41 protein-coding genes and 1 pseudogene (1 of these 42 only partly in view) are annotated in these 42500 nt (G+C 46.3%); 15 read left to right on the forward strand and 27 right to left on the reverse strand.

Features of this window, described 5'->3' with window-relative positions; genetic code table 11:
- Together larE and ltaE are read left to right on the forward strand one after the other, a co-directional pair.
- A protein-coding gene (gene larE, locus NIES593_RS14975) for an ATP-dependent sacrificial sulfur transferase LarE (protein WP_073600345.1) crosses the window boundary here: on the forward strand, positions 1 to 312 show its end. Its footprint begins 534 nt before the window's first position; 312 of the gene's 846 nt are visible here — the last part of the coding sequence; its start codon lies off the left edge, out of view; the stop codon is at positions 310 to 312.
- Between the two features lie 58 nt (positions 313 to 370).
- The gene (ltaE, locus tag NIES593_RS14980) at positions 371 to 1396 is read left to right on the forward strand and encodes a low-specificity L-threonine aldolase (RefSeq protein WP_175561147.1); all 1026 of its coding nucleotides are present in this window, start codon (positions 371 to 373) and stop codon (positions 1394 to 1396) included.
- A gap of 16 nt (positions 1397 to 1412) precedes the next feature.
- Here ltaE and NIES593_RS14985 read toward each other — a convergent pair whose 3' ends face one another.
- On the reverse strand, positions 1413 to 2318 hold the full coding sequence (locus tag NIES593_RS14985) for a F0F1 ATP synthase subunit gamma (RefSeq protein ID WP_073600346.1): 906 nt from the start codon (positions 2316 to 2318) through the stop codon (positions 1413 to 1415).
- Positions 2319 to 2424: 106 nt separating this feature from the next.
- The gene (locus tag NIES593_RS14990) at positions 2425 to 3963 is read right to left on the reverse strand and encodes an alternate F1F0 ATPase, F1 subunit alpha (protein ID WP_073600347.1); all 1539 of its coding nucleotides are present in this window, start codon (positions 3961 to 3963) and stop codon (positions 2425 to 2427) included.
- Positions 3964 to 4302: 339 nt separating this feature from the next.
- Between NIES593_RS14990 and NIES593_RS24630 the strand changes: the two genes are divergently transcribed.
- The 4 genes from NIES593_RS24630 (at position 4303) to NIES593_RS15010 (ending at position 12231) form a co-directional block, all read left to right on the forward strand.
- Positions 4303 to 5850 carry a DEAD/DEAH box helicase gene (locus tag NIES593_RS24630; RefSeq protein WP_217651923.1) on the forward strand — a complete coding sequence of 516 codons (1548 nt, stop codon included), beginning with the start codon at positions 4303 to 4305 and terminating at the stop codon, positions 5848 to 5850.
- Positions 5851 to 5859: 9 nt separating this feature from the next.
- Positions 5860 to 7137: a helicase-related protein gene (locus NIES593_RS24635; protein ID WP_281250752.1), complete on the forward strand. Its 1278-nt coding sequence runs from the start codon at positions 5860 to 5862 to the stop codon at positions 7135 to 7137.
- Positions 7138 to 7256: 119 nt separating this feature from the next.
- Positions 7257 to 11696, forward strand: coding sequence for a DUF559 domain-containing protein (locus NIES593_RS23290; RefSeq protein WP_217651924.1), 4440 nt, complete (start codon positions 7257 to 7259; stop codon positions 11694 to 11696).
- Between the two features lie 340 nt (positions 11697 to 12036).
- Positions 12037 to 12231, forward strand: a complete 195-nt coding sequence (locus NIES593_RS15010) for a hypothetical protein (RefSeq protein ID WP_175561148.1) — start codon at positions 12037 to 12039, stop codon at positions 12229 to 12231.
- Positions 12232 to 12305: 74 nt separating this feature from the next.
- Here the strand turns inward: NIES593_RS15010 and NIES593_RS15015 are convergent, their stop codons facing one another.
- Both NIES593_RS15015 and NIES593_RS15020 read right to left on the reverse strand, forming a co-directional pair.
- Entirely contained in the window at positions 12306 to 12803 is a 498-nt protein-coding gene (locus tag NIES593_RS15015) for a PIN domain-containing protein (protein WP_073600348.1), read from the reverse strand.
- On the reverse strand, positions 12800 to 13066 hold the full coding sequence (locus NIES593_RS15020) for a UPF0175 family protein (protein ID WP_073600349.1): 267 nt from the start codon (positions 13064 to 13066) through the stop codon (positions 12800 to 12802). Before NIES593_RS15020 ends, NIES593_RS15015 begins: the two co-directional genes overlap by 4 nt.
- Before the next feature lie 408 nt (positions 13067 to 13474).
- On the opposite strand from NIES593_RS15020, the pseudogene NIES593_RS15025 reads away from it, so the two are divergent.
- The 3 genes and pseudogenes from NIES593_RS15025 to NIES593_RS15035 all read left to right on the forward strand — a co-directional run.
- Positions 13475 to 13774: pseudogene (locus tag NIES593_RS15025) on the forward strand (Uma2 family endonuclease); the annotation flags it as partial.
- A gap of 177 nt (positions 13775 to 13951) precedes the next feature.
- Entirely contained in the window at positions 13952 to 16021 is a 2070-nt protein-coding gene (locus NIES593_RS15030) for a 3'-5' exonuclease (protein ID WP_073600350.1), read from the forward strand.
- On the forward strand, positions 16022 to 21421 hold the full coding sequence (locus NIES593_RS15035; protein ID WP_073600351.1) for a DEAD/DEAH box helicase: 5400 nt from the start codon (positions 16022 to 16024) through the stop codon (positions 21419 to 21421).
- 267 nt (positions 21422 to 21688) lie between these two features.
- Here the strand turns inward: NIES593_RS15035 and NIES593_RS15040 are convergent, their stop codons facing one another.
- From NIES593_RS15040 to NIES593_RS25255, 7 genes are all read right to left on the reverse strand, one after another.
- Positions 21689 to 22393 (reverse strand): class I SAM-dependent methyltransferase, encoded by a 705-nt coding sequence (locus NIES593_RS15040; RefSeq protein WP_073600352.1) that lies wholly within the window; start codon positions 22391 to 22393, stop codon positions 21689 to 21691.
- A gap of 223 nt (positions 22394 to 22616) precedes the next feature.
- The gene (locus NIES593_RS15045; protein ID WP_073600353.1) at positions 22617 to 22997 is read right to left on the reverse strand and encodes a rhodanese-like domain-containing protein; all 381 of its coding nucleotides are present in this window, start codon (positions 22995 to 22997) and stop codon (positions 22617 to 22619) included.
- 64 nt (positions 22998 to 23061) lie between these two features.
- On the reverse strand, positions 23062 to 23595 hold the full coding sequence (petC, locus tag NIES593_RS15050) for a cytochrome b6-f complex iron-sulfur subunit (RefSeq protein ID WP_073600354.1): 534 nt from the start codon (positions 23593 to 23595) through the stop codon (positions 23062 to 23064).
- Positions 23596 to 23616: 21 nt separating this feature from the next.
- The gene (locus tag NIES593_RS15055; RefSeq protein WP_073600355.1) at positions 23617 to 23832 is read right to left on the reverse strand and encodes a YgaP family membrane protein; all 216 of its coding nucleotides are present in this window, start codon (positions 23830 to 23832) and stop codon (positions 23617 to 23619) included.
- 101 nt (positions 23833 to 23933) lie between these two features.
- Positions 23934 to 24959 (reverse strand): cytochrome d ubiquinol oxidase subunit II, encoded by a 1026-nt coding sequence (cydB, locus tag NIES593_RS15060; protein WP_073600356.1) that lies wholly within the window; start codon positions 24957 to 24959, stop codon positions 23934 to 23936.
- 9 nt (positions 24960 to 24968) lie between these two features.
- Complete coding sequence (locus tag NIES593_RS15065) at positions 24969 to 26426, reverse strand: cytochrome ubiquinol oxidase subunit I (RefSeq protein WP_073600357.1); 1458 nt, start codon at positions 26424 to 26426, stop codon at positions 24969 to 24971.
- Between the two features lie 104 nt (positions 26427 to 26530).
- Positions 26531 to 26653 carry a hypothetical protein gene (locus NIES593_RS25255; RefSeq protein WP_281250751.1) on the reverse strand — a complete coding sequence of 41 codons (123 nt, stop codon included), beginning with the start codon at positions 26651 to 26653 and terminating at the stop codon, positions 26531 to 26533.
- A 30-nt stretch (positions 26654 to 26683) separates the two neighbouring features.
- On the opposite strand from NIES593_RS25255, the gene NIES593_RS15070 reads away from it, so the two are divergent.
- The 5 genes from NIES593_RS15070 to NIES593_RS15090 all read left to right on the forward strand — a co-directional run bounded on the left by NIES593_RS15070 (position 26684) and on the right by NIES593_RS15090 (position 32268).
- Positions 26684 to 28411 (forward strand): ABC transporter permease, encoded by a 1728-nt coding sequence (locus NIES593_RS15070; RefSeq protein WP_073600358.1) that lies wholly within the window; start codon positions 26684 to 26686, stop codon positions 28409 to 28411.
- Positions 28412 to 28432: 21 nt separating this feature from the next.
- A complete protein-coding gene (locus NIES593_RS15075) occupies positions 28433 to 29593 on the forward strand; it encodes an MFS transporter (RefSeq protein ID WP_073600359.1) in 1161 nt (386 codons plus the stop codon).
- A gap of 347 nt (positions 29594 to 29940) precedes the next feature.
- Positions 29941 to 31290 carry an ABC transporter ATP-binding protein gene (locus tag NIES593_RS15080; RefSeq protein WP_073600360.1) on the forward strand — a complete coding sequence of 450 codons (1350 nt, stop codon included), beginning with the start codon at positions 29941 to 29943 and terminating at the stop codon, positions 31288 to 31290.
- Positions 31291 to 31398: 108 nt separating this feature from the next.
- Positions 31399 to 31602 carry a helix-turn-helix domain-containing protein gene (locus tag NIES593_RS15085; protein ID WP_073600361.1) on the forward strand — a complete coding sequence of 68 codons (204 nt, stop codon included), beginning with the start codon at positions 31399 to 31401 and terminating at the stop codon, positions 31600 to 31602.
- 201 nt (positions 31603 to 31803) lie between these two features.
- Positions 31804 to 32268, forward strand: a complete 465-nt coding sequence (locus NIES593_RS15090; protein WP_073600362.1) for a hypothetical protein — start codon at positions 31804 to 31806, stop codon at positions 32266 to 32268.
- Here NIES593_RS15090 and NIES593_RS15095 read toward each other — a convergent pair.
- From NIES593_RS15095 to NIES593_RS23635, 16 genes are all read right to left on the reverse strand, one after another.
- The gene (locus NIES593_RS15095; RefSeq protein ID WP_073600363.1) at positions 32260 to 33021 is read right to left on the reverse strand and encodes a PRC-barrel domain-containing protein; all 762 of its coding nucleotides are present in this window, start codon (positions 33019 to 33021) and stop codon (positions 32260 to 32262) included. The two genes, NIES593_RS15090 and NIES593_RS15095, sit on opposite strands and share 9 nt — an antisense overlap.
- Before the next feature lie 25 nt (positions 33022 to 33046).
- A complete protein-coding gene (locus NIES593_RS15100) occupies positions 33047 to 33718 on the reverse strand; it encodes a DUF1614 domain-containing protein (RefSeq protein ID WP_073600364.1) in 672 nt (223 codons plus the stop codon).
- A 14-nt stretch (positions 33719 to 33732) separates the two neighbouring features.
- Entirely contained in the window at positions 33733 to 34281 is a 549-nt protein-coding gene (locus tag NIES593_RS15105; RefSeq protein ID WP_073600380.1) for a phosphate-starvation-inducible PsiE family protein, read from the reverse strand.
- 22 nt (positions 34282 to 34303) lie between these two features.
- Positions 34304 to 34540, reverse strand: coding sequence for a DUF2905 domain-containing protein (locus NIES593_RS15110; protein WP_073600365.1), 237 nt, complete (start codon positions 34538 to 34540; stop codon positions 34304 to 34306).
- 8 nt (positions 34541 to 34548) lie between these two features.
- Complete coding sequence (locus tag NIES593_RS15115) at positions 34549 to 34950, reverse strand: hypothetical protein (protein ID WP_073600366.1); 402 nt, start codon at positions 34948 to 34950, stop codon at positions 34549 to 34551.
- Positions 34951 to 35009: 59 nt separating this feature from the next.
- Complete coding sequence (locus NIES593_RS15120; RefSeq protein ID WP_073600367.1) at positions 35010 to 35327, reverse strand: chaperone modulator CbpM; 318 nt, start codon at positions 35325 to 35327, stop codon at positions 35010 to 35012.
- The gene (locus NIES593_RS15125) at positions 35324 to 36319 is read right to left on the reverse strand and encodes a DnaJ C-terminal domain-containing protein (protein ID WP_073600368.1); all 996 of its coding nucleotides are present in this window, start codon (positions 36317 to 36319) and stop codon (positions 35324 to 35326) included. The genes NIES593_RS15120 and NIES593_RS15125 overlap by 4 nt, the downstream gene beginning before the upstream one ends.
- Positions 36320 to 36378: 59 nt before the next feature.
- A complete protein-coding gene (locus NIES593_RS15130; protein WP_073600369.1) occupies positions 36379 to 37149 on the reverse strand; it encodes a ChaB family protein in 771 nt (256 codons plus the stop codon).
- A 170-nt stretch (positions 37150 to 37319) separates the two neighbouring features.
- The gene (locus NIES593_RS15135) at positions 37320 to 37760 is read right to left on the reverse strand and encodes an Hsp20/alpha crystallin family protein (protein WP_073600370.1); all 441 of its coding nucleotides are present in this window, start codon (positions 37758 to 37760) and stop codon (positions 37320 to 37322) included.
- Positions 37761 to 38462: 702 nt separating this feature from the next.
- Positions 38463 to 38918, reverse strand: a complete 456-nt coding sequence (locus NIES593_RS15140; protein WP_073600371.1) for a hypothetical protein — start codon at positions 38916 to 38918, stop codon at positions 38463 to 38465.
- A 158-nt stretch (positions 38919 to 39076) separates the two neighbouring features.
- Positions 39077 to 39715 (reverse strand): histidine phosphatase family protein, encoded by a 639-nt coding sequence (locus NIES593_RS15145; RefSeq protein WP_073600372.1) that lies wholly within the window; start codon positions 39713 to 39715, stop codon positions 39077 to 39079.
- A 61-nt stretch (positions 39716 to 39776) separates the two neighbouring features.
- Positions 39777 to 40325 carry an IS5 family transposase gene (locus NIES593_RS15150; RefSeq protein WP_083602459.1) on the reverse strand — a complete coding sequence of 183 codons (549 nt, stop codon included), beginning with the start codon at positions 40323 to 40325 and terminating at the stop codon, positions 39777 to 39779.
- 42 nt (positions 40326 to 40367) lie between these two features.
- Positions 40368 to 40694 (reverse strand): hypothetical protein, encoded by a 327-nt coding sequence (locus NIES593_RS15155; protein ID WP_073600373.1) that lies wholly within the window; start codon positions 40692 to 40694, stop codon positions 40368 to 40370.
- 383 nt (positions 40695 to 41077) lie between these two features.
- The gene (locus NIES593_RS15160) at positions 41078 to 41296 is read right to left on the reverse strand and encodes a toxin-antitoxin system HicB family antitoxin (protein WP_073600374.1); all 219 of its coding nucleotides are present in this window, start codon (positions 41294 to 41296) and stop codon (positions 41078 to 41080) included.
- Between the two features lie 6 nt (positions 41297 to 41302).
- Positions 41303 to 41725 carry a putative toxin-antitoxin system toxin component, PIN family gene (locus NIES593_RS15165; protein ID WP_073600375.1) on the reverse strand — a complete coding sequence of 141 codons (423 nt, stop codon included), beginning with the start codon at positions 41723 to 41725 and terminating at the stop codon, positions 41303 to 41305.
- Positions 41726 to 41832: 107 nt separating this feature from the next.
- The gene (locus NIES593_RS23635) at positions 41833 to 42054 is read right to left on the reverse strand and encodes a hypothetical protein (RefSeq protein ID WP_139253715.1); all 222 of its coding nucleotides are present in this window, start codon (positions 42052 to 42054) and stop codon (positions 41833 to 41835) included.
- 160 nt (positions 42055 to 42214) lie between these two features.
- Between NIES593_RS23635 and NIES593_RS25800 the strand changes: the two genes are divergently transcribed.
- The coding region (locus NIES593_RS25800; protein WP_425432542.1) for a transposase at positions 42215 to 42500 on the forward strand (286 nt) is incomplete at its 3' end.

Below are 42500 nucleotides of genomic sequence, written 5' to 3' on the forward strand. Positions count from 1 at the left end.
TTCCCCTATGGCGAAGAAATCACCATTGCCAAACTGCAACGAGTCGGTCGAGCAGAAGTTTATTTGCGCAAGTTAGGCTGGAAGAATCTGCGCGTTCGTTCCGAAGGCGATACCGCCCGAATAGAATTACTGCCAGAGCAAATTAAAGAGTTTGTTTTCACTACCGACTTACCTCAACTGGTATCGACTTTTCAAAGCTATGGATTTGTCTACGTTACCCTAGACTTGGAAGGTTATCGCAGTGGCAAGCTCAATCAAGTTCTTAATCCCTCCGTTCTTCAGTCGGCTACCCATCAGGTCGTTAGTGGTTAGTAGAAAGTAGAAATACTATCCACTAACAATGAATGACTAATAACGAATTTTAAATAATATGATAATCGACCTTAGAAGCGACACGATTACCAAACCCACCCCCGCCATGCGCGAAGCAATGGCGAAGGCAGAAGTTGGGGATGATGTCTTTGGCGACGATCCAACAGTTAATGCCCTAGAAGCCTACGTCGCCGAACTCTTGGGCAAAGAAGAAGCGGTTTATATGCCCTCTGGCACCATGACCAATCAAGTCGCCTTGCGAGTTCATACCGAACCGGGCGATGAGGTTATTCTGGAGTCTGAAGCCCATATTTACTACTATGAAGGTGGTGCGCCAGCCGCATTGTCGGGGGTAATGTGTCGGTTAATTAAGGGCAATGAAGGGATCTTTTCGGCAACTGATGTAGAAAGGGTGTTGCGTCCCGACAACTATCACTTTCCCAAGACCAAGTTGGTGTGTCTGGAAAATACGCACAATCGCGGCGGAGGGCGGATTTTTCCCTTATCCGAGATTGAAGCGATCGCTCGCATTTGTCAAGAGCGCAATCTCAAGCTGCACCTCGACGGAGCGCGCTTGTGGAATGCCTGCGCGGCAACAAGTATCTCAGAAGCCGATTATGCCAAGCCATTCGATACCGTCAGCATCTGTTTCTCAAAAGGATTGGGAGCGCCCGTAGGTTCGGCATTGGTAGGTTCTCAAGAGTTAATGAAACGAGCGCGGCGGTTTTGCAAGATGTTTGGCGGCGGGATGCGGCAGGCAGGGATTATTGCGGCGGGGGCATTGTACGCGCTAAAACACCATCGAGAACGATTGCTAGAAGACCACCTTAACGCCAAGATTTTGGCAAAGGGATTGCAACAAATCGATGGAATTGCGATCGATCCCGAAGACGTGCAAACCAATATTGTTATTTTTCAAACTAAAGCGATTCCAGCACAAACCTTAGCCCAGAAGCTTCAAGAGAAGGGAGTCGCACTTTTGGCCATTGGTTCGCACTCGCTGCGAGCCGTTACGAACTTGATGGTGACTCAGGAGCAAATTCAAGCCGTTCCCGAATTGGTTGAAGCAGCCATGCGATCCTAATTAATAATTAGTATCATCAAAATTGCGCGATCGCCTCGGCACCTGCGACAATTTCCAGGATCTCTTGAGTAATTGCCGTCTGACGCTCGTGCTGAAATTGAGCGTTCAATCGTGCCAGTCGCTCTTCGATGTTTTGCTCGGCTACCTGCATCGAGGCAAGACGGCTAGCATTCTCACTCTTGAGAGACTCGGCGAAGGCGCGATACAAGCAGACAAAGAAATATTGGCGGATTAGCGCAGCCAATAACTGAGTCCAGTCCATCGTAAAGGTAGGTAGGGTACGGGAGTGCCATCGCTCCTGCTGCAAATGCTCCAACCAGGCGCGATCGAGGGGGAATAAATGATGGAGGTGAGGTTCGCAAGCGGTGTTAGAGCGAGGCTGGTTGTAGAGGAGGACAATAGGACCGATTTGCTCTTGGGAGCGCCAGGCTTCGAGGTATAGTAACAGTTCTTGAACCATTGGGGTAATGCCTGCCAGAGAACTGGGCATGGGAAAACTAGCAGCGATCGCCACTCCCCGCGCTTCTAGAGGCGCAACGATCCGAGTACCGACGACTATGACAGTTCGCTCCGCTGGCTGGGGAGCGAGATGGTTGAGGCAATCGACGCTGTAGCGGGCAATTTGTTCGTTGAACTGACCGCACATTCCCCGATCCGAACCAAAGACGATCGCGCCCAATCGCTGGTGCTTTTCGGCTGCCGCCCAGTCAATCCCTTTGAAGCCAGCATTTTCCGCCCGGGCGCGTTCTTTCAGTACCACTTGCAGTCCCAAATCGATGGTACGGGAGTATTCGGCTAAAGATTCTACCGCTCGCTCGTACTGGCGAATGCTGGCAGCCGCCAGGACTTTCATCGTCTTAACCACGGATTGAAGTTCTCGGGCGATCGCGATCTGGCGCTGGAACGACTCAAGGGCGGTCATAAGTACCTGTGCAAAATTAATTTAACCTTGCGAAGGCAGGCATGCATGCAAGAAGCAAGAGGCAAAAAAGGTAAATAATTTTACCTACCTACATCGCAGTATCATTCTACACACTCAAACCAGTATAGTTGCGAATCGCTTGCTTGACGATGCGGACGAGGCGATCGCGCTCCTTTTCCGTTAGCGTTTCTCCCGACTCGATGCGATCGCACAGGGCTGGCAACTCCTTCCTTACGGTCGTACAGACGGCTTTTTCCGCCGTCCTAATTCGTTCGATTGGTAGTTCGTCAAATGTCCCTGCCGTCACCGCCAGCAAAACGGCAATCTGATCGGCTACTGGCATTGGTTCGTATTGATTCTGTTTGAGGATTTCCCGCACGCGGCGACCTCTTTCGAGGGTTTGGCGAGTCGCTTCATCCAAGCGAGTGCCAAAGCGGGAGAAGATTTCCAACTCTTCAAACTGGGAATAGGAGAGGCGCAAATCCCCAGCAACAGCTCGATAGGCGCTTAACTGGGTTTTTCCTCCGACCCGCGATACTGATTTGCCGACATCGACGGCAGGTAATATGCCTTTTTGAAATAAAGTGGGGGAGAGATAAATCTGTCCGTCGGTAATCGAAATAAGATTGGTGGGAATGTAAGCCGCAATATTCTGTGCTTCGGTTTCGACGATGGGCAGGGCGGTTAAAGAACCCCCGCCCCGTTCGGCATTTAAGTGGGTAGCCCGTTCCAACAAGCGGGAATGGATGTAGAAGATATCGCCGGGAAAGGCTTCGCGACCGGGAGGACGGCGCAACAGGAGCGACAGTTCTCGGTAGGCGCGGGCGTGGGCAGTTAAATCGTCGTAGACAATTAAAACATCTCGTCCCTGCTCCAGGAAATATTCTGCCATAGCGGTGGCGGCGTAGGGAGCAACGAATTGGAGTCCTGGCGGTTCTTCTCCGGCGGCAACCACCACCAGGCAATAATCCATCGCCCCGTGCCTTTGCAGGTCGGCGATTAGTTTGGCGACGGCGGAACTGCGCTGTCCGATGGCACAGTAGATGCAGATAACCTCTCGACCTTTTTGGTTGAGGATGGTGTCGAGGGCGATCGCGGTTTTTCCTGTCTGGCGATCGCCTAAAATTAGTTCCCGCTGTCCCCGACCAATGGGAATCAAGGCATCTATGACTTTCAGCCCCGTTTGCAAGGGGACGGTGACGGGAGCGCGATCGCGAATGGCAGGGGCTTCCCGTTCTGCCGGATAGCGTTGCGCCACTCGCACGGTTCCCCGTCCGTCTAGGGGGCGACCCATCGGGTCGATTACCCGCCCCAGCAGCGTCTCGCCTACGGGTACGTCCAGCACCCGTCCGGTACGGCGCACCTCGCATCCGGCTTTCAAGCGATCGCTTTTGTCGAGCAAAATAATGCCCACCTCATCGGGATCGAGGTTGAAGACCATGCCTAGCCCATCGCCACCGAATAGCACGACTTCTTCCGACTGCACCCCGGGCAAACCGGATACGCGGGCAATGCCGTGACCGACCGAGCGAACAATGCCGATTTCCTGGGATTTTAGTTCCATTCTCAGATCTGCCAGGACGCGATCGAAGGTGCTAAAAGTATCATCTAGGAGTAATTGCAGTATGTTGTCATCCGGATTCATTGTGCCTGCTCTCTCGCGTAGAAAGTGAATAATGGTTACTCATTTCTAAAAAAGAACGCTACAGATACTCAATGAAAAAGCTTGATACACGGAGCTGCTGATTAATTGCGAACTGATAATTGCGAACCGACGCGGACTCCCACGAAGTGGAGGAGCATCGGCGAATTGGTATAAGTATGACAGCGATTGCCAAAATTCGGGTTTCGGTAAAAGTACGGATGGATATAAATCGTTTCTACGGAAAAAATTCCGCGAAAATACGCAAATAATTCGGAATTTGAACGGGGAAGTCTAACTGATAGAAACCTTTAATTCTGTTAGTTAGAAAACCTCTCTAAAATGGTAGCTTCAATCACCCCAGGTTCCATCGTTTCCTGTCGCCAACGCCAATGGGTCGTCCTGCCATCGACGAGTTCGGAAATCATCCGTTTACGCCCTCTCAGTGGAAATGAAGAGCAGATTTGTGGAATCTTCACTCCCTTAGAAGGAAGCGTCGAACCCGCTCATTTCCCACCTCCTGTTGCCGAAGCGATCTCCGACCATACTGCCGCTCATCTGCTAATAGAAGCCGCGCGGTTGAGTTTGCGGAGTGGGGCGGGGCCTTTTCGCTGTCTGGGGCGTTTGTCGGTTCGTCCTCGTCCCTATCAACTCGTGCCGCTGTTAATGGCACTGCGGTTAGAAACAGTACGATTGCTGGTTGCCGATGATGTGGGAATTGGCAAGACAATTGAAGCTGGATTGATTGCCCGCGAGTTGTTAGACCGAGGCGAAGTCAAGCGACTGGCAGTTTTATGTCCTCCGCAACTGTGCGACCAGTGGCAGCGAGAACTCAAGCAGAAGTTTAACATCGATGCGGTCGTCATTCGCTCTGGCACGATCGCTAAACTGGAACGGGGCTTGCCATCGGTCAATAGCCATATCTTCAGCTATTATCCTCACCTCATCGTCAGTCTCGACTATGCTAAATCAGATCGCCGCCGCGCTAGTTTTCTGACACACTGCCCCGACTTGGTAATTGTCGATGAGGTGCATACAGCGAGTTCGACGGGAGATCGCGCCACCCAACAGCAGCGCTATCAGTTAGTTAAAGAAATTGCCCAAAAAGGCGATCGCCATTTGGTGTTACTCACTGCTACGCCCCATAGCGGCATCGAGGCTTCTTTCACGTCTATTTTAGGGTTGCTCAAACCCGAATTTGAAGAGTTGGATTTGAATGCTTTAACGGAACCTCAACGTATCGAATTGGCGCGTCACTTCGTTCAACGTCGTCGGGCTGATGTCAAAAATTGGTTGGGCAACGATACGCCTTTTCCGCAACGAGAATCATTGGAATCCCCTTACCAACTCTCTGCTGAGTATCGCGCCTTGTTCGAGCAGGTGTATGACTTGGCACGAGGATTAGTCAACACAGCCGATGCCAGTCTCAGCTATGCCCAACGTCGAGGACGCTACTGGTCGGCACTGGCAATTATTCGGTGCGTGATGTCATCTCCCGCCGCCGCGATCGCAACTTTATCTCGTCTGAGTGGCAAAGGTGCAGGTGCAGATTCTTTAGCTGAGGAGTTGGACGAGGAATTAGCAGCGACTTACGTTTACGATCCTACCGAGCAAGAAACGGCGATCGATGTGTCTCCCACTGTCGTTGTCGAACGAGGACAATACAGTTATGGAGAATCCCAAAAACGGAAGTTAAGAGAATTTGTCAAAGCTGCCGAGCAACTAAAAGGAAGTAAAGATGCTAAATTACAACAGCTTATTGCTCTGGTTAAAGACTTACTCAAAGAAGGGTTAAACCCGATTGTTTGGTGTCGCTACATTGCCACTGCTAACTACGTCGCCCAATCGCTTAGAGATGAACTAGAGAAGAAGAAAGGCAGCAACGTCTGAGTCATTGCCATTACTGGAGAACTTTCGGAAGACGAACGAGAAATCCGCTTGGATGAATTAAAAGCCTCTCCCCAACGGGTAATGGTAGCGACGGATTGCTTGAGCGAAGGGGTGAACCTACAAGAGCATTTTACCGCAGCCATTCACTACGATCTGCCTTGGAATCCAAATCGTCTAGAACAACGAGAGGGACGGATCGATCGCTACGGACAACCCTCGCCCACTGTCAAGTGTATCTTGCTCTACGGACAAGATAACCCCGTCGATGGGGCAGTGTTGGAAGTCTTGATCCGCAAAGCCGTCACCATTCACCGCACGTTAGGAATTACCGTTCCCGTGCCGATGGATAGCGCCACCGTACAGGAAGCCGTCTTCAAGTCTTTATTTGAGAAAGTCCCCGCTACTCGTCAGCTAAGTCTGTTCGATTTGCTGCAAGATACTCAATCCCCCGTCGCTACTGTACATCAAAACTGGGACAGGGCAGTGGAGCGAGAGAAGCAAAACCGCACTCGCTTTGCCCAGCGATCGATTAAACCCGAAGAAGTCGAACGGGAATTACTCGAATCCAACCGAATTTTAGGCAGCGAAGCAGATGTCGAGCAATTTGTCAAGCAAGCTTGCGATCGCTTGAATGCTTCCCTAGTCAAACAGAAAAACGGCTGGTATTTGCCTAATATTCCTCATTGCTTAATTCCCGTATTGGGCGACAAACCGCGTCTCATTACTTTTTCCCATCCCGCACCAGAAGGAGTTGAGCATGTAGGACGCAACCATCCGCTAGTAGAAGGATTGGCGCGGTATTTACTCGAAGACGCTTTAGAAAACCGACAATCTCCGACGGCGGCGCGATGCGGGGTGACGGTCACCGATGCAGTGACCGTACCAACCTCAATTCTCTTGCTGCGCCTGCGGTACTTATTAGAAAGCAACAAGCATTCGACCTTACTGGCAGAGGAATGTTTGGTTGTAGGATTTACGGGTTCGCCTTCTCAACCTCAATGGTTATCTGACGAGGAGACTTTGGCACTCCTGCAACGAGTAGAACCTGGAGGCGATTTGCCCTTGCAGCGCAAGCGAACGGCGATCGAACGGATTTTGTCAAATCTACCCGTTTTGGAATCTCATTTAGAACAAATTGCCCAAACGCGATCGCAATCTCTCTTACAATCCCATCGACGAGTAAGAGCAATTACCAATTCGCAATTCGCAATTAACAATTCGCAATTACGGGTTCAACCTCAATTGCCAATGGATGTTTTGGGTGTTTATCTTTTTCAACCTTTATGAAATCTCAATTGTGAGACAGCCAGAGAATAAATTCTCTGTCTCATGGCTTAAGTCCGTTTAAACGGACTTCTATTTAGGTTCCAAGATATTCGGATTAATTACTTAAATTGCAGATCGTTATGCTTTATATCGAAGGAAATTTAATTGCTGCCGATTTGACTGAGGATTTGTCTTCTGGTGATTTTAAAGGACAATCCCCAACAGACTTTGGTTTAAAGAAAACCGATAAGTTAGAAGACGAGATCGCCCGTGCCTGGGGCGATGCCAAAGCATATTGGGCAGCTTTTAAGAGACGATTATCGCGACTCGAAGACGGCGATGCGGCTACTAGCCTGACAAGGGAATATTGGGCAGTGCCTTTGTTGGAACTGTTGGGCTACCATCCGGTTTACCAGGCAAAAGCTGAGATAGTAGACGGGCAAACTTACGCCATATCCTATCGTGCCTGTAGTAAATCCAACAATTGCGAATTGCCCGCTGCCAATTGCGAATCGTTTCCGCCAGTCCATATTATCGGTTCTCGGTTGAAGTTAGAAGAACGTCCTCCATCGGGCAATCCGCGACTATCCGCACACGCGCTGATGCAGGAATATCTCAACCGCACCGAACACCTCTGGGGCATTGTGACTAATGGTTTGCGCTGGCGGTTGCTGCGAGATTCTTCCCTGATGACGCGCTTGACTTATATAGAGTTCGATCTGGAACAGATTCTTGAAGGAGAAAATTTTGCTGAATTTTGCTTATTCTACCGCCTATTCCACCGTTCTCGCCTGCCAGAAGGAGTAGATGATGCCGACAAGTGCTTATTGGAATTCTATCATCAAGAAGCCATTCAGCACGGGGGACGGGTACGCGATCGCCTGCGCGATGGAGTCGAGAAAGCCTTAATTTTGTTGGGAACGGGATTTCTCCAGCATCCAAGCAATCAATCATTACGAGAGCAATTCGCAATTGAAGAAGGGAAACAATTAACGGCGGCGGATTTTTATCGTCAGTTACTTCTGCTCATCTATCGCCTCTTATTCCTGATGGTGGCAGAGTCGCGTCAGATTTTATTAATCGGAGATGACGAAGAGAAGGCGCGGATTTACACCGAATATTACAGCATCGAACGACTGAGAAATTTAGCCGAACGCCCCAGCTATCGACGAGAGGGATTTCAGGATATCTGGCAGGGGTTGCGGGTGACTTTTAGCTTGTTTGACGAGAATTGGCGCGGGGAATTGTTGGGGCTATCTCCGTTAAATGGAGATTTATTCGGTTCTAAAGTACTGCAAACGTTAGATGGTTATGCAATCGATAACTACGATCTGCTGCGTGCCATTCGGGAACTATCTTTATACGAACAAAAGGGACAGTTACGCCGCGTCAATTACGGTGCGTTGGATGTAGAAGAGTTGGGCAGCGTTTATGAGAGTCTGCTAGAATTCCATCCTCAAATCGTGCGGCACGAGGGGATTTATGAATTTAAGTTAGTTGCAGGAAGCGATCGCAAGACGACGGGTTCTTATTATACACCGCCAGAGTTGGTCGCGCAGTTGATTAAATCGGCGTTAGAACCCGTCATTGAGGAGAAGCTGAAGAGTGTTCGGAATGCCCTCACCCCTAACCCCTCTCCCACAGGGAGAGGGGAACTGACTGGAAGAGAGGAACTAACCGGAAGAGGGGAACTGACTACTGGAAGAGAGGAATTAGAGGATGAGCAAGTTAAGTGGGAAGTTTCTCAATCCTTGCAGAAAAAGATGCAGGAAATTGCCCAGCAGTTTCGCAAGAAACCGACTAAAAGCGAAGCAATCTTGTGGGAAGCTTTGCGGAACAGAAAGTTAGATAACCGAAAGTTTCGACGGCAGCATCCTATTGGTACTTTTATTGTTGACTTTTTCTGCCATGCAGAACGCTTAATCGTCGAAGTTGATGGAGGAGTACACGAGTCGCAAAAAGAGTTAGATCGTCAGCGTCAAGAACTTCTTGAATCTTTAGACTTACGTTTTGTAAGAGTCAGCAGCGAACAAGTAGAAACCGATCTCGCGACTGTACTATCTACCATCCGCAATACCTTTTCACACCCCTCGCCCTCTGGGAGAGGGGAAGGGGGTGAGGGCGCAATCAGACAAGCACAAGAAGCCGCCCTCTTATCCCTCAAAATCTGCGATCCCGCTTGCGGTTCGGGACATTTCCTTTTAGCCGCAGCAAGACGCATTGGCAAGGAATTAGCCCGCATTCGGACTGGAGAGGCGCAACCTGCCCCAGAACCTCTACGTCAGGCGATTCGAGATGTCATTCAACACTGCATCTATGGAGTCGATTTTAATCCCTTGGCGGTGGATCTGTGCAAGGTGGCGTTGTGGATTGAGGGATTCTGTAAGGGATTGCCCCTGAGTTTCCTCGACCACCGAATCAAATGCGGTAACTCCCTCGTTGGCGTGTTGGATATTTCCTGTCTCGATGAAGGAATACCAGATACGGCATTTAACCCAGTGACGGGAGATGAAAAAGCTTTGGCATCGCAGATCAAGAAGCGCAATAAGAAAGAGAGGGAAAATCTCAACCAATTATCGCTGTTTGAAAATGTAGATCGCACTAACTATGCACAGCAGTGGCAAGAGTTAGAAAACTTGGAAGAAACGACACCCATAGAAGTGAAACGCAAAGAGGCGAAATACAGAGAGAATCGGCAAAATACGAAATGGTGGCGCGATTATTCGGCTTGTAATTTGTGGACGGCTGCATTTTTTATGCCGTTAACCGAACAGAAATTACAGTTGTTACCGACAACGGAAGCATTGAATCAACTTTTACGAGGTAGTTCGTCAACACAAAAAATTGTCGATGCGGCGAATAAGTTAGCGGAAGAAAAGCGCTTTTTCCATTGGTGTTTGGAGTTTCCCGAAGTGTTTTGCCCTCACCCCGTCCTATCGGACACCCCTCTCCCCGTGGGAGAGGGGAAAGGGGAGAGGGGTTTTGACTGTGTTTTAGGTAATCCGCCTTGGGAGAGGATTAAGTTACAGGAAAAAGAGTTTTTTGCCTCCAGAGATGCTGAAATAGCTAATGCAGCCAATAAAGCAGCAAGAGAGAAATTAATTAAACAGTTATCGCACAAGAATCCTGAGTTATTACAAGCATTTGAAGAAACAAAACACGATGCTGATGCACAGAGTAAGTTTATTCGCGAGTCGGCGAGATTTCCTTTAACTGCGGTGGGAGATATTAATACTTATGCAGTGTTTGCGGAGACGACGAGAAAGATTATTTCATCTCATGGAAGAGTAGGAATTATTGTACCTACAGGGATTGCGACAGATGATACTTGCAAGAAATTTTTTGGCGATCTCACTCAAAAGCAAAACTTGGCTAGTTTATATGATTTTGAGAATCGAGAAGCAATATTTGCTGCTGTAGCTCGTAGCTATAAATTCTCTTTACTGGCAATGAGTAATAAACCCATTCAACAAGCTAACTTTTCTTTCTTTCTCACGCAACCCAAACAAATCGATAATGCAGCGCGAGTTGTCCAATTAGCGCCTCAAGACATAGCTTTAATGAATCCCAATACCTTAACTTGTCCCGTTTTTCGCACTCGTGCAGATGCAGAATTAACCAAGAAAATCTATCAGCGCGTACCTGTTTTAGAAAACGAGAAAACAGGTAAGAATCCTTGGGGTATTTCATTTATGCGGATGTTTGATATGGCAAATGATAGTGGGTTGTTTGTTTCCTCACCCCCTTCCCCTCTCCCAATGGGAGAGGGGTGTCCGACAGGACGGGGTGAGGGTCTAGTTCCCTTGTATGAGGCGAAGCTATTTCATCAGTTTGACCATCGTTGGGCAACTTATACAAATAACGGCGATACTCGCGATGTGATGGATGAAGAGAAAAACGATCCAAATTATCAAGTTCAACCTCGTTATTGGGTGAGTCGTACTGAAGTAGAAAATAAGTTAGCTGGCAAGTGGAATAAAAAGTGGTTGCTTGGATGGAGAGATATTTGTCGCTCAACTAATGTACGTACAGCTATTTTTAGTTTATTGCCTAGAGTGGCTGTTGGAAATAAAGCACCAATATTTTTCATAGATAAAAAGTATTATTCTCTTACATCATGCTTACTTGCTAATCTTAATAATTTAATTTTTGACTTTGTAGCAAGACAAAAAATTGGTGGAACTAACATGAGTTGTTTCATCGTCAAACAACTCCCCGTCATTCCCCCAGAAGCCTACACAAAAGAAGACATTGAATATATCAGCAGTCGAGTCCTCGAACTGGTTTACACTTCATGGGATATGCAACCATTCGCCTTAGATATGGGATACGAGGGAGAACCTTTTAAATGGGACGAAAACCGCCGCGCTATTCTCCGCGCCGAACTCGATGCAAAATACGCTAAACTTTACGGACTCACTCGCGATGAGTTGCGATATATTCTCGATCCTGCGGATGTTTATGGCGAAGATTTCAAGAGCGAAACTTTTCGGGTTTTGAAGAATAATGAGATGAAGAAATATGGGGAATATCGGACGCAAAGATTAGTCTTGGCGGCATGGGATATGATGGGAAAGTAAATATCGAAGTTACTATATAGCAATCCCATTTGATTGGCGAGTTGCCCTCACCCCAACCCTCTCCCACAGGAGAGGGAGTTAAGAGAGAGGGGAGGCAGAAATATTACAACTGATTTAGGATTGCTGTATATAAAGTAGCGATCGCTTTAACCGATAAGCCTTCAGAAAAAGTGCCGAGTGAGAAGATTAATCACATAAACCTGGTTGACTGACCAATCTTTGTCCCCTCATCCCTAAATCCCTTCTCCCACAAGGGGCGAAGGGACTTCAGACAAAAGTCTTAAGTTGAGAGCCACTCTCCCGCTCTGGGAGAGGGGTTGGGGTGAGGGCGATTTGAGTTTTGTCACTCAACCAGGGGAATGATGTTACAGTATGTTTTATTTCTTCTCAAAATGTCGCTAACTTAAGCGCAGAAGAATTTGCGATCGCATCCACCAACTCAGAATTTGCAGCAACGGGATTGAAAACCGATTCTAAAGTCAGAGTATCGAGATTTAATAATATTTCAAAACGGGATAAAAACTTATCTGCCTAGACTAATTTTCAGGTAAAAACAATCATTTAAATGACTTATTTCAATAGTATTAGCAATTATCAAAATCACAAAATTTAACGATTGCGATTATTAAGTTCATTCTGATAACGAGCTAAAAGTGAATTAAAAAGACTAGACGAAGCTCGAAAATTAGTTTGTTTGAGACGTTCAAGAGACTCTGCCAGATCTATTAAATCTCTGATAGCAGCTTGATAAAAAACACCAAGTAAACCAATTACCTTTAAGCCTCTATCGATGGCTATTCTTCGGGCTTCTTGCTCGTCCAAAATAATCAAATTAGCTTTTAATCTCTCTGCCAAGAAAATAGCATTGCGTTCGCCGAGATCCAAGGTCAAAAGCGAATCATCTTCGACTAGATCTACTGCTTGAATTATTAGCCAAGGGGGAGGATTTGCTATCCATTCTTGCAATATAAGTGGTGAACCTGATGCAGCAAGTTCCGAGCAAACTGCTTGAGGAATAATTACTTGACCGTACAATTGAGGTAGCACATTGATGGCATCAATTAGCACTAGGTAACAAATAGGGGATGTGTTAGAAACAACAATCAATTGGACGTTAACTCGTTAATAACTTGAATATCTTGTTCTAAATCGGTTTCATCATAGTGTAAATTGGCTCCTCTTTCCTTGAGAAATTGCTCAACTTCATAAAAAGAAGATAAATTTAGCATTTGTCTTACCTGTCCCCGCGTCATCACCCCTCGACGATAACCTTCGACAGCTAATGCCTCTAGCGTTCGTTGCGATAAATTCCCCCACTTCAGTTCGAGAAGATCGGCTAATTCTTCTGGAATGTCAATTGTGATTTGCATCGTTTATCAGTTCCGTTCTACTTTCTGCTATCTATTTTAGAATCGCGATCGCTCTCATTGAGTCGTATGAAAACGAATTTAAATATGAGGCAGCGCTTGAAATCGCTGACTTTTCGTTAGAATATCAAAATCAGTCAACTATTTGACCAAACAATTGTCATTCGCAATTCGCTCGTTCTCCTCGCTGCGCTACGTGCGGGCGAGTTGGCAATTAAAATTCGCGAACATCTAATTAGATAATTGTTAATTAATGGGTTTCAAGTCCCCACTGATTGTGTAATTGCGAATTGCGAACTGGTAATTGCGAATTGGTTTGACTCACTCGACTTGCTAATCGAGGGTAGAAAAAAATATGACAGCAATAACTTTATATTTTCCACCTACAGCTCGACTTAGCGACGAACAATTTGGATCCCACTAACAAAATGGAATAACCTAACTCCACAAGAGCAGGAAAAATTTTTGCCCTTCTGTCCCGATTTTGTTATTCAATTGCGTTCTCCCAACGATGCCCTAAAAACGCTACAGGAAAAGATGGTTGAATATATCGATAACGGCACTCGTTTGGGATGGTTGATTAATCCGCAAGACAGACAAGTAGAAATCTACCGTGCCGGACAAGATAAAGAGATTTTAGACAATCCCGCTACCCTATCGAGGGAAAATGTCCTGCCCGGTTTTGTCCTAAATTTGCAAGCCATCTGGTAGTTTTTCAAATCTCTTGGGAACACTAAAACTACATTAGCGTTTGAGTTTTCCCTATCATGACCAGAACAATCTTTAATTCGCCACTCCTACTCCCTTCGCTCCGTACAGGACGGTTGTGAATTGCGAATTGTGAATTGCGAATTGTGAATTGCGAATTGCAAATTGGAGCGAAGCGACATGACAGTCTGGGCTGTATCGGTTACTGATACCTTTCTCAACGAACTACTCAACCTGCCCCACGCCATTAGCAAAAAAGTGGCAGGAAAAATCAAAATTCTCGAAAAAGACCCAATTTCTGCCCAAGGGGACGCGAAAAAACTTAAAGGATACAAACAAAACGTCTATCGCGTTCGTTTGGGTGACTATCGGCTTTTTTACAGCTTTGGAGATGGTTGGATTAAGCTGTTAAGCATTCGCAAGCGGGACGATCGCACCTATGAAACTGAAGTTCCCGCCTTCGATCTTCCCATTGTCTCTCCTCGTGCGATCGAAAACTGGGAAGATTCTACTGCTTCCAACTCTATCCCAACTAGCTCGCCAATCGCCAGTCGTCCTCTTCCCTTTATTTTGACCCAAGAGCAACTTCAACAATGGCAAATACCCCAACAGCATTGGGACGATTTATGCCAAGTCAAAACTGAAGACGATTTAATTGCTTTAGCCATTCCCGACAAAATTCTCAGTCGCATCCTCGACAATCTCTTTCCCCGCCCTATTGAAGAGATTGAAAATCAACCCGAATATCTCCTGGCACAACCCGAAGACCTCGATCGCTTTTTCAATGGCGATATCAGCGCTTTTCTGCTCAAACTCGACCCCGAACAGGAGAAATTGCTCTCTTTTGGTAGTAAAGGTTCTACTCTCGTCAAAGGCGGTCCCGGCACGGGAAAATCTACCCTCGCCCTCTATCGAGTGAAAACCTTATTGGAATGGGGAGTAAAACCCATTCTCTTTACCACCTACACCAAAGCCCTGGTGACCTATTCCCAACAACTTCTCGAACAACTGTTGGGAAACTCTCCCGAAGCAATGGGCGTAACAGTAACGACGGTTGATTCGCTCGTTTATAAAAACTATGGAAAGACGGGTTTTGCCAGCGAAGAGCAATGTTTGGATTGTTTGGCGATCGCGCTCAAAACCGCAGAACTTCCCGCTAGAAACGTTTTCGATCGGCAAGTTCGCCGCCAAAGTTTAGAAAAATTAGGACTTACTTATCTCCTGCAAGAAATTTTAGAAATTATCGAATCGAGAGGGCTTAACAGTTTAGAAGATTATCAAAATACCTCTCGCAACGGACGGGGCATTCCACTCAAAGCCAACCTCCGCGAAGCCATTTGGGCAGTCTATCAAACCTGGACTGATTTGATGGAAAAAAACGGCACGCTGACTTGGGAACAACTGCGTCGAAAAGCTTTGGCGGTCGTCTCCCGTTCCGATTTTACACCGCCTTACCAAGCCGTCATTGTCGATGAGGCGCAAGATCTCTCTCCCGTTGCCTTGCGATTTCTTTTATCTCTAATCCCCTCGGTTGATAGCGTATATTTGACGGCTGACGCTTCTCAATCCCTTTATCAAAAAGGGTTTAGCTGGAAGCAAATCCACGCCGACTTGAAAGTTGCCGGACGCACTCTCTTACTCAAACGCAACTATCGCAACACCCAACAGATTAGCGCTGCCTGCGCTCAAATCCTAGCAGGTACGGAAGCGGGAGATGAAGACTGCATTCGTCAATATCCCTCGCCCCACCACGGCGATTTGCCTTTAGTGTGGCAAGGAGAGGACGAACGAGAAGAAATCTTGAGAATTCGCGACTTTTTTATTACCTGCGCCAAAAAATATCGCTTGCCCCTACACGGTAGCGCGATTCTATGTCCCAGTATTCAAGGGGCAAAACAATATGCCCAAAGACTAGACCAGCTAGGACTCAAAGCCAAGTTTGTCGGCAGCAAGGAAATCGACCTGAGAGCGCCTTATATTAAGACAATGACGCTACATTCGGCGAAAGGGTTGGAATTTCCTTTTGTCGTCGTCGGACTATCGGAAAGTACATTTCCACAAATAGAAGAAAATCTGCCGCCCCAAGAAATCGCGATCGCGCTCAATGCCCAGCGCCGTCTCTTCTACGTCGGTTGTTCTCGCGCCATGCGCGCTTTGATGGTTTCTGGGACGAAAACGAGTTGTCAGTTTTTAGAACATCTCGACGAAAATTATTGGCAATTGGCTCGAACAAAGGGAGATAGGAAGTAAATGACAGTTTTTAGGTTGCAAGATTTACTCGAACAAGACGAAAAAGCGATCGCGGCGACTAGCACTCTCATGGGAATGGGAATAGCTAAACTCGACTGTCAAGGAGTGGAATCTCTCAGTAACGGACAGCTTGAGGCTTTATTTTCTGCCATTCCCCAAGATTGGGATTTTGACAAGTTCGGAGACATTATCGACCCCGATACCGTCAGCGAGTCCCTTGCCCAACAACTGGTCGATTGGATCGATCGCCGTTTGGGAAGAGAAAAACACCAAGCAAGCATTCACCCTCAAGAGAAAAAAGCCGAAGCCAAAAGCGATACGCTAGATATATTCAACCTCCGAGACGAAGTAATTAGCGACTACCGCCGCTACCTCGAAAGTTTTCTCAAAATTCGCGATCGCCAAGTCAGAGAGTTTGTCACTAGCGAACTCGACCAAGGACAACTGTGGAAAGATCCCCTCATCCAAATCAATCCCGCCTACAAACGCAGTGCCGATATCGATACTCTCGTTTCTGAAGGCATCCTGCATCCCGATTGCCGCTCTTATTTCCCCAATTTTAATTTCTATCATCACCAAGAAAGTGCCTTTCGCTGCGCCCGACAGAATCAACCTTATGTACTAACCACAGGAACGGGTTCGGGCAAAAGCTTGAGTTACGTCGTTCCCATCATTGACGATTTGCTGCGAAACCCAAACCTCAAAGACGTGAGGGCAATCTTGGTTTACCCCATGAACGCCCTCATTAATTCCCAAGAAGAGGAATTCAAGAAATTTCTCAGCCGAGTTCCTAACTGCCACATTCGAGTCGAAAAATACACCGGACAGGAATCTCTCCAACGAAAAACCGAAATTCAAAACAATCCGCCTCACATTCTGCTGACTAACTACGTGATGCTGGAATTGATGCTTACCCGCGTCCACGAAGATAAGTTAGTTGCATCGCCCAATCTAAAATTCCTCGTCCTCGACGAACTTCATACCTATCGAGGTCGTCAAGGGGCTGATGTCGCGATCGTCATTCGCAAACTGCGCCAGCGAAGACAATTGGCAATTCATTCGTCCTCGTCGCGCAGCGACCTGCGGGCGAGTTCGCAATTCGCAGTTAACATGAATAATTGCGAATTGTTATGCATCGGTACGTCTGCTACCATGTCAACCAAAGGCGATCGCACCAGTCGCCGTCAAACCGTTGCTAACGTCGCCAGTAAATTATTTGGCACTGAAGTCAAAGCAGAAAATGTTATTGACGAGACATTAGAAAAAGCGATCGCGCGTCCCTATCCCGATCCTACCGAACTGCGCTCTTGTCTTGAAGCCGGATTGCCACCCGTTAAAGAACAGACCTTAGAAGCGTTCCAACGGCATCCCCTGAGTGCTTGGATCGAGATGAATTTTGGACTAGCCCAAGAAGGGGATCGTTTAGTCCGCCGAACGCCAATTTCCTTAAATGAAGGGGCGCGACAACTGTCCCAACTCACTCAAATTCCCATCGAAACCTGTGTCGATACTCTCAAAAAAATGTTGATCTGGGGCAGCAAAACCAAAGGACTGCCCTTTAGACTGCATCAGTTCATTTCCCAAGGCGGGAGCGTCTACGCCACCCTAGAAGACAAAGACAAGCGATTTCTCACTTTAGAGGGACAATATAAAACCACAGGCGATCGCCTCCTTTATCCCCTTGCCTTCTGTCGCGAATGCGGTCAAGATTATTATGTCGTTCGCTACGATTCCCAAAACAATCAAGTCACCCCATTGCTGCCGACTGCCCTCGATAGCGATGTCGATGTGGAAGACATTGAGGAGGGATACCTAACGCTAGACGAACCGGACTTGTGGGACGAGCGCGACACAGACCGCCTACCGGATAACTGGTTCAGGGAAACCGTTCGTTCTGGACGAGTTGCCAAACGAGAATACGCCTCATTTATTCCTAGAAAACTCCACATTTATCCCAATGGAGTAGTTGCCACCTCCTTAATCGATCGCAATGCTACTCAGTGTTGGTTCATTCCAAAACCCTTTTTGACTTGTCTCAACTGCGGCATTGTCTACGATAAGAAAACTAGAGAATATCGCAAACTCTCTCGCCTCAGCAGCGAAGGACGCAGTACTGCTACGACACTATTGTCCCTGTCTGCCGTTAACCACCTCAAATCCTGCTCTGCCGTCGATGCAAAGGCTGCTAAGATTCTCAGCTTTACCGACAACCGTCAAGATGCTTCCCTACAAGCAGGACACTTCAACGATTTTGTCCAAACCAGTTTTTTGAGGGCTTCCCTTAATGCGGCATTACAAGCATCTCGACAACTCACCCACAAAGAATTAGTCGCTGCCGTCGTCAGACAAATGGGACTATCCCAAGAAGCATATGCCCAACAGCCAGCGGATTTTGGCTATGGCAAGAAGCGCAATGAAGAAGCCTTCGAGCATTTAATCGAATACCGCCTCTATGAAGACTTGCGGCGCGGTTGGCGCATCGTCCAACCCAATTTAGAACAATGCGGGTTACTCGCGATCGCCTATGAAGGATTGGAAAACATCTGTCGAGATATTACTCCGTGGCAGAAACACCCCAATTCAATTTTGCTTCGAGCCACTCCCGAAGAAAGATTTAAAGTCGCCAAAATCCTCTTAGACCAACTGCGAAAAGAATTGGCACTCGATGCCGAACTCCTGCAACCGGAAAAGATAAAAGAATTAAAACGAGAAGTTATTCAAGCACTCAGAGATCCCTGGAAATTCGACGCGAACGAATTACTGCACCAGGCAAAATGGGCTACTTTAAGCAGTAGTAGCGATCGCGATAAAGGAACCATCAAACTCACCCTTCAAAGCAAAATCGGACGTTTTTTGCGAAGCGATCGCGCGTGGTCTTGGCTGACCGAACCCCTCGGCGAACCCGAATACGATCGCTTAATTCAATCTCTCGTCCGAGTGCTAACCGACTGCGGCTATCTCAAACAAAATGGAATGCAGGTTCAGTTGCGAATCGATTCGATGGTTTGGAAAGCTCAAAAAGTCGATAAAATTCCCACCGACCCCTTAACGACTAAGCGCCTTTCTGGCAGTGAAGAAGCTTATCAAGAGGCGAACCAATTCTTCCAAACTGTTTACGATCGCAATGCCCGAGCGATCGAGACAATGGAAGGGCGAGAACACACCGGACAAGTCAACAATCAAAATCGCCAAGAGCGAGAAAACGAGTTTAGAGAGGGACGGCTAGCCGCTTTATTCTGCTCCCCTACGATGGAATTGGGAATTGATATTTCCGATCTGTGCGCGGTGCATCTGCGAAACGTTCCGCCTTCTCCTGCCAATTATGCCCAACGTAGCGGTCGGGCGGGACGAGGCGGTCAACCAGCATTGGTGATTACCTATGCTTCGGCAGGTAGCGGACACGACCAATATTTTTACAAGCGTCCCGAACAAATGGTAGCCGGAGTAGTCGTTCCGCCAAAACTGGAACTGGCGAACCCAGATTTAATTAAATCTCAAATTTACTCGTTATGGTTGTCCCATACTGGTGCCGATTTAGGGGAATCGATGAACCAAATTTTGGATTTGGATAAAGAAGGATATCCCCTGAAGGACGATCTCAGAGCGACTCTAACTCGAAGTCCCCAAATTCTAGAAAACTGTCTTCGCGATGCCCAAACCATCTTAAGCGATCCTTTCTGTCTTGAAGACCTCAAACGGACTGCTTGGTATAGCGAAGACTGGCTAAAATCCGTGCTAAAAAACGCGGTAAATGCTTTCGATCGAGCTTGCGATCGCTGGCGCAGGCTTTATAGCGATGCAACTCGTCAACTCGAACAAGCCAGAGACGCGATCGACCGTGCTGCCAGGGGGGCTGCTACGATGGAAGAACGAGAGAAAGCAAAAACTTTACAACGAGAAGCTCAACGGCAAATCGATCTTTTAGTCGGTCACAACGATCGCAACCGCAGCACGAGCGAGTTTGAGTTTTATCCCTACCGTTATTTTGCTTCTGAAGGTTTCCTTCCCGGCTTTAACTTCCCTCGCCTGCCGGTGAGAACGTATATTCCGGCAGGCGAGGGAGGCGAATTTCTCTCCCGTCCTCGCATTGTTGCCATTCGAGAATTTGCTCCCGCCAATATCGTTTACTATGAAGGAAATAAGTTTCAGATTGCTAAAACTCGCGTTTCGGTTAAAGGCATTGATTACCAGCGAGTGAGTCTTTGCCATAACTGCGGTTACTTCCACGACGGAGAGCGATCGCACCGAGACACCTGTGAAAATTGTGGTAAAAAGATAACCGCAGCTCCCAATGGCAATCCGGCTATTCTAACTCGTCTTTTGGAAATGGAAACGGCGATCGCCCGCAGGCGCGAGAGAATTACTTGCGACGAAGAAGAACGGCTTAAATATGGCTATCGCGTTACTACCCATTTCCGCTACGACGAACGGAAACAGGAAGAGGCTACCGTTACCGCAGCTTCGGGAATGCCCCTTCTACGCCTCAGTTATGGGGAAACGGCTAAGATCTGGCGAATCAACCAAGGATGGCGACATTCCAAAGAACGGGGATTTAAACTCGATACCGCAACTGGAATCTGGGGAGACAACCAAAATTCTCAAACACCAGAACACCTGCACACTGACGTTCATTTGATGGTATCCGATACCTGCAATATCTTAGTCGTTGAAGTTGAAGCACTTAACTTGCCGGAGACTAACGTAGAGGATTTTCTGGCGACATTCCAGTTCGCTCTAGAAAGAGCCATCCAAGCTGTTTACAAGCTCGAAACTAACGAGTTAGCCTCAGAACGTTTGGGTGAAGGCAAATATCTCTTATTCTGGGAAGCTGCTGAAGGTGGAGCTGGGGTTCTTGCTCAGATTTTAACTGACCCTCAAGCGTTTCAAAAATTAGCTCGAGAGGCATTAGAGATCTGCCATTTCGAGCAGCCGAAAGATAGTTGCATTCAAGCTTGCTATGAATGCTTGCTATCTTACCAAAATCAATCCGACCATCCCCGTCTCAACCGCTCTTTGATTAGTAAGTTCCTCGAACAGTTGCGTACAAGTACTCTGCATCGAGAGTCTGAAGAGCATTACCAGCGATTGCTACAACAAACCGATCCCAATTCTGAGTTTGAACGAGTTGTCTTGGAGGAGATCTACAAGCGAGGAATTAAGTTACCAGACTCTGCCCAAGAATTGCTCCCCCAAGCCAATTGCAAGCCCGATTTTCTCTATAAAACTGCTAAAATCGCCCTTTTCTGCGATGGGTCGGTTCACGATAGTAGCGAACGACGAGAGCGCGATCGCACCGAGAGAGAAAATTTAGCTTGGAATTTTGGCTATGAAGTGATTTCTCTGCGCTATGACGAGGATTGGCATTCTAAATTGGAACAGCTAAAAACCTGGCTTGATTAATTTTGATAGCGATCGCTAATTAGTAAAAATAAAAGTGACTTGTATCATATCATTTTTCATTCATTAATGACACAGATAGTCGATCGCTCTCACCCCCAACCCCTCTCCCAAATAGGGAGAGGAGAGAAAAATGTCGATCGCGAAAACCTGAAAATTGGTATTACGCCCAGAGCGGCTGACTAATTACGAACTGATAATTGCGAACCGACGCGGACTCCCACGAAGTGGAGAAGCATCGGCGAATTGGTATAATTAAATTTCTCGGAGCTATTGCACCATTTCAACGGTTTCGACAATGGATTTTTTCCTGGCTATTCCAGCGATATGAGGGCTGACTATAGGAATAGAAAGATTAAAATCCTGATAGTCAACCCTCTCGAAACCAGCCTTCTCCAAGGCTAGCCAAGTTTCGCGGTTGGGGTGACAATTGTCGAATATTGACTTCCAGACAGGCTCGATTCCATCTTGAATCCTTCGCGTCCAAGTGCCGCACTCAGCCGCAACGTGTTCGATAAATAGAAAGCGACCGCCCGGTTTGAGTACCCGCCCAATTTCTTGTAAAGTAGTCGCGAGATCGGTGACGGAGCAGAGGACATGAGTACTGACAACAGTATCGATGCTATTATCCTCCATATCTAGCTGTTCGGCACAACCCAAGCGCAATTCAATCTTCTTCAAACCAAGGCGTTCGGCTTCTTGTTTGAGATACTGATGCATGAAGGGATTCGGCTCAATCCCTATCCAGTGGATATCGCTCGGATAATAGGAAAGATTAGCTCCGGCTCCTGGTCCGATTTCGAGAACTCGTCCTTGCAAATCGCCAAAGAGCGACTGCTTGAGTTGTGCCATGTTTGCATAGTCGGCGCAATGAGTCAGTTGAATGTTACTGTCGTCTGCGGCGTTTGCTTTTGCCATTCCCCAGGCAAACAGGCGCTTTAACCAGTTTGGGGTGGTTTGTCTGTACGATGTCATAAAAAAACTATCCGTTTTTACTTGACTTGTTTAACTCCTACGGTTAAGTAACGCGATCGCCAGTCACTATTTGGCTATTCGACAGCTAATACCATTTTTCATTCATTAATGACAGAGATGGTCGATCGCCCTCACCCCCAACCCCTCTCCCAAATAGGGAGAGGGGAGAAGAATGTCAATCGCGAAAACCTGAAAATTGGTATAAATTCTTAGATGGGTGAAATTACTTGCCCGTGCGAGTCTCTAGCCCCAATCGCTGCCATTCCATCATGCCGCCAGTAATATTAAACACTTGGCTAAAACCTGCTTTGACTAGAGCGTTAGCTGCAATGGGACTGCGGTGAGAGGTTAAACAGATGACGGCAACCGCTCGCTCTTTGGATAAATCTCGAAACCACTGGGGCAGCAGCCAACGGCGAAACAGAGGCATCGTTCCCAAGAGGATGCGCGGTAAGCTGAGATTGAGAGCAGTGGGGGCATGACCGGCGGCATATTCCCATCGGCTACGGACATCGATGAGCAGAGGCGGGTTAGTTAGTTTAGTAAATTCCTTCGGGGATAGGTGAATAATGCGCGATCGCGCAGAAGCTGAAGTAGATGTCATAAAAACCTCTTGGAAATAGATTGCTTAGATTGAAATTAACTAGAACCCGACCCTATTTTCCCTACTAAACCCACCAGGGTTTTTGTCCCGTGCGGGGGTCAATTTCTGTCCAGGGAGAAATCCGAATGAAATCTGTTTCCACAGCAACGCGCACGAGTTTAAGGGGAAGCGGTGCGGGACCGCGTACTACTCTCCCTTCAGGGTCATAGCGAGAACCGTGACAGGGACATTGAAATTGATTTTCGTTAGGATTCCAAGGAAAGGTACAGCCCAAGTGGGTACAGTTATCGACAATGCCCCAAGGATGCAGCGTCCCGTCTTCTCTAACAGTGAGATAAGTGGGTTCCCCAGCTAATCCCGCAACTAAGGCGCGAGTTCCAGGGGGTTCGGCTAAAATCTGGCTGGCAGGAATCAGATTCCCGTTAATATCTTTTGCCAGTATCGAACCATCTTCGCTCTCTTGTGCTGGCGGGACGAAGAATTTAGCGGCAGGATAGAGAGCCGCAGTTGCTGTGGCGGCGACGGCAGCTCCTGTGAGAAAGTTGAGTAACTGCCGTCTGGACATTGAAGGGCTTTCGAGTGGGACACTTTCTGCCATTGCTCATCTCCTAATGCTGACTTAGTTTTGTTGGGGTTGCTGGCTTTTGGTATTAATGCCTAGTAAGCTATAGAGCGGACAAGTTCCAATTAAGGCTGTTAGGGCAGGAATAATCGAGATTATGGCTAATCCAATTCCCAATGCCGAACCTCCATAAACCCCCAAGCCGAGGTAGAGTAATGTACCTGCTAAACCAAAGCGGATGAAGCGATCGATCGTCCCAACATTATTAAACATGGCGTTCCTCCTTGAGTAGATCGAACTTCTTTACTCTTCTTTATTTATAGCATAACTAAATAGTAATTTAGTTATTTAAAAGAGAAGCTCGCTATAAGGATCTAGGACTCGCCATAGGACTCCCCGGCAATCTTGCCGCGGAATACAACGTAGTTGTAGATGTTGTAGAATAACAAAATAGGAATCAAAAAGCCAACGAAGGTGAGCATAAAAACAAGCGAACTAGGAGATGCTGCTGCTTGGTAAATCGTGACGCTAGGAGGAATGATATTGGGGAAGATGACAAACCCCAAACCGATGAAGGAAAGGGCGAAGATTACAAAAGTCCAAATCAGAGGCATATTTTCTTCGCGTCGTTTGAGACTTCGTAATAACAAGGCGATCGCGCAGATTCCCAAGATAGGAATGGCTGCGAAGATATAGACCAGTGGGGCGCTAAAGAGTTGCGATCGCGCTTGTTCGGAAAAGATCGGCGTAGTGACGGTGATAAAAATCGCCCCAGCTAATGTTGTCCAAGTCGCAAGGGTTGCCGTTTTGTAGTGAGTATTTTGCAACTCCCCGGTGGTCTTGAGAATTAAATAGGTGGAGCCAATCAACACGTATCCTTGAATTAAAGTAAGGGCGACTAGAATCGATCGCCAGGTTAACCAATCCCAAATCCCCCCAGCAAAGTGTCCGTCGGCATCTACCTTAATGCCTTCAAAAACGCTTCCCAGCGCAAATCCCTGCCCTAAGGCTGCCAAAAAGCTGCCCGCGCCGAAAGCGGCATTCCAGAGCCACTTGCGATCGGCATTTTCCCGAAACTCAAAAGAAACTGCCCGTAGAATCAAGCCGACCACCATGATAATCACAGGCAAGTACAGTGCATTGAGAATTGTGGCATAGGCTAAGGGAAACGCGCCAAAAAGCGATCCTCCCATCAGCACTAACCAGGTTTCGTTAGCATCCCAGACATTGCCAAGACTGGTCATCAAAATACTGCGGCGTTCTTCACTCGAAGCGGTTAGAGAGAGAATGCCAACGCCTAAATCAAAGCCGTCGAGTAAAACGTAGAGAAAAAGAAACAGTCCCAGAATAAAAAACCAGACTTGGGGGAGGAACTGTTGTAACGGTTGTAAGGGTTCCATTGCTACCTCCTATACTTGAGTTTCCTGCTGGGCTTCTGCCGGACGGCGATCGCGTTCGTGTTGCGCGGGTTGCAGACTGAGAATGGGCTGACTAATCGCTTGCGGAGCCGGCAATTCTAGGTTAGGACCTCTGCGAATGATGCGACTGCCAAAGTAAAGGGCGGCAATCAAAAAGACGGTATAGATACTACTCAAGCCTAGCAAAGAGAATAAGACTTCCCCGGCAGGGAGATGGGAAGCAGAATCGACGGTACGCAACTCCCCATAAACAATCCAAGGTTGTCGTCCCACGCAGCGAACGATCCAGCCCGTTTCTACGGCAATGTAGCCTAGGGGCGCGGCAAAAATCCAGGCACGCATTAACCATTTTTGCTCGGTAATGGCGATCGCTGACAACTTACCCCGCAGCCATTGCACGACACTCATCAGCACCAATCCAGCTAAGAATAAGCCAATGCCGACCATAATGCGGAAGGAGTAGTAAATTAAACCCACCAGGTGAGGGCGATTAGCGGGTTCCCACTCTTTTAAGCCTTTGACTGGCTCATCTAGGGTAGGTTTTAGTTCCAGTAAGTAGCTCAATGCACCGGGAATTTTGATTTCCCAAAGATTTTGTTCGTTTTTCTCGCTCGGAAGCGCTACCAAACTCCAATCCGCCGCTTGTCCAGCCGGAATAGTTTCCCACTGAGCTTCCATTGCTGCTAACTTAGCGGGCTGATAGTGATAGACTTGTTCGGCACTCAGGTGTCCCACAAAAATTTGCAAGGGAGCAACCGCGATCGCTAGGGCTAGTACGACTTTCAGGGAGCGAGAAAAGAACTCGGCGTGGCGCTGGTTGAGCACGTACCAAGCACTGATTCCCCCGATGACGAACAGCGAAGTTTCCAGGGTGGCAAAGAACATATGGAGAAAGCTATTGACCATAAAGGGATTGGCGATCGCTTGAAAGTAATCTTGAACCACAAACTTGCCATTGACAAACTCTCCCCCCGCAGGCGTTTGCAGCCAGGAATTCGCCGATAAAATCCAAAACGTCGAAAGGTTTGCCCCAAATGCCACCAATATGGTAGATAGCCAATGAATCAGGGGCGGGACTCGCTCCCATCCAAAGAGCATGATGCCGAGAAAACTGGCTTCTAGCATGAATGCCATTGTTGCTTCAAAGCCTAGCACTGTCCCGAAAAAATCTCCCACCGATTCAGAAAACGGCGCCCAGTTCAAGCCAAACTGAAACGCCATGGGTAAACCCGACGCAACGCCAATGCCAAAGTTTAAAACATATAACTTCGACCAGAAGCGAGCATGGTGGTAATAATCGAGGTTTTTAGTTTTCAGCCATAATCCTTCGATGATGACCAGATAAATCCCCATTCCCGTGGTTAAAACGGGCCAGAGCATATGAAAAATAGCAGTGAGCGCGAATTGCAGGCGCGACAGAGCTACAGTATCTGAAAACAGATCGAACATATTAATTTTCCAAAATTAATTTGAACTGATGTTGCTGGTTCTATACTGTTTTTAACAGTTCGCCCTTCAATTGAGCTAGCGACTCGCTGTCAAATTGACTTGATTTAAAGGTTCTCTTTGGGATCGCATTCCCGCTCAATTGCCCTGGAAAACTTATGCCAAGCCATATGGCTGGAGGGATCTGGGCTATTCTTGGCAGAAGTCGGATCGACCTCGCCGAACGACATCCTCTTGATTTATAAACGCGATCGCCCTTTATGAAAACCTTTCCCACGCCAGAAGCTTTACGACGCTTTCCCTTTGGGTTAGCTGATGTAGCGGTAATCTTCGGGACTTTAGTTCTACTAGCCGTCGTTTCTCGGATTGGTGCCGGAGCGTTAGTTAGTTTCGAGCCACCTGATGTGGTGCCCAGTATTGACCTCGATATACGCAATTTACCCTATTATGCGGGGCGTTCTACCCTGCGTATGTTTATTGCCCTATTCTTCTCTTTTATTTTTACTTTAGTCTATGGATATATCGCCGCCCATAGTCGTCGAGCGGAACGAGTTTTAATCCCTTTATTAGATATTTTGCAATCAGTTCCCGTATTAGGTTTTTTATCGATTACGGTGACGGGTTTTATTGCTTTATTTAAAGGCAGTTTATTGGGGTTAGAAGCTGCTTCTATTTTCGCGATTTTCACATCCCAAGTCTGGAATATGACCTTTTCTTTCTATCAGTCGTTGCGCACTATCCCTCGCGAACTCGATGAAGCAGTCACTTTGTATCATCTGTCTGGTTGGGAAAGATTTGTCAAGCTAGAAGTCCCATCTGCCACGATCGGGTTAGTGTGGAATGCCATGATGAGTTTTGGCGGCGGTTGGTTTTTTGTAGCTGCTAGTGAAGCAATTAGCGTTCTCAACCAAAGCTATACTTTACCCGGTTTAGGGTCTTATGTCGCAGAAGCGATCGCACGGGAAAATCTCTCAGCCTTGGGTTGGGCATTGTTAACCATCGCTATTATTATCATTTTGGTAGATCAATTGTTCTGGCGACCGATTATCGCTTGGTCGGACAAATTTCGACTAGAACAAAGTCAGGCAGCCGAATCGCCCGAATCTTGGGTTTTAGATTTACTGCGAACAGCACGGATACCTCGGTTAGTAGGTAAAGCTTTGACTCCCTTGACTGATACGATTAACCGTGTTTTAGCTAGTTTGACTCCGCAACGCTGTGCAATCGTCGTCGATCCTATGATGCACAATCAGAGCGATCGCATTTATAACTTTATCTTACTGCTGATTGTCGGCGGATTAATTGCTGCGGGACTCCACTTCATTTTAACTACCGTCGGATTAGGAGAAGTTTTTACAGCCTTTGAACTAGGCTTGTTAACCCTCGGACGAGTTACAATTCTTCTCATCGTTGCTACCCTTATTTGGACACCCATTGGCGTAGCCATTGGTTTTAACCCTAAATTAGCCAGATTATTGCAACCAGTCGTTCAATTCCTCGCCTCTTTCCCCGCCAACTTTATTTTTCCCTTTGCTACTCTCTTATTTATCAAGTTCAACATCGATATTAATTGGGGCAGTATTTTACTAATGTCGTTGGGGGCGCAATGGTACATTTTATTTAATTCTATTGCAGGCGCACAAAGTATCCCCACCGATTTACGAGAGATGGCAGACGATGTGGGCTTAAAAGGTTGGAAAAAATGGCAAAAATTAATTATTCCTGGCATTCTTTCGGCTTGGGTGACAGGGGGAATTACTGCTAGTGGGGGAGCATGGAACGCTAGCATTGTCTCAGAAATTGTCTCTTGGGGTTCAACAACCCTGGCTGCTAATGGCTTAGGAACTTACATTGCCAAAGCCACTGAAGTGGGAGATTGGGCAAGAATTACCCTCGGCGTTGGCATGATGAGTTTGTATGTCGTCGGACTCAATCGCATCTTTTGGCGACGATTATATGAATTAGCAGAAACCAAATATCATGTTTAAATTTTGTGAGGCACTGAAACTATGACCTCAAAAAAATCAGCTCTCCGATTCCTGATTCTCCTAGGCTTAGTAAGCCTCTGTGCCGATGCAACTTATGAAGGTGCTAGGAGTATTACGGGAGCTTATCTGAGGGTGTTAGGGGCTAGTGGTGCGATTGTGGGACTGGTAGCTGGTTTAGGGGAACTAATTGGCTACGGTTTACGTTTGCTAACAGGCTATTTGAGCGATCGCACTCGTCAATATTGGAGTCTTACTACTCTGGGCTATGTAATTAATACTGCCGTTGTTCCTTCGATGGCACTGGCTGGACGTTGGGAAGTATTAGCGGGATTAATGATTGCCGAACGAACTGGAAAAGCGATTCGCACCCCTCCTAGAGATGTATTACTTTCCCACGCAGCGATGCGGATAGGTAAAGGCTTTGGTTTTGGCTTACACGAAGCCATGGATCAAATCGGTGCGGTTCTCGGTCCTTTGATGGTGACAGTAGTTATCGCTGGACAAGAAGCTTATCCAAGGGGATTTGCGGTGCTGATGGTTCCAGCAATCCTAGGACTGATGGTACTATCGCTCGGTCAACGGATTTATCCCAATCCCAGAGACTTTGAACTAAAAACCCAAGATTTATCGGCACAAGGGTTGCCCCGTCGTTTCTGGATTTATTTAGGGGCAGTTGCGTTGATTGCTGCTGGCTTTGCCGATTTTCCCCTAATTGCCTTTCATCTCCAACAATCTGGCTTGGATCGGTCTATCCCAATTCCCTTACTTTATGCTTTAGCAATGGGAGTTGATGCGATCGCGGCACTGCTGTTTGGTTATTGGTTCGATCGCTTTGGTATTAAAACCTTAATGACGGCAGTGCTTTTTTCTCTCTTGTTTGCCCCTTTTGTTTTTTTAGGCGGTTCTACTAGACTTGCCGTCTGCGGTATGGTGTTATGGGGGATAGGTATGGGAGCGCAAGAGTCGATCTTAAAAGCAGTAGTTGCCGGAACAATCCCGCCAGAACGCCGAGGCTCCGCCTACGGCATTTTTAACACGGGATATAGATTATCATGGTTTTTTGGTAGTGCGGTGATGGGAATGTTGTATGATTTATCTCTATTTGCACTGGTAATCTTTTCGATGCTCGTGCAGTTTTTATCTGTAATTGTGCTGTTTTTATTAACTAGGATAAGAGGATAAGGATAGATAAACAAGCAAACTACTATCAATTTACTACCATCAATTTATAGCAGTTTTCAGTTAGATGAGAGACGGGCACGGGCATTGGTCGATGGGGGAAAGGGGGAGCCACGCGCACGCGGGAGGAGCATCGAGGGGAAGGGAGAAAAAATACTGTATTCTATTCACTTGCCAATTGCTGTAAAGGAGAAACAAGGAAACTAGAATCCAAAAAAAAGTAATTGCCCCAACAAAAAGATAATTCGACCTTTTTCGGGATAATAGCGTTTTTTATCCTATCTAAAAGCAACTGTTAATCTATTTCACTGATTTCTATTAATCATTAAAACTCCATACTTAGAATTCTTATGGTAATCAATCAAAATGAGTCTTATCCCCTAATCGCTGTCGAACAAGTTAACAAAAGCTTTCCTCTACCCGATGGCAAAGGAGAATTTACGGTTCTTGAAAGCATTAATTTTACGGTTCAAAGGGGTGAAGTCGTAGCTTTATTAGGGCGCAGTGGTAGTGGCAAAAGTACCCTTTTACGCATTATGGCAGGTTTAATTCCTCCCAGTAGCGGACAGATTATTAGCAATGGTAAGCGGTTGCGGGGAGCGAATCAGGATGTAGCAATGGTCTTTCAAAGCTTTGCCCTATTGCCTTGGTTGACGGTGCAAGAAAATGTCGAATTAGGTCTAGAAGCACGGGGTATCAGCCGAGCCGAAAGACAACAAAGGGCACTAAAAGCAATCGACCTCGTGGGGTTAGACGGCTTTGAAAGCGCCTATCCCAAGGAAATTTCCGGTGGGATGAAGCAGAGGGTAGGTTTTGCTAGAGCATTTGTACTGCAACCAAAAGTCCTATTTATGGATGAACCCTTCAGTGCGCTGGATGTGTTAACTGCCGAAAACCTGCGGGGGGAAATTGATGACCTTTGGAATGAAGGGAAATTTCCGTCTGAAAGTATCGTGATTGTTACTCATAACATCGAAGAAGCAGTATTTTTAGCAGATAGAGTGGTCATTTTGGGTTCAAAACCAGGACGGATTCGCGGAGAGGTAAAAATTGAGTTGCCTCGTCCTCATCCTACCAACAGCGATCGCTTTAAACAACTGGTGGACTATATCTATACGATTATGACCAATCCCGAAAAGGAAGTGACGGGGGTTGCTGCTGCACCTCCCAAAGTTGCTCGTTCTCCCTTTGCTCAAGCACTGCCTCACGCTAGGGCTGGAGGAATTAGCGGTCTGTTAGAGTTATTGGTAGAAAAACCTGATGCCAAAGAGGATTTGCCCAAGTTAGCGGAACGGTTACAGTTAGAAGTTGATGATTTACTGCCCATCGTCGATGCAGCCGTATTGCTCGGTTTTGCTAAGGTGGCGCAGGGGGATATTACTCTGACAGAAATAGGAAAAGATTTTGCGACTACTACCATTCTCCGCAGTAAAGACTTATTTAGGCAGCAAGTTTTAGCTAATGTACCGATAATTGTGAGTATGGTGCAATCTTTGCGAGAAAAACAAAATGGATCGATGCGTGCGGATTTTTTCTTAGATTTACTGGACGAACATTTTCCCCATCAAGAGGCAGAAAGACAGTTTTCTACGGCTGTTGATTGGGGACGCTACGCAGAGTTATTCGAGTATGATGCTACCGAAGAGCGATTGTACTTGCCAGAAGCGTCTGTGAGTCTAGAAGAGGCAACTTTATCCTAATTCATTCTCTCCACAAATTTAGCGGCTCGCCATTAATTTTAAGTAGGTTTTATTAGCAGGAGCAGAACCAATAGTTAAACAATTAAAGCAAGTGGCAGACGAGTTAAAGTGATTAATTGGAAGACCGAACTAGACTTCAATAATAAGCAGAAGACATTAACCAAGAAACACGCTGGAGTTCGTCGCCATGCTTTTAATTGGGGACTAAGTGTAATTAAAGAAGAGATTGAGAATAAGTCTAAGATAGAAGCCGAGAAATTACCTATTTCTAACAAACCGCAGCAAGTAGTAGGTGTAGACCCTTGGTATTAAAGCACTAGCGACTTTATCTACAGGTTTCCAGGCAGATAAGAAACTTAAACGCTTACAGAGAAAGCTTTCAAGACAAGTCAAAGGAAGTTTGGCTTTCCGATTGGGGTAGCAGCCGTTGGCTTTATTTGGGATGGTCGAGTCGATCGCCTAGAAGGAGCAATTTTACTGACATTCTATCTCCTTTATATCGGCATTATCTGGATGGTGGAACGCAAACCCCCAGCAATGGGAGAAACAGGGGTTTTAGAAAAAGCAGCCGAAGAACTTTCCGATCGCATGGCAGTTGGTTCGGTTATGTTGGTGGAAGCCGTGCGCCAGATTAGCAATGTTGAAGAAACACAAACGGCTCTATCCCTGACTCTCGTTGGGTTTGCCAGTGCCTTTGAACTCGTAATTTTATGCTGGTCTGCTGCTAGGAAGGGCGTTACAGAGGTAGTAGTTGCTGGAGTTGTAGATTCTTTTGCCTATAACGTTACCATGACCCTCGGTGCTGTGATTCGCCCCCTCTCCATTGTTGATGCCACACTTTTACAAAAGCCCTCGATCGCAATGCTACTTGCATTAGTATTGGTCATTTTGCTAGCAATCCCGAAACAGCGAATCAGTAGAAAAGCAGGTTGGTTGCTAGTTGTTGCTTATCCAGTATTTCTATTGGGTTCAAGATGAATGAGTTAATCGCTTCCAGGCTGAATCGATCGCTTGTTTCATCCGTTTTCCAGTGCGACTGAGGCTATGCTGGAAGTCCTCCCATTTGTCTTGCAAAAATTCGCTGGCTTCCTCTAAGGCATTTTTGTCATGTTGTCCTGACTGAGCTAGTTCATCCCTTACTTCTTTGATTTTGACGCGGACAACTTCCGGTTTATCTTGAGGAGAAAGGAGCTTTGACAAGCGATCGCCCATGCGTTTGACCAAATTCTTCACCTGTTGGGATTTTTCGCTCAAAAAGCCTTTTAATCCTTCCGATTCGCTTTTCAGGCGATTTTTGGCTTCTTCTTTAATGACGATCGCTTCTGCGTCAATGACTTCCACATCATCGGGAAATAAAACCGCCCGACCGCCAAAGGGTGCTGCAATCTCACCACCTATGATATAAGCAGCAATATCGCCCGTTTCCCAATCAAAGAGAAAATCTTCTACCCAACCCAGGGGAGTACTCAAAGAGGGCGTGCGAATAGCCATCCGGTAGAGGCGGCGCAGGGATGGCGGTGGCGTAAGCGCTAATTCTGAGTAGGTGAGTAAGGCATCAGGCCCGATGGTAGCAATTTGCTCAAACGGAGTAAAACCTGCATCGCTAGCAAAGTAGACGACTCGACCGCGATCGTCAACCCAAACTTCTTCCACAGTGCCATAACGGGTTGCAGTGCTACTATCCATTGCCATTAAACCAATGATTTGGCTGCGGCGAATGACGTTAAACATATTTAATTCCTCCTCAAATCAACGATTAAGTTAACAACAGGGCAAATAATCCGCACAGGGCAATGCCATCAAACACTCCAGCCCCGCCAATACTCAGCACGCCAGGAGTCATGCGTTCGATCTCTCGCAGATGGAGGAGATCGGCTCCAATTAAAGTGCCTAAGACACCTCCAGAAAAAGCAATCGGTGCTGCGCCATTTCCATTGGTCAATAAGAGAGACATCATGGCGGCGGTGAGGGGAGCAGCGAGGGCATTCATTTGGATCCCAATCCCAGGAACGATCTGGGCTGAATAGTAGCTCACTATGGTGACGACCGCGCTTACTGCCAGAATCAACCAGGGATTGGAACGGGTAAATTCGTAGAGTGCTAGCAAAGTAGGAATCAACCCTCCGCCGACGTTTAAGGCAACGATAGTTTTTTGCTCTATTTTTCGTAGGGGAATGCCCCAAAATCGGGCAATCCAGAGTTCTGCCAAGTCTGGCATGATGGAGACGCGAGAGACGCGCTCATAGAGGGGAATATTGATGGTACTGCCCAAAATAACAGCAGCAAATAAAAGCAGGGCAAAACCAGGAGAAAAGCCCAGTTTGGCAACAGCCACTTCAACGACATCTATAGCGATCGCTAGCCAGATAAAAGGAAAGATGAGCAGGAAGAGTAAAAAGAGTAACAGGGTAACGGGAAGATAAATCATCTTGGTCGGGTTAATTAAAAAGGATATTGCTCGATAGATGGCGAACGACGACGCAATTGAGAGTGCCGATCGTCCGATCGGTCTTGAGCTTTTGGTTGCGCGAGAGGTTCGCTCCTTACAGTCGCGATTGCTTCAAATCGCTGAAACATCCAGACTCGCAAATATAATAATCCACCCAAGACTACTAAAAAAGCACAGACTCCCAATAAGCGATCGATGGGAATGTCCACTACTCCTTGCAAAATCACTTCCCGCAATGCGGAAACCAAAGAAACTTCAACTGCTGCACCAATGGAAATTCGCTGTTCTTGGAGGTAAATAATTAACAGGCGAAAGATTTCTACCAGAATGAGAACAAACAAGATATCGGAAGTGATGGCTTGAAAATTAATCGGCTGCAACAGGGAAAGAAACATTTCACCCAACCGAATCAGCATGACGCAAAACAAGCCAATACATAGAGATACCACGATAAAATTCTGGAAAAACTCCAGATTATTTACAATGACATCTCTTTCAAACCAAGATTTCCAGCCTCGGTCTGGTGAAAATGGATATTTCATAGCCATGGGAGGATTCAGGACATTAACGACTGGTAATGAATCTTCCTAACCAGAGTAAAGCACTTAAGCCAAGGCTCAAGAGAATGCCAGTGGTCAAGGGAAAGTAGAAGGTAAAATGCTCGTTTTGCACCAAAATATCTCCTGGTAAACGACCAAGGGGAAAGTGTTTGAGCGTTCCGCCACTGAGCCAGAGCAAGCCTCCTAGCAAAAGGATACCAGCACCAAGGACGATTAATGTTTTCCCAATTTCCGCAATCATAGCTGTGTCTAGGAATCAGAAGATTTGGGTTGGGTGAGAGCATTCCAAGCTGCTTTGGCAGCTTCCGAGAGGCGATCGCCGAGATTGTGAATTTCATCCATAACCGACTGCCAATTTTTTTGAGCTTCTTGTTGAATTAGTTGCACCGACTGTTCGATGCGGTCGGGATCGATCAGTTGAGTTTGTTCGATCGCTTCTCTGGCTTGACGAACTGCGTTTAAATAGCCTTCGCGAGTCAGATCTTGAGCCGTCTGAATTTCAGACTGAGCGCGTTTTTTAATCGCTTCAATCAGGGCTTTAGTTTCTTGTTTTAAGTCGGCAGTTTGGTCTGCCATTTCTTGTTCGACGAGGGCATCAGTTTCGGGACTGATGATGATTTCAGAAGAAGAATTTTGATTGGCTTCGTTCATGATTTAATTCTCCTTAAATTAAATTTAGGAAGTTTAGTTGTACGGGCTAGAATCAATCGTTAACGATCTATTTTGGATGCCATCCGATAGATACGTAATTGGGCTTTGAGTTGGGCGATTTCCTCCGCCATATCTAACACCATTGCTGCGCCCACTAAATTTAAACCTAAATCGCGACGCAATCGTTGCAACTTTACCACTCGAATTAAATCCTGGCGATGCAGCATGGAGCCAACGGGTTCGATCAATCCTAGACTAGCAAATCTTTCCAGTAAGGAAACGGAAGTTTGAGTAAGATAAGCAGCTTGCTCAAAACTGTAAAGGCGATCGCCTTCTTTTGACCAGACAATCCGAGACAGACTAAAATTGGCACTCATAGGCGCACCTCCGCTAAGGTTCGACGGGGATTGAAACTACTGGTTTCCCGCAATTTTTCATAGCATTCTTTTTCCCTGGGGGTTAAATCTTTCGGGGTGACAATTTTAATCCGCACGATTAGATCGGTGCGATCGCCTTTGAGATTGCGCCAGCCTTTGCCGCGTAACCGTAGTGCCTGTCCGGAGTCTATCCCAGGAGGGATAGTCAGCTTCACCTTGCCATCGGGAGTCGGCACATCGATCTGCGCTCCCAGTACTGCCTCTTCTGGACTAATGGGAATCTCACAAGTAATATTATCCCCTTCAAATCTATAGAAATGATGGGGTAATAGTTCGATGGTTAAATAGAGATCGCCCCGTTGCTGACTAAAAGGACTGATTTGTCCCTTGCCCTTGAGGCGAAGGCGACTGCCAGGTTTTGCTCCTGGGGGAATGCGAACCGTAACTGTTTCATCCCCAATTTGCAAGCGTTTTTGAGTGCCATGAAAAGCTTCGGCAAAGGTGAGCGCGATCGCAGCTTCGGTATCTTGGGTAGGAATATCGGTAAACCGACTGAAGGGATCTTCCCCGCCAAACTCAACGTATTCCCGAAAACCTTGGGGTCCTGTAGTCGTGCGGTAAGTATAAACCCTGCGTCCGGTGCCACCTCGACCAAACCGCCCTAGCAGTTCGTTAATAAAGTCATCAAAGCTACCATACTGACCGAAATCCATGCCTTCAAAGCCAACACCACCCGTTGGCGGGGCACCGACAGCCGTTTGCTGCCAATACTGACCAAATTGGTCGTATTTTTGGCGTTTTTCCGGATCCGAGAGGATTTCGTGGGCTTCGTTAATTTCCTTAAAGCGTGCCTCTGCTTCCTTGTCACCCGGATTGAGATCGGGGTGATATTTTCGCGCCAACTTGCGGTAGGCTTTTTTAATTTCCTCCGTTGTGGCGGTTTTGCTCACTCCCAAAATTTGGTAATAGTCTTTAAATTCACTGACCGCCATCGGCACCTCCTATCGCAAAAGAATTCAGGGTCAGTATGAGTCTGAGGAGGTTTCCCGTCTTAGTTGCCTTTACGGTTGGAATAGGTGCCCGTCTCATCGCGATCGAACAGATGTCTAATCCGTTCCCAAGCTTTGATGAGGGCATTGGTTTTATCCTTTGACTTGCCCAAAGTTTGGTTATAGGTTTCCACAAAGGTCGATTGCGCTTCATCGGAGAGATCTGCTCTCATTTCTGGCGAGATTTGCTCCTTACTGGTCAACTCCCCTTCGGGCTGACGAGGAATTTGCATATCGGTAATGGCCACTTCTTCTCCTCCCGCCGCTTGCAACATCAAAAAGATTTCGCCCGATTTATCTGCTGGGACTTCCACCACCAGCAAAAACTCGCCCGCTTGCAGGCGCGTTTGATAGATCGCTGCTTTATCTTGGGGCATTCCCAAGGACATCAGCACGGAACCTAATCCCGCTCCCAAAGCCCCATACAGCGCACCGCTGGTTGCTCCCAATAAAGCTGCTCCCAAGGGTCCCGCTGCTACGACAGCGCCCAGAAAGGGAACGAATAAAACGCCGACCCCTGTAACTAAGCTGAGTAAAGAACCAAACAGCGAACCGTAGATCGCGCCAGTTGTCATGCCATCTAAAATGACATCTTTTTTGGTTAAGAAACCCGTTATCCGAGCTTCCGATTGAAAGTTGCGACCGACAATAGAAATATTGTCTTTAGGAACGCCGCGATCGAGCAAGCGTTTAATAGCATCCTCTAGCTTTTTCTCTTCTTTGAAAGCAGCAGAAACACATTTTTCTGGGGTTTTTTCAAAGGCTGAACTCATGAGCATTACTCCCAATTAGTCGGGTAATTTTCTACTGGCTGTTTAAAAAGGGCAATTGGCAACACTATTGCAGGAAATAAGCTGAATTCTGCCAAAATTGCCCTTTCCAATCCAATGGCTATCGAAACCTCCTTTTCTGAGTCAAGGCGATTTCCTTGGTTAGAGAAGCATTAGCCCAAATTAACTTTCACAACTTTGCTTTTTTCTTCTTCTGCCTTGGGCAAGGTTAGTTTGAGAATACCGTCTTTGTATTCAGCCTGTACCTTGTCGTTTTGGATGCGAGTCGAGAGAGGAATGACCCGTTGGAACTTACCATAGCGGAATTCGGTGCGGGTTACTCCTTTTTCTTCAGTTTTGGTTTCTGACTTGCGTTCCCCGCTAATACTAACTGCTTCTGCTGAGACTTCGACATTCAAGTCTTTGGGATCTATACCAGGAATTTCCAGTCTCAGATGAATCGCATCGGCTGTTTCTTCCATTTCTGCTGGAGGAACAAAGGCGATACCATCTGGCGCTTCTCTGGTGATAGGCAGCAGTTCGTCGAACAGGCGATTCATTTGCCGTTGTAGAGTGTCAATTTCTCGGAATGGTTCCCAACGAACAAGTGCCATCGTTTTAACCTCCTAAATTTGACTATTTTTTGACTGTTTAAATCGCATTAGGTCGTAATTGACCGAATAAACTGGCTGAGGCATCATCAGAATCAACTTCGCCTTCAGCTTATTTTTCCTGACACCATGATTGTATAATTTGGTACCGATTAGTCGAGATCGGTTTTTCTGGTACGCTAAGTTCCTATTTCCGTACTTTAGATAAAGGCGCAAAAACTTTGGGAAAAGTACAGGCACTTGTATAGACTTCGCGATCGTTCATCATGCCTCTAAAATTAGTGAGTGGTTTGAATAGTTATCGAGGATGGGAATTTTGCCTTGGCTCTGTTTGTAATCAACTGCGCAGCGAAAGGTAAATTCTAACCAGTTATCAGTTGCTATCAGAGCGATTGTTAGCTCTATTCTCGCATCTTTAATCAAATACGAACCATTACATACAAAAAGGAAAGATTACGAGAAGTTATATCATTTTTCATTCATTAATGACAGAGATGGTCGATCGCCCTCACCCCAACCCCTCTCCCTATTTGAGAGAGGGGAGAAGAATGTCGATCGCGAAAACATAAAAATTGGTATTACCTCAAATAAGTTAAGCGGCTATTTACACTGTGATGACGTGAATTATGTTGAGTCATCTAACCTCTTAAGTTTTACTTTATAAATAAGCTCTAACAAAATCATTCGAGCAAAAGCTTTGCCAAATTATAAATCTTGACTATTTCTTTTGTTTTGGCTTGTTTTAAACTTGTTAGACCACAAAATATATAGAATTCCTAGATCTAAAACGAGGTGTACTGCTGTAACAGTCCATAAGTAAGTCCTATTTGATAAAAAACGCTCAAAAGATTTAATAAATACTTCGATCCCCTCTGTTTGAAATGGGTCTTTGCCAATTTTCGATAGCGATTGAACTTGAGATTGTACTTCGGCGACGATCGCGCTAAGGAGATCGTAACTACGAATAAGACTACATGTGTTGATAATTACGAAAATAAAAAATCCAACAGAAATTAGCAGTTTAACTTCTCGGCTAAACTTTTTTTCTCCAGAGACTAGCCAACCTAAAAGCCCGGTAATTCCGACGATGTACAAATTCCAATAGAAATTTACTCTCCCCTGTATCTCAAGAGCAAAAGATATTAAATTGTTGAGTTCCATAACTATTCCTCATTAAATCTCAGATCTTGCACCTTTGGTATCAATGCCTAGAACTTTAGTTCTAGGCTCAAAGCTTAACTCGATTAAAATCAAGCTGAAATTCTTATCGGGTCTTCGTTAGAAATTACAAGAACAGTTGTTGAGAATGATGCAAGATCTCAGTTAAATCGAACTTGACTTTCTGTTTGACTGAGATGAGAAGTATCTCCGTTCAATTCTATCTTCCATTCATCGTGACAGCGTACTATTTTCACCAAACAGCAAAGAGAGGCGTTAACGATTGGATTTCCGCTTACCAATCCCCTTGTCGTTCCTAATACTGACGCTCCATGAGCGACTAATAAAATATCTTCAGAAAATTCTGCTACCAGTTTTCTGGCTGTTTCTGCCGCGCGCTTTAAAACAGTTTCTTCGCTTTCTGGATATTGAGGAACTACTCTCGAAGTATAACTCCAGTCGATTCGGTGGTAGCGTTCGGCTAAAAATTCTTGTGGATGAATTTCTGGCGATTCTGTCATCCAATAGGGATTTAGCCACTCACTCAATCCGGCTTCTATTTTAATCGGTAAATTTAGAATTTCTGCGACTTGATTAGCTGTTTGTATCGTTCTTAAAAAAGGCGAGGCAAAAATATGAGCAATATTCTCGCGTTTCAGTCGCCATCCGAGTTCTCTGGCTTGGACTACTCCATCTTCAGAAAGAGGTGGATCATAAGGGCGTTTGGCTGTTTTAAACCATTCAGGAGTGACAAAATCTAGGCGATTTCCGTGCCTTGCGATCCAGACTGTTTGCGACATGTTACTGTTTTGAATTGATGGTTAGAGAATTTTGCGAGGAGCGACGCCAGGCGCGCATATTTTAACGCAAGTTTGATGATAGTGTTTTAAAGCGATTGAAGCAAGGGGGAACGCTTCGCGTCAGGGAAAAGGGGAAAAATATATAAAAGTTTCCCCTTTCCTGAGCAGTGACTACCACGACCATTAACAAGCCCAAAGTATCAACCCAAATATGCCGTTTACGTCCTTTAACTTGTTTACCTGCATCATAGCCAACTTCAAGATGAATCATGGTTGCTGTTTCTACCGATTGGTTATCTAAAACCGCAGCCGATGAGCTTGGATGACGGTCTTCTATGGCTTGTACCCATTGTCGCAACTGTTCATGAATTCGCTCCCAAGCACCATTTATACGCCATTGCCGGAAATAATGGTAGACTGTTTTCCATTTTGGGAAATCATGAGGTAACAATGACCAGGCACATCCAGCTACCAGAACATAGAAGATAGCATTAATTACAGCACGCATATCCACGGTTCTGGGACGACCTCCAGGCTTAGCTGTGGGAATAAGTTGTCGAAGTAATTCCCATTGCTCATCGGTTAAATCTGTACGATATGATTGATTGATGACTCTCGGAACCTGTCGTTTTTTTCTATTGACAGATTAATGTTACGAGAGCTTTTTCTTTCTGTTTGCGATCGCGAGCTTAATCATTCCTAACTTTTCAGACATCCTCTTAATGATAGGAAACCAATTGATATCGAGTAAATCTATGCAGTTTTCTAAACGGATTAGCGAACAGATAACAGCCGGATTGTTGGGATGTTGCTCGGTTGCCCATTGCATGGCTCGGAGGGGTGCGTCTTGGAAAAAGTATACTCCCGTCCCCAACCAGTCATAATCGTTATCGCTATGACGAAATCCGTCACTGAGAATGGTTAAAGCCGCAGCCCTACTCATCCCATGATCCCCATACACTCGTATTGGCTCGGTCATTCAAATAGCGAAATTATAGTCAAGTTATCCCTTCTCCACCTAGCTCTGAGGGGGATACTCCCCCTCAAACTCCCCTGTGTGCTGGTTTTTCGCATCGGCGCGATCAAAACTTATCCCCTCTAACCCAGCTTATCAGTCCGCAGCCGATGCGCTTGCTGCGCCACCGTTCTCCCTGAACTACTTCAGGGAGCGTGCGGCGGCTTCGCTAAAACCAGCTTGAAAAATTTTCTCTCCCGCGTCAGTTTGCGTTTTAGTTCGCGCTACAAAAATAGTTTTAATTGTCGCGAACTATAAAAACAAGCGGCTCGACTCAGAATGTCGCTCGACCCCTACAAAAAATCAAGCCGTAGCAGCTTCCCAACCGAGCTAGAAACTTGCTCGGTTTAATGTGTTAAAGAATCAAGTTTATCGAGTAGTCTTAAGCCTTCATTTGGATCTCCCTTACCCGCCATAACTTTAAATCTTGTATAAGCATCAAATTCTGCTAGAGCGATGGTAGAAAGTTCTTCAATCAGTTTATTAACCGATATCCCTCGGCTTTGTGCTAGTTCTTTTAATCGAGTATGTTTGTCGTCTGGTAAGCGAATTGTTAAAGTAGCCACTCTAGTCTAACTCCTTAGAATTTCTTCAGGTTTCAAAATTGACAAATTAGGAAACAGCAACTGGGCATTTTGAAAATCTCTGAGATTATTAGTAGCAATGAATTTAGCATTTCCAGCTACGGCTAATTCGATTAAGTGGTTGTCAGCTTCATCAGTTAAATTAGGTCGCCATAAGTAGTAAATAAAAACCCATTGACTGACGCTCATAAATGAGGCGAGTAAAGTAGAAATTTCTTCTCTGGTTAAAGGGCATTTGGCGAGAATTTCTTCTCGTTCAATAATGGATTCATACTCGGAAAATAAAGCATTTTCCATCAAAGGTTGATATTCGCCCCTCAAACAGCGTCGAATCAGTTCTCTACTCGGTCCGGTTGAGCCAATCAGAGCGCTAATGAAAACGCTGGTATCAATGACAATTTTCATCCCCATGCCAAGATGATAGCATAGATGATAGCATATGTACTATCATCTTGGCAGACTTTTACAAGGGGCAGCAACTTGACTAAACCATGAGAAAATCGACACAAAAAAACCTTTTAGGCGGATGAGAACCGAAAAATCGGCATTTTAACGAGAAAATTCAAACCAGCCCCAAAAGTTAAGATTGGTTTGGCAACGGGATGTTCTAACAAGCCAATCGCTCCATTTGTCGCTCGCGTTTTGGCACTGATAACCCGAACTGGAGGGCGATCGCGGGGGGAAACCTCAGCTTCTTTTTCCGGTTGCTCCTTCGAGCGTCGCTCGCTCTGCGACTGCATCCATGCGAGGTGGCAGTCGCGAGCGCAACACTGTCTAAATCTTTGGCTTTTGAAATTATCAATTGTTGCAACAATTCTATTGATGTAAACAAATTTTCTTAGCAAGCTCCAGAGCCAAAAATGTCTTCCATCGGATATTTCTAAATTAAAAATCTCTGGTATCGATGTTGGTTGCATTGATGTAGCCACAGTTTTTGATGGGGAATCAACGACTAAAGTTGCTAATCCCTGTCATTTCAACCGAATTAAACGCAATCTTCGTAGAAAGCAGCAACAGTTAGCTAAGAAAGAAAAAGGCTCGAATAAAAGAGCAAAAGCTAAAAGAAAAGTAGCTTCGGTCTACGAGTATCTGGTAAGCAACACCATGGTATTCAAGTATGTCCTTGTCGAAGCTGGAACGACCGTCACAGCCCTCGGAGACTCGGTAAGACGTGCGACCCGTTCTA

The organism is Hydrococcus rivularis NIES-593 (assembly GCF_001904635.1).
Taxonomy (GTDB): Bacteria; Cyanobacteriota; Cyanobacteriia; order Cyanobacteriales; family Microcystaceae; genus Hydrococcus; species Hydrococcus rivularis.

What these genes read in the sequence shown, in the direction of transcription:
- NIES593_RS25255 (WP_281250751.1), bottom strand. Translation starts at nt 26,653, where the DNA reads ATGTCGTTCGGCGAGGTCGATCCGACTTCTGCCAAGAATAGCCCAGAT.
- cydB (WP_073600356.1), bottom strand. Translation starts at nt 24,959, where the DNA reads ATGGAACCCTTACAACCGTTACAACAGTTCCTCCCCCAAGTCTGGTTT.
- NIES593_RS14985 (WP_073600346.1), bottom strand. Translation starts at nt 2,318, where the DNA reads ATGACCGCCCTTGAGTCGTTCCAGCGCCAGATCGCGATCGCCCGAGAA.
- NIES593_RS14990 (WP_073600347.1), bottom strand. Translation starts at nt 3,963, where the DNA reads ATGAATCCGGATGACAACATACTGCAATTACTCCTAGATGATACTTTT.
- NIES593_RS15165 (WP_073600375.1), bottom strand. Translation starts at nt 41,725, where the DNA reads ATGGGGATGAAAATTGTCATTGATACCAGCGTTTTCATTAGCGCTCTG.
- NIES593_RS15110 (WP_073600365.1), bottom strand. Translation starts at nt 34,540, where the DNA reads ATGATTGCGGAAATTGGGAAAACATTAATCGTCCTTGGTGCTGGTATC.
- NIES593_RS15080 (WP_073600360.1), top strand. Translation starts at nt 29,941, where the DNA reads ATGGTAATCAATCAAAATGAGTCTTATCCCCTAATCGCTGTCGAACAA.
- NIES593_RS23635 (WP_139253715.1), bottom strand. Translation starts at nt 42,054, where the DNA reads ATGCAGTCGCAGAGCGAGCGACGCTCGAAGGAGCAACCGGAAAAAGAA.
- NIES593_RS15070 (WP_073600358.1), top strand. Translation starts at nt 26,684, where the DNA reads ATGAAAACCTTTCCCACGCCAGAAGCTTTACGACGCTTTCCCTTTGGG.
- petC (WP_073600354.1), bottom strand. Translation starts at nt 23,595, where the DNA reads ATGGCAGAAAGTGTCCCACTCGAAAGCCCTTCAATGTCCAGACGGCAG.
- NIES593_RS15155 (WP_073600373.1), bottom strand. Translation starts at nt 40,694, where the DNA reads ATGACCGAGCCAATACGAGTGTATGGGGATCATGGGATGAGTAGGGCT.
- NIES593_RS15035 (WP_073600351.1), top strand. Translation starts at nt 16,022, where the DNA reads ATGACAGTTTTTAGGTTGCAAGATTTACTCGAACAAGACGAAAAAGCG.
- NIES593_RS15020 (WP_073600349.1), bottom strand. Translation starts at nt 13,066, where the DNA reads ATGCAAATCACAATTGACATTCCAGAAGAATTAGCCGATCTTCTCGAA.
- NIES593_RS15130 (WP_073600369.1), bottom strand. Translation starts at nt 37,149, where the DNA reads ATGAGTTCAGCCTTTGAAAAAACCCCAGAAAAATGTGTTTCTGCTGCT.
- NIES593_RS15140 (WP_073600371.1), bottom strand. Translation starts at nt 38,918, where the DNA reads ATGGAACTCAACAATTTAATATCTTTTGCTCTTGAGATACAGGGGAGA.
- ltaE (WP_175561147.1), top strand. Translation starts at nt 371, where the DNA reads ATGATAATCGACCTTAGAAGCGACACGATTACCAAACCCACCCCCGCC.
- NIES593_RS15040 (WP_073600352.1), bottom strand. Translation starts at nt 22,393, where the DNA reads ATGACATCGTACAGACAAACCACCCCAAACTGGTTAAAGCGCCTGTTT.
- NIES593_RS15055 (WP_073600355.1), bottom strand. Translation starts at nt 23,832, where the DNA reads ATGTTTAATAATGTTGGGACGATCGATCGCTTCATCCGCTTTGGTTTA.
- NIES593_RS15100 (WP_073600364.1), bottom strand. Translation starts at nt 33,718, where the DNA reads ATGATTTATCTTCCCGTTACCCTGTTACTCTTTTTACTCTTCCTGCTC.
- NIES593_RS24630 (WP_217651923.1), top strand. Translation starts at nt 4,303, where the DNA reads ATGGTAGCTTCAATCACCCCAGGTTCCATCGTTTCCTGTCGCCAACGC.
- NIES593_RS15145 (WP_073600372.1), bottom strand. Translation starts at nt 39,715, where the DNA reads ATGTCGCAAACAGTCTGGATCGCAAGGCACGGAAATCGCCTAGATTTT.
- NIES593_RS15030 (WP_073600350.1), top strand. Translation starts at nt 13,952, where the DNA reads ATGACAGTCTGGGCTGTATCGGTTACTGATACCTTTCTCAACGAACTA.
- NIES593_RS15090 (WP_073600362.1), top strand. Translation starts at nt 31,804, where the DNA reads ATGGTGGAACGCAAACCCCCAGCAATGGGAGAAACAGGGGTTTTAGAA.
- NIES593_RS15125 (WP_073600368.1), bottom strand. Translation starts at nt 36,319, where the DNA reads ATGGCGGTCAGTGAATTTAAAGACTATTACCAAATTTTGGGAGTGAGC.
- NIES593_RS15105 (WP_073600380.1), bottom strand. Translation starts at nt 34,281, where the DNA reads ATGAAATATCCATTTTCACCAGACCGAGGCTGGAAATCTTGGTTTGAA.
- NIES593_RS15115 (WP_073600366.1), bottom strand. Translation starts at nt 34,950, where the DNA reads ATGAACGAAGCCAATCAAAATTCTTCTTCTGAAATCATCATCAGTCCC.
- NIES593_RS15075 (WP_073600359.1), top strand. Translation starts at nt 28,433, where the DNA reads ATGACCTCAAAAAAATCAGCTCTCCGATTCCTGATTCTCCTAGGCTTA.
- NIES593_RS15045 (WP_073600353.1), bottom strand. Translation starts at nt 22,997, where the DNA reads ATGACATCTACTTCAGCTTCTGCGCGATCGCGCATTATTCACCTATCC.
- NIES593_RS15120 (WP_073600367.1), bottom strand. Translation starts at nt 35,327, where the DNA reads ATGAGTGCCAATTTTAGTCTGTCTCGGATTGTCTGGTCAAAAGAAGGC.
- NIES593_RS15065 (WP_073600357.1), bottom strand. Translation starts at nt 26,426, where the DNA reads ATGTTCGATCTGTTTTCAGATACTGTAGCTCTGTCGCGCCTGCAATTC.
- NIES593_RS23290 (WP_217651924.1), top strand. Translation starts at nt 7,257, where the DNA reads ATGCTTTATATCGAAGGAAATTTAATTGCTGCCGATTTGACTGAGGAT.
- NIES593_RS15095 (WP_073600363.1), bottom strand. Translation starts at nt 33,021, where the DNA reads ATGTTTAACGTCATTCGCCGCAGCCAAATCATTGGTTTAATGGCAATG.
- NIES593_RS15135 (WP_073600370.1), bottom strand. Translation starts at nt 37,760, where the DNA reads ATGGCACTTGTTCGTTGGGAACCATTCCGAGAAATTGACACTCTACAA.